This is a genomic window from Arachnia propionica (assembly GCF_003859805.1).
GTDB lineage: Bacteria > Actinomycetota > Actinomycetes > Propionibacteriales > Propionibacteriaceae > Arachnia > Arachnia propionica_C.
Window position 1 is genome coordinate 57,672 of record NZ_RQZG01000004.1, and the last position, 57,671, is coordinate 115,342.

The following is a 57,671-nucleotide window of genomic DNA, read 5'->3' on the forward strand; positions in this document are numbered from 1 at the left end:
CCGCATGGGGGCTCTTGTTCAGGCCCGGGATCCGTCCCGGGCCGGAACATTTCGACGGGGTAGCTCAGTCGGTAGAGCAAGCGGCTCATAATCGCTGTGTCGCGGGTTCAAGTCCCGCCCTCGTCACCACTGATCGCCCACCTGCGCATCCGCGCCCCGAACAGCAAGGAAGAAGATCATGGCCAAGAAGGGTCAGGACGTCCGTCCGAAGATCACGCTCGCCTGCACCGAGTGCAAGGAGCGCAACTACATCACCAAGAAGAACCGTCGCAATGATCCCGACCGGATCGAGCTGAACAAGTTCTGCCCGCGCTGCCGCACCCACCGCGCGCACCGCGAGACCCGCTGAGCCGCAACGTGAAGGCCGCCCCTGAGGGGCGGCCTTCACGTTTCCCATAGAATTCGGCCATGCCGATTTCTGCCGAGCACGTCGGGCGCAGCTACCCGCCCGCACCCGCCTACCGTGTCAGTCGTGCGAAGATCGCCGAGTTCGCGACGGCGTTGAAGGACCACAACCCGGCCTACCTGGGGGAGGACCCGATCGCCCCACCCACCTTCGCCGCGGTGATCGCCGCCCAGGCCTGGGGGGCGCTGTTCGACGACGAGGAGCTGGGGCTCGCGCTCAACCGCATCGTCCACGCCGACCAGGCCTTCGACTTCCACCGCCCGCTCCGGGAGGGTGACGACGTGGTGGCCGAACTCACCATCGAGAAGGTCCGTGGTCGGGGAACCCTGGACATGATCACGGTGCTGGTGAGACTCACCGTCGACGGTGAACCCGTGTGCGATGCCCGCTCCACCCTGATGCACAACCGCGAGGAGGCCACCCATGCCTGAGATCCAGCCCGGCACCAGTCTCGGCGAGCTGCGGGTGCCCATCACCCGCTCCGATGTGGTGCGCTACTCGGGGGCCTCCACCGACTTCAACGAGATCCACTTCTCCGACCGGCACGCCCGGGCCATCGGGCTGCCCGGGGTGCTGGCCCACGGCATGTGGACCATGGGCGCGGGGCTGAGGCTCGTCACCGACTGGATCGAGGACCCGGCGCGGGTGGTGCGCCACCAGGTCCGCTTCACCCGCCCCGTCGTGGTGCCCGACACCGATGAGGGCACCGAGGTGGTCTACACCGGTGAGGTCACGGCCGTCTCGGAGGGGATCGCGACGGTGAGTCTCACCGCCACCTGTGGGGACGACGCGGTGCTCGGGGCCGCCCGTGTGGAGGTGCGTGTTGACTGACTCGACCATGCTGAGGGATCACACCACCTTCCGGATCGGAGGGCCGGCCCGTCGTCTCGTCACCGCGACGAGCGAGCAGGAGATCGTGGCGACCGTGCAGGACTGCGACGCCCGTGGCGAACCCCTGCTGCTGCTCGGCGACGGCTCGAACGTGCTCGTGGCCGACGAGGGATTCGACGGCACCGTGCTGAAGCTGGCCAATCGGGGCATGGAGCACAACTCGGAGGCCTGCTACGGCGTCGAGGTCCGGGTCGGGGCCGGGGAGACCTGGGACGACTTCGTCGCCCACTGCGTCGCCAACGAGTGGTCCGGTCCGGAGGCGTTGTCCGGCATCCCCGGAAGCGTCGGGGCCAGCCCCATCCAGAACATCGGGGCCTACGGTGCCGAGGTCGGGGCCTTCGTCCAGCAGGTGCGGACCTGGGACCGCCGCACCGGGGGCATCCGGACGATCTTCGCCGCCGACTGCAGGTTCGGCTACCGCACCTCGATCTTCAAGCAGGACCCCGGGCGGTTCGTCGTCATCGCCGTGACCTACCAGATGAGGCTGGGACAGATGAGCCAGCCGGTGCGTTACCCCGAACTCGCAGCGGCCCTCGGTGTCGAGCCGGGGGAGCGGGCCGGGGCGACGCGGGTGCGGGAGACCGTGCTGCGCATCCGAGCAGGCAAGGGCATGGTGCTGGACGAGGAGGACCGTGACTCCTGGTCGGCGGGGTCGTTCTTCACCAACCCGCTGCTCACGCCCGAGCAGGCCGACGCCCTTCCGGAGGATGCGCCCCGGTTCCCGGCCGGGGACCTGGTCAAGACCAGCGCGGCCTGGCTGATCTCCCGGGCCGGTTTCCCCAAGGGGCACCCGGGCCGGGGGAGGGCCCGGTTGTCCTCGAAGCACGTCCTGGCGCTGACCAATCACGACGGCGCGAGTGCCGCGGACCTCATCGCCCTGGCCAGGGAGGTGCGCGATGGGGTCGAGGCCCGGTTCGGCATCCGCCTGACCCCCGAGGTCAACCTCATCGGGCTCAGCCTCGACGACTGATTTTCAGACCATGGCGAGGATGCGTTACCATTGAGGTCTGGCGAGGTCGCATGCGCCCTGACAAGGGTGCTGCGTCACGCCGAAGGGTAGTAGCTCAACTGGCAGAGCAGCGGTCTCCAAAACCGCAGGTTGGGGGTTCGAGTCCCTCCTGCCCTGCGAAGCACACGCTTCACGGCCTGCCACCCAGTGGGTGGGCAGGCATTTCGTTTGTTGGACCGAAGGGATTGCGCGTGAGCGACGACAAGACTCAGCAGGGCGGGGACGAGGATCTCCCCGAGGCTGACCCCGTCGCCGACGACGAGGTGATCTCGGACCTCGAGGAGCAGTTCGACGAGGAGACCGAGGACGGGGACGAGAAGGCCGAGGACAAGCCCAGGGCCGTCACCCGCAGGACGTCCAAGGCCCCGGTCAAGAAGAACGTTCCCACGAAGAAGCGCTCCGAGAGCACCCACGAGGAGCACGACCCCTACCAGGCCAGGAACCCCGCCCAGTTCGTCCGACAGTCCGCCGGTGAGCTGAAGAAGGTCGTGTGGCCCACCTGGAACGAGCTGACGACGCTGTTCGCCGTCGTGCTGGTGTTCGTTCTGTTCATGGTCCTCTACGTCGGTGTGCTGGACGCCGCCTTCGGATGGACCCTGCTGAAGCTGTTTGGAGGAACCGCGTGACCGAGCACGACGACATCGAGATCGACCTGGGCGAGCTGCCCACCGAGGAGGCCGACGTCGAGATCGACCTCAGCCTGACCGACGACGACCAGCCGGTCGAGGAGATCGTCTCGCTCACCGATGAACCCGAGGAGCCGGAGACCTCCGACGAGGAGGAGGACGACGCCACCGCCCAGGCCATCGCCGCACTGCGGGAGGACCTGGAGAGCAAGTACGGTGAGTGGTACGTCATCCACACCTACTCCGGCATGGAGAACCGGGTCAAGCAGAACCTGGACTCCCGCGCCACCTCCCTCAACATGGAGGACTACATCTTCGAGACGATCGTGCCCACCGAGGACGTCGTCGAGGTGCGCAACAACACCCGCAAGACCGTCACCCGCTGCGTGCTGCCCGGCTACGTCCTGGTGCGCATGGAACTGACGGACGACTCGTGGGCCACGGTGCGCCACACCCCGTCCGTGACCGGGTTCGTCGGCCACGGCCAGACCCCCGTCCCGCTCAACCTGGACGAGGTGGTCAGCATGCTGACTCCTTCCGTCGTCGCGAAGGTCGCCGCCGAGGCGGCCACCCCTGCGGCGAAAGCGAAGAAGAAGGTCGAGGTCGTCGACTTCGCCATCGGCGACTCCGTCCAGGTGATCGACGGGCCCTTCGCCGGGGTCCACGCGACGATCACCGAGATCAGCGCCAATCACCAGCGCCTGCGTGCCCTCGTCGAGATCATGGGGCGCGAGACCCCGCTCGACCTGGAGTTCAAGCAGGTCGAGAAGGTCGGTTAGGAATACCGCCCCTGACCACCTAGAATTGCGCGTTGCGCCGTCGCTCCGGGGCCTCCCGGGGCCGCGGCCACGTCTGAACCAACATCAGAAGGACCCGAAATGCCTCCCAAGAAGAAGGTCGCAGCCCTCGTCAAGATTGCTCTGCAGGCGGGCGCTGCCACTCCCGCGCCGCCGGTCGGTACCGCCCTCGGTCCGCACGGTGTCAACATGATGGAGTTCGTCAAGGCGTACAACGCCGCGACGGAGTCGCAGCGCGGCAACATCATCCCCGTCGAGATCACGATCTACGAGGACCGCACGTTCTCCTTCGTGACCAAGACCCCGCCGGCCGCGGAGCTCATCAAGAAGGCCGCAGGGCTCAGCAAGGGTTCCGAGAACCCGCTGAAGAACAAGGTCGGCAAGCTCACCAAGGACCAGGTTCGCGAGATCGCCGCCACCAAGCTGCCGGATCTCAACGCCAACGACATCGAGGCGGCCGCCAAGATCGTCGAGGGCACCGCACGTTCCATGGGCGTCACCGTCGAGTGACGCTCCCCCCTGGTAGGGAGACTCCCCGCACCAGAACTGGTGGATCAGCCTGCGAGGCTGACTGATAGATCATGAGGAACCAGAGATGAAGTACAGCAAGGCATACAGGGCCGCCGCCGAGAAGCGCGACGGCGCCCAGCTCCACACGCCCGAGGAGGCGCTGAAGCTGGTCAAGGACATGGCCTCGGCCAAGTTCGACGAGACGGTCGAGGTGGCGGTTCGCCTCGGCGTCGACCCCCGCAAGGCGGACCAGATGGTCCGCGGTACGGTCAACCTTCCGCACGGCACAGGCAAGACGGCTCGGGTCCTCGTCTTCGCCTCCGGCGAGAAGGCCGAGGCCGCCCGCGAGGCCGGGGCCGACGAGGTGGGCGTGGACGAGCTGGTCGAGAAGGTCGCCGGTGGCTACCTGGACTTCGACGCCGTCGTCGCCACCCCCGACATGATGGGCAAGGTGGGCAGGCTCGGCCGGGTGCTCGGCCCCCGTGGTCTGATGCCGAACCCGAAGACCGGCACCGTCACCATGGACGTCGCGAAGGCCGTCTCCGACATCAAGGGCGGCAAGATCGAGTTCCGGGTGGACCGTCACGCCAACCTCCAGTTCATCATCGGCAAGGCGTCGTTCACCGCGCAGCAGCTCATCGAGAACTACTACGCGGTGCTGGAGGAGATCCTGCGACTGAAGCCCGCGTCGTCGAAGGGCCGCTACATCAAGAAGGTGGCCGCCTCCGCCACGATGTCGCCGAGCGTCATCATCGACGGCAGCATCACCAAGCCGGCTGACAACGCCTGAGGCACGACGTCCACGACGGGGCAGGTCCTGTGACCTGCCCCGTCGTCGTGTCCTGACGGCGGCTCGCTCAACCGGGTCGACGGTTCGTTCCCGCTGTCGGTGGGGTGCAGTAGCATGTCGTGCGCACATCCACCGTTGGGAGTAGTCATGTCATCGCAGAGTGGCACCCAGGCCGGCGCCATCGAACTCACCGGTATCGAGGTGGTCGGTGAGGCCGAACGCACCGCCAGACCACGGCAGCTGTTCCTGCCCTGGTTCGCCTCCAACATCTCGGTGTTCGGGATGAGCTACGGGGCGTGGGTGCTGGGTTTCGGGATCTCGTTCTGGCAGGCCACCCTCGTCGTGCTGATCGGCGTGGTCCTGTCGTTCGCGATCTGTGGGGTCATCGCCCTGGGTGGCAAGCGCGGCTCGGTGCCGACGATGGTGATGTCCCGCGCCGCGTTCGGCGTCCAGGGAGCCAAGGCCCCCGGGATCATCTCCTGGCTCACCTCCATCGGCTGGGAGACGATCCTGGCGATCACCGCGGTGCTGGCCACCGCCACCGTCTTCGAGCGGCTCGGCTGGGTGGGGGAGAACAAGGTCCTGCTCAACGTCATCGCCGCCGGCGTCGTCGCGGCCCTCATCGTGCTGGGTGCGATGGCCGGGTACCACATCATCATGCGGATGCAGTCGGTGCTGACCTGGATCACCGGCATCACCACCATCATCTACGTCCTGCTGGTGGTGCCCCACATCAGGTGGGACGCCATCATGGCGATCCCTGCCGGACCTCCCGCAGCGATGATCGGTGCCATGACCATGGTGATGACCGGCATGGGCCTCGGCTGGGTCAACATCGCGGCTGACTGGGCGCGCTACCAGTCCCGGGAGGCCAAGGGTGCGGCCATCGTCGGCTGGAACACCTTCGGCGGGTCGCTGGGACCGGTGGTGCTCATCACCTTCGGGCTCATGCTGGCCGGGTCGTCAGCCGAGATCTCGGAGGGGATCAGCAATGACCCGGTCGGGGCACTGGCCCAGGTGCTGCCCACCTGGTTCCTCATCCCGTTCCTGCTGACCGCGATCCTGTCGCTGCTGTCCGGGGCCATCAACGGCATCTACTCCTCGGGGCTGACCCTGCTGACCCTGGGGATCACCATCCCCCGCCACCGGGCCTCCCTCATCGACGGTCTGATCCTCAGCGCCGGCACCGTCTACGTGGTGTTCTTCGCCGAGAACTTCATCGGGCCCTTCCAGTCCTTCCTCATCACGCTGGGAGTACCGCTGGCCGCCTGGGCGGGGATCATGATGGCCGACATCGCACTGCGACGGAAGGACTACGACGAGAAGGCACTGTTCGACGGTGCGGGACGCTACGGGGCGTTCAACTGGACCGCACTCGGGATCATGGCGGTCTGCTGCATCGTCGGGTGGGGGTTCGTCGTCAACGGTTTCGCGGAGGATGCGGCCTGGAACAACTGGCAGGGTTACCTGCTTCCCCTGATCGGTGGTCGTGACGGAGTCTGGGCCGGGGGCAACATCGGCGTCATCTTCGCGCTGATCCTGGGGTTCGGCGGCTACTGGCTGAGCTGCCGGGGCCGGGTCGCCGCCCAGGAGGAGCAACCGACGGCGTGACCCCCGATGCGCTGGCCGCCCGGGCAACACGGTTCCTGCGGGAGCACCTCACGGAGCCGATCACGGTGGCCGACCTGGCGGACGAACTGGCGTGGAGCCCGTCGCACCTGACCCGTGCCTTCACCCGAACGGTGGGGACCTCACCGATCCGCTATCTGGCCGCGCTGCGCTTCCACGAGGCGAAGCGGCTGCTCGCGGTCGAGCGGCTGGGTGTGCTGGAGACCTGCCACGAGGTGGGGTTCACCTCCGTGGGTACCTTCACCCGACGTTTCGTCGCCGATGTCGGGATGCCACCCGGTGAGTTCCGTCGCGCCGCGGACCGGGTGAGTGAGGTGGAACTCGCCGCGGTGAGTCTGTGGGCCCCGGGCATCGAGACCAGGGTGCGGGTCCGGCTGGAGGTGCCGCCGGAGGTCGAAGCCGGGCTGGGAGCCTTCCCCTACCAGTGGATCGGCACCTTCACCACACCGGTGCCGTGCGGACCGCCCGTGACCGGGACGCTGCGGCGAGGCATCGCCGAGGTGGAGCTCCCCGTCCATCCGGCCGGACCGTGGCTGCTCGCCTCGATCACACCGTCGTCGGCGGACATCGCGGATCATCTGTGGCCCGGGTGCCCGTTCGTCGCCCGGCATCCGGTTCCGTTGACAGGACTGGAGCGCGAGGTCGTGCTGCAGCTGAGGAGGGCTGAGTCCTGGGACCATCCGGTGCTCGTGGCCCTTCCTGCCCTGCATCCACGGATCTGAGCAGGATCGGAGTCGTCCGGCCGGTCCTTCGCGCTCTACTCTGAAGCGCAGTCGAGCAATGAGGAGCGAAGATGACCGAGACCACGACCGCCCGTTCGGGTCAGCCCTGCTGGATCGAGTTGTATGCGAGCGTGCCGGAGCAGTCCGCGGAGTTCTACCGCGAGCTGTTCGGCTGGAACATCGAGGAGATGGACTCCGACTGCCCGCTGTCGCATGTCATCACCCAGGGAGAGCAGATGGTGGGGACCATCGAGCCCCTGGCCGATGGCCCGGTCCCTGCGGATGGCTGGCTGGTGTGCCTGTGGACGCCGGACCTGACGGCACTCGTCGCCCGGGTGGTGCCCGCCGGTGGCGAGGTCGTCGTCGAACCGATCCAGGTGGACGAGTCGACCCGCTACGCCGTGGTCCGCGATCCCGACGGCGGGCTCGTCGGTGTGCTGGAGGACCCCAACTTCGTGCCCGCCGTGCCCGGCGCGGGGACGCCCGTGTGGTTCGACGCCCTCACCCGGGACCTGGAGCGGGGAGCGAGGTTCTACCGTGAGGTCTTCGAGTGGGACACCCACCCCATGTCGGACGCCCCGTACGTCACCCACGGTGTGGGGGAGGACAGCGTCTGCGGCATCGGGGACCTGGGGTACTTCGGGGCGCCGGGGGCCGAGCCCGGCTGGCAGGTGTACTTCGGCGTCGCGGACTTCGAGGAGGCCGCGCAGCACGTCGCCCGACTCGGCGGTGAGGTCGTGGTGGAGCCGCGGGACACGCCGTGGGGTCGGATGGCGACGGTGAAGGACCCGCAGGGAGCCGTCTTCCTCCTGATCCAGGTCGGTTCAGCTCCACAGGGCTGAGACCGGCAGCGCCCAGAGGCTGGGACCCATGGGAAGTGGGTCGGGGTGGAGGCTCAGCACCACCCCGCCCCGGAACCGGGGTCCCAGCCGATCCCGCAGCTTCGCGAGCGTGGCGAAATGGTCGAAGCGGACGGTCTGTGAGGCCTTGACCTCGATTCCCCAGACCCTGCCGTCGGCAAGCTCGATGATGATGTCCACCTCGTTGCCGCGTGAATCGCGGAAGTGGTGAAGGTTGTACTGCTGCTCGGACCAGGTCCGTTGTTTGAGAAGCTCTGTGGCGACAAAGCTCTCCAGCAGGCCTCCGAGCTGAGGGCTCCCGGGGGTGGCGAGCTGCTCCTGGGAGGCGCCCACCAGATGGGCTGCGAGCCCGACGTCACGGATCCCGCTCTTGGGTTTGCCTGTCACACGTTGGAGGGGATTGTTGGTCCACGGTGGCAATGTGTAGGTGAGGAACAGGCGGCTCAACAGATCAAGGTACGGCGTGATCGACGTGGCCGGGAGATCGGCCCGGGAGGCCGCGTGGGCCTTCACCAGTTCCCCGGACTGGTTGGCGGCGAGGACGCGCAGCAACTGGTACAGACGTCCGGGCTGGTAGGGAACGCCGAGATCCCCGGCATCCCGCTGAACCGACTGGGTGAGGTATGAGTCGAACCAGAGGCGACGGGTTCGGGGGGGCAGCTGCTGGACCTCCGGGAATCCTCCCCGGATCATTCGATGGGAGTAGTCGGTGAGCCCGAGAGGTGAGGATGCAGCGTCGCCGGGATTGCGTTCCAGGAGGGCAACGAAGTCCTCAACATGGTCGTGGAGTTCTCCCTGGGAGAATCCCTCGACCTGGAGCAACGCCGCACGGCCGGCGAGAGAGTCGGGGGTTCGTTGTAGACGCAGTAGGTCAGCGGACCCGGTCAGGATGAATCGTCCGGGGCGTCGGTCCCGGTCGATCGTCGCCTTGATGTCCAGCATCAGTTCGGGGCGTCGTTGAAGCTCGTCGATGACCAGTGTTCCCGTCCCTGCCATCGTCAGGTAACCGACAGGATCATGTTCGGCGAGGGACAAAGTGCTGGCGTCGTCCAGAGTGGTGTAGTGGGCTCCCTGAGCAGTGAGCAGACGCGCCAAGGTCGACTTGCCCACCTGGCGGGCACCCAGCAGCATCACGGCCGGGAAAATGGCCAACGCTTCTGCGGCGATGGACTGGAGATTACGAGGTCGAACGGCCACGGCCCCAGCCTAGCTTTCGTAGTTCTGCCACCCAAATCTCGTAGTTCTGCCACTAATCTCTCGTAGTTCTGCCAGCACTTTCTCGCAGTTCTGCCTGGCGATCACGCGACGGGGTGGACTGGGGGTCAAGGCCGGTCAGGCGGAGGAGAGGAGCGCCGCCAGGCCGGACAGGATCGTCGAGCGGGCCCTGGCGGCCACATCGAGGACCGCCGACGGGTCGGTCGGGGCGGTGGCGAAGGACAGGTCGGAGACCACCGACATCCCGCACACCCGGACACCGAGCGCGTGGAGCATGAGGGCCTCCATCACCGTCGACATGCCGACGCAGTCCACCCCGGCGGCGGCCAGCAGGCGGGTCTCGGCGCGGGTCTGGTACTCGGGGCCGCGGAGGACGGCGTAGGTTCCGGCACGCTGGCACACGCCGACCAGGATGGCGGTCAGCTCCTCGTCCCAGCAGGTGGTGGTGTCGAGGAAGATGGTGCCGTCGAACGGGGAGGTGCCCGTGAAGTTGACGTGATCGGTGATGGCCATCACATCGCCCAGCTCCCAGTCGCGCAGGCAGCCGTTGGCGTTGGTGAGGACGGCCTTGCCCGCGCCCGCACAGTGTGCGGCCCGGGCCAGCGCGGTCACGGGGCGTGGGCCGTGTCCCTCGAAGAGATGGGTGCGGCCGAGCGCCACCGCCACCCGCTGCCCACCGAAGCGGTAGGTGCGCAGCTCGTCGACGTGGCCGTCGCCCACCGGGGCCAGGACCCCCGGCAGATCGGACTGGCGCATCCGGGTGAGCGGTTCGGGCCAGTCCGGGGCCGCATCCAGGGCGTCGGCGAGACCGGAACCCAGCACGACGAGCACGTCGAGGCTCCCGCCGGCGGCCTGGATGAGGAGATCACCTCCCGCGCGATCGGCGTCGTCGATGAGGTGGCTGGGGAATTCGGAAGGTTGCATGGCACGTCCTCGGGGCATGGGTGATCTGCATCTACGATGCCCGCACCGGGTAAAGAGGTCAATGAGGACCGGGACATCGTGGCTGTCTCGGTGGGGAAGTCAGCACGACGGCTCGTGGTGGGCAGTGGTTGTCTGAAGCCAGGTGGCGATGTCGGTCAGGCTGGCGGCTCGGGAGGGGCGACCGCGTCGGTTCGTGGTCGCGGCTCGGTTCAGCCAGATGCCATGCAAACCAGCGCTTTCTGAGCCAACTGCGTCGGTCTCGAGATCGTCCCCGATGAACCAGGCCTGTTCCGGGGCGACGCCGAGATCATCGCAGACCTGCAGGAAGAGGTGAGGATCGGGTTTGCGGACGCCCAGCGTCGAGGAGGCATACATCGGCATCGACCCCAGCCCGATGGCAGTGAGCTTCGCCTGCTGTTGCATCTGGTGTCCGTTGGTCACGACCGCGACCAAGGGAGGGACTGGAAGAGCTGCGACGGCATCCAGGAAGGGGAGGACGTCGTCGAAGGGGCGCCACGAGGATTCGTAGCGTGCGAGGTGGCCTTCGAACCAGGACAGCGAATCCGCGCGGGAAAGAGCGACTGCCCCGTGGGCCGCCAGGAAGGCAGTGATACGGGCCACACGTTGCTCCTCGAAGGTCAACTCGCCGTCGAGATAGCGCTGGAAGTGCTCTGCCTCCAAGGCGCGCCACAGGGCCACCGAGTCCTCGGTGGGTGACAGATCACGGTCGGCCAGCACGGCGAGGATCGCATGGGCGCTCGCGCCCGCATGATCCATCAGCGTTCCGTCCAGATCCATCAGAAGGGCGCGTGGCCGGGTCGTCATGATCCCTCCCACAGGGTCGACAGTGGCAGGGCCCAGATGTCGTCGCCGAAGCTGAGGGGCCGGTCGATGGGGGCGAGTACCACAGCTCTGGTCAGTCGAGGCCCCAGTTGCTCTCGGAGGAAGCGCAGCCCAGAGACGTGGGAGCCCGTGACGGTGCGGCTCGCCTTGACCTCGATGGCGAGGAGCTGTGAATCGTCGGCCTCCAGGATGAAATCCACTTCCTTGCCGTTCCGGTCGCGGTAGTGGAACATGCGATACCGGGTCTGACTCCACCCGGACTGGGCGTGCAACTCGCCAGCGACGAATCCCTCCGTCAGGGCGCCGAGGAGCTGCATGCCGTGAGGGATTCTGGTGAGGGACGCAGCCGATGCGCTGCACAGCCAGCTCGTCAACCCGGAGTCCACGATGGAAACCTTGGCCCTTCCGGTTTCCCGCTTGGTCAGATTGGGGGTCCAGGGTGCCACGTGAAGAGTCAGGAACAAGCGGTTCAGCATGTCCAGGTAGGAGCCTGTCGATGAGGCGGCGAGGCCTGCTTCCTGGGCCAGTTTCGCCTTCACCAGCTCGCTTGACTGCTGGGCAGCGATCAGGCGGAGCAGTGCCAGCATTCTGTCAGGGTTGAGACGGGCGCCATCCGCCAAGGCGTCGACCCGAACCAATCGTTCGATGTACCCGTGGTACCACTCGTCCCGAACTCGTGGGGCGACATTGTGCACTGCTGGGAACCCTCCCGCCGTGATCATGGCTGCCAGGTCGCCGTGGCTCATGGGGGTGCTCGTGGTGAAGTCATGGGGGTGGTTGGCCGCCCCCAGCCGGTCCACGAAGGTGCCTTGTGCCGCAGTGCCTCGGATCTCGGACTGGGTCAGCGGGCAGACGGTCACCGACAGAGCCCGCCCGGCCAGCGAATCCTTGTCGCCGCGTACTCGTGCGAAGTCCGACGATCCGGTGAGGATGAAGCGCCCCGGATGACGATCAGCGTCGATGCTCGCCTTGATGGCCAGGGACAACGCGGGAAGCCGTTGGAACTCATCGATGATGAGGGTGCCCTCCCCGGCCTGGGACACGAACCCGACGGGGTCATTGCGGGCGTACTCCAAGGTGCGGATGTCGTCGAGGTTGACCGCAACGGCTTGCGGGCGGAGCATCCGGGCCAAGGTCGACTTGCCGGTTTGTCTGGCTCCTTCGATGACGAGGACCGGTGTGAATCCGAGCAGTTCCTCAGCCCAAGGTTGGATGGCGCGCGCAATCAGCCGTGGCATCGCACCAGTCTACCCATCTCGTCGTTTCGCTGGCACTCATCTTGTCGTTTCGCTGGCACCTATCTTGTCGTTTCGCTGTCACTCATCCCGTCGTTTCGCTGAGTGTTCTGCTGCGTTCCCCGGGCCGACAGGGCCCGGGGTGCTCATGTCATCGAGGATGACCTGCCCGCCCGTCGAGCCCCTCGACAACGCTGATCCCGGTCCTCGGCAGCCCCGGCTTCGGGTGCGGCGGCTGCGGCTTCGACGGGCTGGGCGCGGGCGTCGTCGGAGCCGGGCTCGGCGCCGGGGGAGTGGGCATGTCCCACACGTCCCCCTCGAACACGGGCTTGCCGTCGATCACCAGCCGCCAGTTGCGGACGAAGAAGTCCGACTGATCGATGACACCGCGTGCCGTGGCCCAATCGATGAGCTCCTGCCGAATCTCCAGCAGATCGTCGTAGACCACCGGGGCCGTGGCCACGTGCGGGAAGATCCCGCCGCCGCTGGCCCGGTAGTTGTTGACCGCCACGACGAACTGCTCGTCATCGGTGACGGGGGTGCCGTCCGGGTGCTGCAACGTCACGATCCGCTGCCCCAGCGGCCTGGCCAGGTCGATCTCGTAGCGCAGGCCCGAGATGATGTCGTAGTTGTAGTCACGCACCGTCTCGCCGTTGCGCTCGACGCCTGTCATCGTCTCGGGATCGAAGGTGCCGCCCGGTGGGACCTCGGCGAAGTACTTCGCCGAGTACTCCAGGTAGTCACGGACCTGGGCGCCGGTCAGGAGCCTCGCCTGCAGGGTGTTGTCGTAGATGTAGAGGCCCGCCATGTCGCGGATCGTCACATCGCCCTTCGGGAAGACGGCGGTGCGGCTGAACGGGGCAGCCAGGCTCAGCACCGGCAGGTTCGCGTACTGGCCACCGGCGAGCGCCTTCTTCACCGTCGCGGTCTGCACCATCTGGATGTAGTCGATGATCGGGGTGTCCCGGTAGCGCGACTCGGTGGCGGGCAGTTCCTCCTTCGACGATGCGACCTTTGTGTTCACGTAGGCGACGGTGACATCGTGCGGCCCCTGAACGGCTGCGGTCACGGCCGGATCCGGGGCGAAGTCCTTCATGTGGTGGGCGGTCGCACCGTTCGTGGTGACCTCCCAGGCGTCGCCGTTGCGGGTCAGGTCGAAGGTGAGGTCGGCGACACTGGACGCCCAGAACCTGGGCTGCGACAGCAGCACCTTCTCACCGGTGGCAGCGTTCGTCTCCCACTGCTCGGGGACGTCCTTGTGGGTGTGACCGACGACGATGGCGTCGATGCCCGGCACCTGGCGGGCGATCTCGTCGGCCGGGTTCTCCGGCGGCAGGTCTCCCGAGTAGCTGGAGACCCCGACGCCCGCGTGGCTCAGCACGACAACGATGTCGGCGCCGGCTTCACGCACCCGCGGCACCCAGGTCCTCGCTGAGGTGACCATGTCGTCGATCCTCAGCACACCGTCGAGATGGGCCTTGTCCCACACCATCGAGCCCGGCGTGGTGAGCCCCAGGATGCCGATGGTGACCTCCTGCCCCTTGATGGTGCGCTTCTCGAGGTGGTACGGGGTGAAGGCGTTCGAACCGTCGGAGACCTTGACCACGTTCGCGGCCAGCAACGGTGCCTCGAGCTGTCTCTCGTAGGCGCCGAGCAGGTCGAGCCCGTAGTTGAACTCATGGTTGCCGACATTCGTGGCGTCGTAGTCGACGGCGTTGAAGGCGGCCGCCATCGGGTGGGTGGCACCGGTGGTGGTGATGGGGGCCTGCTTGGCGTAGTAGGTGGTCAACGGGGTGCCCTGGATGGCATCACCGTTGTCGACCACCACGACGCTGTCGGCGCCGCGCTCGGCCCGGATCTGGTTGATCGCGGTCGCGGCCTGGGCCATGCCGACCTGGTGGCCGCCGCGGTCCTGGAACGGGGCGTTGCGGAAATAGTCCCAGTTGAGGACGTGACCGTGGACATCGGTCGTGGCGAGCACGGTGACACGTATCGGTTCCTCCGCGTGGGCCACCGGGGTGGTGAATCCGAGGAACAGGGCAAGAATCACGACGATGCTTCGACGCATGGCTCTCCTGAGGTTGTGGGTGGCATCAGCATAACCACGCCGGGCCTGTTCTCAGGGATGCAACGGGTTGATCCACTGGATCTCGGTGAAACGGGCGAAGTCCCCATCGAAGGACACCACGGGAACGCTGTGTTCCAGCGCAAGTGCAGCCAGCTGGGCATCGGGAACCAGGTTCCCGGTGACATGGTGTCGGGATGCCAGACTCGCGTAGATGGCAACAGTCCGCTTCGAGACCGAAGGGATCCATGCAGCGGGTTGGGCCAGCCAGGCGGAGATGAAGGCGTGGGCCTCGTCATGGGTCATGGGCGAGGGCGAGAGTCGTGGGTGTGTCGTGATGCGGTGGAAGGCGCCGATGCTCTGCCAGGGAAAACCGAGACGTCTCCCGGAGGCGTATGCGGCGCGCAACCAGGCATGCGACCTCTGGTGGAACGGTGAGAGAACATCTGCAGCGTGGATGAGTACGTTGGCGTCGAGGATCACGTGGGATCGCCCTCAGAATCCAGCACCTCCAGTGCCTCCGCGACGTTCACGACATCAAGTCTGATGCCGATGGGCCTTGGCTCGGGCAAGGGGACAGAGGGGACCTGCTGGTGCAGCATCATGCCGCGTCGGATGAGGATGGCGACCGCTTCACTGACCCCGATGCCATCCTCGCGTCTCAGCCTCTTGATCTCGGCGTGGATGTCCGCGGGCAACGTGATGGTCGTCCTCATGCGCCAAGGGTGGCATCGTGATGCGCCACGAAAAGGAGGCGGATGCATCCATCCGGATGACGACGGAGCTGCCGCGTTCCCGAGGGGTCGCGGCAGCTCCGTCGAGGTCACTGCTGGTAGTGGGTCGTGCGCTGGGTGCCGTGCCTGGCCCGGTACACCAGGTAGCAGATGCCGAGCAGGATGAACCAGATGGGGGTGATGAAGACCGCCTGCCGCGTGTCCTCATAGAAGCAGAGGATCACCACGCTGACCGCGAAGAACACGAGCACCGCCCAGGACATGAAGACACCGAAGGGCATCTTGTAGGTGGACTTCGCGTGCAGCTCAGGATGTTTGCGGCGGTACACCAGGTAGCACACCACGATCAGGGCCCAGATGAACAGGAACAGGATCGAGGTGATCGAGGTGACCAGTTTGAACGCCGCGATGATGCTCTCCGAGGTGTAGAGGAAGACCACACCGCACAGCAGCAGCAGGCAGGAGCAGATCAACGCGTTCTGCGGCACACTGCGCCTGGACAGCCGGGCGAATGCCTTTGGCGCCTGCCCGTCGACCGCCAGGCCGTACATCATCCGGGAGGTGGAGTACAGCCCGGAGTTGTCCGACGACGCGGCCGCGGTCAGCAGCACGAAGTTCATCACCGAGGCCGCAGCACCGAACCCGGCCAGGCCGAACATCGCGACGAAGGGGCTCTCCCCGGGCACCACCTGCCGCCACGGGATGACCGCGGCGATGGCGGCCAGGGCCAGCACGTAGAACAGCGCCAACCGAACCGGAATGGCGTTGATGGCCTTCGGCAGGGTCTTCGTCGGATCCTTGGTCTCCGCCGCAGCGGTGCCGACCACCTCGAGGCCGACGAAGGCGAAGAACGCGATCTGGAACCCGCCCAGGAAGCCCATCACTCCGTTGGGGAAGAAGCCGCCGTCGTTCCACAGGTTGTCGATCCGTGCCGCATGCCCATCCGGGGAGACGAAGGCGGTTGCCAGCAGCCAGATCGCGACGATCAGCAGGGCCCCGACCGCGACCAGCTTGATCAGTGCGAACCAGAACTCCGCCTCGCCGAAGAACCGCACCGCGACGACGTTGAGCACGAAGAGCACCACCGCCAGGGCAACCGCGGGTAGCCACAACGGCACCTTCTTCCACCAGAACTGCGCGTATCCGGTGATGGCGGCCAGGTCGGCCATCGCGGCCACGATCCAGGCGAACCAGTAGGTCCAGCCCGCCATGAAGCCGCCCGCAGGACCGAGGATGTCCTCGGCGATGTCACGGAACGACTTGTACTTCAGGTTGGACAGGAGCATCTCTCCCATCGCCCGCATCATGAAGTAGAGGAAGAAGCCGATCACCGCGTACACCAGCATGGCCGACGGGCCCGCCTGATTGATCGTGTCGCTTGACCCCATGAACATGCCGGTGCCGATGGCCCCGCCCAGCGCCATGAGCTGGAGGTGTCGGTTGCTCAGCCCACGCTGCAGCTGCTGCTCCTCCGGCACCGGCGCGGCACCGACGACGTCGTCGGGGTGGTTGTCCTGCGAAATACTCATCTGAACTCCTTTGTTCCTTGTCCGGACCCTGCCGGTCGTGGTCACTCCAGGACCTGGTCGATGGGGGTGTGGTCGAGCTGCCATGTCGATGCCACGGGCTCGTTGGTGAGCCGACCGTGAGCGGTCGACAGTCCCCGGGCCAGCGTCGGGTCGTCCCGCAACGCGGCCTGCCAGCCGGCATCGGCGATCTGGGTGACATAGGGCAGCGTCACGTTCGTCAGCGCGTAGGTCGAGGTCACCGGGACCGCCCCCGGCATGTTCGCCACCGCGTAGAACACGGAGTCGTGCACCGCGTAGGTCGGGTCCTGATGGGTGGTGGGACGGGTGTCGGCGAAGCAGCCGCCCTGATCGACGGCGATGTCGACGAATGCGGACCCGGGCTTGGCCCGGGAGACCAACTCGTTCGAGACCAGCTCGGGGGCACGCGCTCCCGGCACCAGCACCGCACCGATGACGAGGTCCGCCTCCCGGACCGCCTGTTCGATGGCGTAGGGCGTGGACATCACGGTCTTGATCTGGCCCTTGAACTCGGCATCGATGGCATCCAGGGTCAGGGCGTTGATGTCGAGGATGGTGACATCAGCGCGCAGCCCGTGCGCGACCAGTGCCGCATTGCGGCCTGCGGTGCCACCACCCAGGACCACGACCTTGGCCGGGTTCACCCCGGGCACCCCCGGGACCAGCAGCCCCATCCCACCGTTGTGCTTGTGCAGCGCCTGGGTGCCGGCCAGGGCCGACAGACGACCCGCAACCTGGCTCATCGGTCGCAGCAGCGGCAGGGCACCGCTGTCGGTCTGCACCGTCTCGTAGGCGATGGACACGGTGCCCGAGTCCAGCAGGGCCTTCGTCTGCGGTTCATCGGCGGCCAGGTGCAGGTAGGTGAACAGCACCAGGTCGTCACGGAGATGGGGGTACTCCGCGGCGATCGGTTCCTTCACCTTGACCAGCAGTTCGGCCTGCCCCCAGACCTCCGCGGCATCGGGGACGATGGTGGCGCCGGCGTCACGGTACTGCTCGTCGGTGATTCCCGAACCGAGCCCGGCACCCTGTTCGATGAGCACCTGGTGGCCTCGACCGGTCAGCTGGTGCACCCCGGCCGGGGTCATCGCCACGCGGTGCTCCTGGGGCTTGATCTCCTTGGGAACCGAAATTCTCACTGTCTTCTCCTTCGTTGGATGTTGAGTGGTCAGGTGTTGTCATGAACGATCAGTGATCTGACATGGGGCGAGGTGCTGAGCGCCAGCAGCCCGCCGTAGTCGGGTCGGAAGCGGACCTCGTCGCCCACCTGGACCCGGGACCCGGCGTCCGTGACGTCGAGGATCAGGTGGTCGCTGCTGGCCCCGAGCACCCGGATGCCCTGGTCCACCGGGGTCAGGGCAGCGGGATCGGCGTCCTGGCGGCCGATGTCGCAGATCGCGCGCAGCCGCCAGCCGTGGTCGACGAACTCAGGTGTGTTGCCGAAGGCGTCCTGGCCGATCCGCCCGACGGGGACCGACGGTTTGCGTTCCACCTCGATCACACCCGCCACGAGTTCGACGGTGTCGTGCCGGGTTCCCGGCCAGAGGGAACGGTCCAGCACGTTGCGCCCCAGGATGATGGCCTCCCCGATGCGCAACTGGGTGATCTGTGCGGGCAGCTCACCGCTGGCCACGAGCGGCAGGTTCGCGCTGTTGCCGCCCGAGACCACGTCGAGCGGCAACCCGGTCGCCTCACGGCACTGGTCGCGGATCCCGATCAGCTGCTCCATCTTCTCCCTGGTGGGGATGACGCCGCCGTAGCAGGCCAGGTTCGCGCCCAATCCTGCGACCTCCAGGTGGGGCAGGCGACTGATCTCGGTGACGACCGCCACCGCGCGCTCGGGCCAGACCCCCTCCCGCAGATCACCCAGGTCGACCATCACCACCACCTGGTGCCGCAGCCCCGAGGCCTCGGCGGCCCGGGACAGCGCCGCCGCCGCCGGAAGCGAGGAGACCAGGGAGCAGTCCGCCCAGCGCACCGCCTCCGGGGCCAGGTGGGGTGTCGGGGTGCGCAGCAGCATGGTCGGCAGCCCGAGACCTGCCGCGGTGACCCGCTTCAGGTTCTCGATCCGTGAATCGGCGATCATGGCCGCGCCGGAGTCGGCGAACGCGGTCAGCAACGCCGGGTGGGCCTGCATCACCTTCGTCACCGCTGCGACCTGGACCCCCTGCGCCGCGCACTGACCCACCACGTGGCGGGCGTTGTGGGCCAGGCGGTCGATGAAGACCTCCAGCCTCGGGGTCCCGGGGATCACGGTGCCTCCTCCCCGGGAACCCCGCCGGTCTCGGCGGCGACCCAGGCCTCGAACGTGGCCCCGACCTCGTCGCGGTAGGCCTGGGCCAGGGTGCCCAGGGCCGAGAACCGGTAGTCGCGGTCGATCAGCACCTCGGCCTCGGGGGGAGGCATGAGCCGGGCACCGGCCCCCAGCCGGATCCCGCCCAGGATCTCCGCCCCACCGGGGATCCTGGTCAGGGCACCGCCGGTTCCCACGATCCAGCGCACCGCGGTCAGGTCCTTGCCGCGCACGATCTGCTTCTTCCCGGTGGGTGTGAACAGGTCGCTGACGGTGCCGACGTGCCGACGGATGCCGATGTCGACGGCGTGCTCGGCGAGCCATCGGGTCACGGCCTCCTCCTGCTCACCGGTGGGGATCGCTCGCAGGAACCTCAGGCTCTCCTCGTCATCGGAGTGTCCGATCATCGCCGCAACCTGCCGGGCGTTCACGTAGACCCCCAGGTCACCCTCGACGGTGCGCTTGGCGCGCGGTTCCGGGTCGATGCTGCGGCTGGTCCACTCCAGTGAGCCGTCGGTGACGCTGTGGATGTCGGTGGTGGCACCCCCGACGTCGATGACCAGGGCGTCACCCAGCCGCTCGGCGAAGATCTCGGTGGCGAGCAGCACGGCCCCGGGGGTGGGCAGGACGTCGAACGACGACATCTCGGTCAGCCCGGACATGCCGGGCGCGGCGATGATGTGCTTGTTGAAGACCTCGTGGATCAGACGGCGCACCGGCTCGATCTGCAGCACGTCGACATCGGGGAAGACGTTGTCGGCACACATCAGCTCGACACCCTGCTCGGCGAAGATGTCCGCCACCCGGCGTCTGACGGCGATGTTCCCGGCGTAGATGACCGGGACCTGCAGCCGTGCGGCGGCCAGCCGACGTGCGTTGCCGATCACGATCTCCTTCTCGCCGTAGTCCACCCCACCGGCCAGCAGCACGATGTTCGGTCGCGCCTCCAGCAGGTCCTCCACGTCGTAGTCGTCGATCATCCCGACGGTCGTGTGGCAGACGATCGCGCCTGCACCGAGCGCGGCCTCCCTGGCGGCGCGGGCCGTCATCCCCTGGGTCAGGCCATGGACGCTCATCCGCAGCCCACCCGCGGCGGAACTGTTGACGAAGACCTGCGTCCGGTCCACCGCGATGCCGGAGGTCTCCCGCATCGCGGCGATCGCGGCGTCCATCCCGATCCGCACGTCGCCCTCGGCCACCGAGGTGGGGGCGAAGGCCTGACCGATGTGACGGAACAGACCACCCTCCAGCTCGAAGGCGTTGGCCTTGGTGATCGTGGAACCGACCTCGAGGGTGGTGACGACCTGCATCCTCATCTCACCCGGCCTCATGTCGTCGCATGGTGCGCACGATGGCGTCCAGCACGTCGATGCCCTTGGTGCCACGCCCGAAGGTGGCGTCCAGGCCGGTCTCGGCCGCCATGTCACGGCTGACCTGCGTGCCCCCGGCGATCAGCACCATCCGGTCCCGGATGCCCCGTTCCCGGGCCAGCTCGGCCAGTTTCCGCATCATGGTGCGGTGGACCTCGTTGTGGCTGATCACCGTCGAGATCAAGATGGCATCCGAGCCGGTCTCGATCGCGGCGTCGACCATCTTCTCGATCGGGACCGAGGTGCCCAGGTAGTGGTACTTGACCCCGTACTTCTCCAGCCCACCGTGCTTGATGTCGAGGATCTCGCGCATCCCGACGCTGTGCTCGTCCTCGCCGACGGTGCCGGCCACCACGGTCAGGTCGTTCTCCGTCACGAAGGTGCGCAGCTCCTCCTCGGGAAGCAGCTCGATCTTCTCCGGGATCGTCAGCTCGGTCCGGTCGATGTCGAACCCGACGTGTCCCTTCACCTCGACGAAGCACCCCTCGGCCGGTTGCAGCACCTGGAGGTTGATCACCTCGGGTTCGGTCAGTCCCATCCGCCTGGCCATCTCCAGGGCCGCCTCCACGGCGATCTCGGCCCGGTCAGGGATCATGAACTCGACCAGGGCCACGCCGTCGCCGGCCCACTCGGCCTCCGGGCGCAACAGGTTGCCGCTGCGGTACGGGCGGGTCCGCTCCAGGCGCTGGTGCACGGTGTCCTCGGGGTCCAGTTCGTCGATGTAGACGATCTTCTCCGGGACGCACAGGGTGCAGCCGTCGATCAGGTCACACGGCTTGGTGATGCCCTCGGGCAGGGTGTTGTTGCCGAAGTGATCGCAGACCGGGGCCAGGTAGTCGGGGTCACGGGCGACGACGGTGTCGGCGGCGATTCCGCCCTCGCCGTCGCGGGCGATGCCGTCGTGGTTGCGTTCCGGGAACTCGGCCGAGTCGACGAAGAATCCCTGTTCGACGGCGACGAAGTACCCGCCGACGTGGAGCATCTCGGTCAGGAAACCGATCGCACGTTCCTTCAGGTCCCTCACCATCGTGCCCAGCGGGCCGTCCCGGTTGATGCTGAGCAGCTCCTTGATCCCGTCCAGCGCCGCCCAGGTCTGCTTGACGGTCTGCACACCACGCACCGAGTTGTGGTGCCACGGGAGGTTGCGGCCCTCGTCGGGGGTGATGGTGCTCTGGATGTCAGCGCTGGTCAGCATCGAGATGATCGTGTCCACCACGTGGGTGCGGATGGCCTCGTTCAGGTCGGACTCGATGTAGCGGGTGTTCTGCTGAGCCCGCATCTTGTACTCGGAGAAGAAGTCACGCAGCGCCACCGCATAGGGCAGGTCGAACCAGAGCTTCGGACCGGGAGGCGCGCTCGGCGGGACCGTCGACAACCCGATCAGGTCCTTCGGCATCCCCACCATCACGGAGAAGATGGAGTTCAGCCCGTGCTGGACCATCAGTTCCGGCATCACCTTCCAGCCGTGCCGTGCGGTCGCGTTGGCGTTGTGGGCACCGTCGATCTGGAAGATCCGGGCTCCCGCCATGACCTTCTTCGCCTCGCCGGCGTCGACATAGCTGCGGTAGGCGTTGATGTTGCGGTACAGCACGTTGTACTGGGGATCCTGGTGTGCGCCGTTGACCCCCTCCTCGGCGAACAGCACCGCGACCTCCGGGCCAGCCACGCCGGAGACGTAGCTGTGGAAGTTGATCGGACGCCCGACCTCCTCCTCGATCAGGTCGCAGGCCTTCCGGCTGGCGCGGATCTGCTTGCGGGTGATCGGCACCCCACCGATCCCTTCCGGAGTACCCTCCATCAACCCGTCGATGTGGCTCTGCCCGGTGGTGCGGATCACCATGATGTGATCGGCCCCGTTCCAGGCGGCCATCCGCATACGACGGATGTCGTCCTCGAAGTGCCCCGAGGCGATCTCCGAGGTGATCACCGGCTGCGGCTGGGGGTCGATGTTGTCGAAGTACTTGGCGGTCAGCATCGGGGTGCTGTTCCTCAGCGGCTCCGACATGTTCCGGTAGTGGAAGGCGCCCATGTCGACGCCCTCCTCGGGCACGGTGCGCCAGGTCCAGCCCTTGCGCGGCGGATGGTAGTTCTCCAGATCCTCGAGGATCTTCTCGACGTCGATCTTGGTGTTCGGGTCCAGCTTGTCGGTCACTGCTTCTTCTCCTCGAACAGTCCGGCCAGCACGGCCGGATCCTCAGCGATGGCGTCCCCGGCGTCGCGGATCGAGATCCCGTCGCGCTGCGCCAGCCGGAGCACCACGTGTCCGGCGCCCTTGCCCAGCAGCCCGGCGTTCAGCACGTTCTCCACCACCGCATGCGTGGTGACCGAGTTGATCCCCATCCGCAGCAGCACGGAACGCTCGATGGAGGGGGAGGTGTGGGTGCGGGAGAGCTCCACCACGGGCTCCATCACCTGGTGGCACAGCTCCCAGAACCGGGCCTTGAGGGCCTCGTCGTCCATCGTGGACAGCTCGGCACGCAGGGTCTCGAACCGCTGCAGCCGCTCGTGCTCGTCGGTGTTCATGTTCTTCCTTCCTTGCTCACCGGATCGCCTGCGCCAGGGAGCGCACCTGATCGGGGGTGCCGTTGATGTCGGCCGCGAGGAACTCGACGTCCCCGTCGCTCCACTCACCCACCGGGTGGACCTCGGCCGCCTTCTTCACGTAGCTGGCCCGGAGCCGGTCCAGGTCCAGGGGGCGGGTCGAGACCTGGTCGAGCCGCTCCGGGATCACGATGGTCTTCCCGGGCACGTTGTCGGCCGGATCGCCGCGCCGCACCTCGATGTCGCGGTTCCTCGCGAAGGACAGCTGACTGTTGTGGTGCTTCCCGGCGCCGGTGTACTCGGTCTCCTGCACGACGACGATCTGGTCGCGGTCCATCCGCATCGCCAGGGCGACGGCGGCGGTCAGGCTCGTGTTGCCGGCCGGACCACGTTCCAGACCCTCGAGCTTGGTCAGCAGCTCGGTCATGTAGAACACCTCGCCCTGGGTGACCAGGTGGTACCCATCCATGTAGCGCAGGGCCCGGGCCGCGTTGCGTGGGACGTCCACCCGATCCGGCCAGGTGGCGAAGGGGACCCCGAACCCGGTGTGCCCCGTGGTGAACGACTTGTTGTTGAAATCGGTGTCCGAGGCCATGTGGAGGCCGGTGAGGTCGACGGAGACCGCGACGACCTGGGTGCTGTCACAGCCCACCTTGCGCAGTCCACGGGCGGTGCCGGTGAGATTCCCGCCACCGGCGTGGGTGACCGCGACCACGTCGGGTTGGCGACCGAAGCGCTCCTGGACCTCGCGCCCGATCTCGGCACCCAGGGTCTCCACCCCCGCGATCCCGTACGGGGTGTACAGGCTCGCGTTGAAGTACCCGGTCTCCTCCAGGGTGCGCAGCAGCACGTAGAACAGCTCGGGTCCGACGCTGAGCTTGATCACCTCGGCGCCGTAGGCCTCGCAGGCCCGGGACTTCTCGACGATCTCCGGCTGCCCGACGTGGTGGGAGTCGTAGACCTCCTGTACGACGATGCACGCCAGCCCACGCTGTGCGGCCTGGGAGGCCACGGCCGCCCCGTAGTTGCCGCTGGTGGCGGTGACCATGCCACGGAACCCCTTCTGCTGGGCCTCGTAGGCGCTGAGGGAGGCACGGCGGGCCTTGAAGCTGCCCGAGGCGTTGGCCGCCTCGTCCTTGACGAGGATCCTGGCCCCCTTGCCCGGAGGGGCGATGGCGCGGACCGCCTCGGTGAGGCGGTGCAGCTCGTGCAGGGGCGTCTGCCCGACCTTGGTGTCGCGCTGGATCCGGGCGATGTCGTCGAGTGAGTACCCGGTGGAGCTCATCATCGCCTCGTAGTCGAAGGAGATGGGACTGTGGGTGAACTCGTCGTAGTCGAGGCCCAGGGAGGAACGCATGATCTGGTTCCGGCGGGCCATCACGCCCTGGTAGGAGTTGTCGGTCATCATTCCTCCTTCGTCCCGATCGTCAGGATCTCGGGCACGGTCTCCCCGAAGCTGTGGTCGTAGCCCGGGTTGATGCGGCTGAGGGTGCCGGTGTGGGTGCGTCCGATGACGGTGCGGATCGTCGCCTCCTCGCCGAGCGCGGCGGGATGGGTGAGGAAACCGTCGACCCACTGCACCAGTGCAGTGGTGGCGGTGTCCGCGGGCACCCCGGTGGCTCTCTGCTCGGGGGTGAGGACGGTGAGCTGGATCTCGGCCCAGGCACCCTCGGGTGCGGATGGTGTCGGGTTCATGGTTGTCATGCCTCCCTGGGAGTTCAACGACGTTCGTAGGCCTCTGGTCCCATCAGGGCGCAGGGTGTGGGCAGGTCGATGATCCGTTTCAGACCGGGGGTCGCGGCGAGGATCCGGGGGATGGTGTTGACCGCGATGCCTGCCGTGGCCTTTCCTCCTGCGATCTCCGGCGAGATGGTCATCCTCACCTCAGGTACGCCGGAGATGGTGATGTAGTCGCCCGTGGCGATGCCCTCGGCCCCCGGGTCCACCTGCTGGGGGTGGATCAGGCGGATGACCTCGTCGTCGCCGCGGTGGCCGACGGCGATGTGGTTGCACCCGGCGACCAGCCCCGGCTCGATCACCCGGTCACGGGCCTGCCGTGGTTGCGTGGCGATGATGGGTTCGAGGTTCTGCTCCACCCGGTCGACACCGAGACCGAGCGCATCGCTGATCAGCCGCACCGATTCCGGGAAACCGACGTGGCCGACGATGGAGCCGTCGGCCACTCCGGCCTCGAACTCCTCCAAGGTGGTGCCCACGCCCTGGGTGGTCAGCACGGTCTCGCCGTAGGGGCTCAGGTCGTTGATCCGGCTGGCCTCGATGTGGGTGACGTCCTGGCTGCCGGTGGTCAGCACGACGACGAGGTGGTCGAGCACGAAGCCCGGGTTGACACCGACCCCGACGATCGAGACCCCGTTGTCCCTGGCGAGGGCGTCCAGCTCGGCGGCTGCCTCCGGGCTCTGGGCCTCGGGGGCCGCCATCTCCTCGGCGATGCTCACGACGTTGATCCCGGCGGCGAGGATCTGCTTCAGGTTCGGCAGCTGGCGCTCCACCCAGGAGGTGGTGGCGATGGTGACGACATCGACCTTGTCGGGGTCCAGGACGCTGGCCGGATCGTCGCTGATCAGGATTCCCGTCGGCTCGCCACCGAGCACCTCGCTGACGTCCTTCCCGGCGAGCTCAGGGTTGATGTCGAGTGCTCCGACCAGTTCCAGACCCTCCTTGGTCCGGATGAGGCGTGCCACACCCTGCCCCATTGCGCCGAGGCCCCACTGGACCACTCGGATCGGTCGATGATTCTCGTTCATTTCACTCCTCAAAATGGGTCACGAAGACAAGAGGACAATGTCATCCAAACGGTCGAGAAAGGACCTGCTCCACGTTGACTCCAGCCCTTTGTGCAGGCGTCCTGTGACGCCTGATGTCCGCAGGGAGAAGCGTTTTTGATGGCCGTCGAGGCGGCTATCATGTTCCGCATGTCTGCTGATCCTCAACCGGTTGGTATCCGGCGGTCATCGCGCCGGATGCTTGCCTCGAAGTCGTCATCGCCGACGGCTTCGCCCTCAATGTATCCCCGCCTTTCGAGGCTTCCCGGGACATCGACGGAAACCCGCATCACAAGGGGGGATCGTTGGAGAATCACCCACTCACCGCCCCCGGAACCGGTGATGTTCCCAGCCGAGAAGCCGCAGGGGTGGTGAGGGATGCAGGAGGAGACCGACCTCAGGCTGGTGAACCTGCTCCAGATCGATCCCCGGATGTCGTGGGCCCGGGCGGCGGAGATCCTCCAGGTGTCCCCGACCACCGTGGCCAGCCACTGGCAACGACTGCACTCCCACGGCCTGGCCTGGATCAGCACCCACCCGAACCCCGAGAACCGGTTCACCGCGATCGTCGACGTGGACTGTCGCACCGAGCACCTGCCGTCGGTCATCGAGCAGCTGTGCGCACATCCCCTCATCACCTCGGTGGACGAGACCACCGGCCGCAGGGACATCCTGCTGACGGTGATGGCCCCGAGCATGCACTCCCTGACCACCCTCATCATCGACTGGATCGGAGGTCTCGAGGGGGTCTACGGCACGCGCAGCTCGCTGGTCACCAACGTCATCGCCGGGGCCGAGTCGTGGCGGCTCAACGTGCTGGCCAAGCGCCAGAGCCTGCAGGCCAGGCCGCAGCTGTTGCCCGACCAGGGGCCACGGGAGCTCACCGAGGTGGACCTGGCCCTGGCGGATGCCCTGGTCCAGGACGGCCGCGCCAGCGTCGCCTCACTGGCCGAGCAGCTCGACATGCCGACGAGCACCGTCCAGCGCAGGTTGAAGCGGATGCTCTCCGACGGCAGCGTCGTCATGCGTTGTGACGTCGCCCCCGAGCTGGCCGGGTGGCTGTTGGAGTGCACCTGGTTGGCCACGGTGCCGATCCGCAAGACCCGGGTCATCGAGTTGTTGAAGGAACAACCGGGGCTGCGGTCGTGCATGTGGGTCACGGGGAGGAACAACCTGAGGATCAATTTCCGGGTGAACTACCAGGGCGCTCTCGGTGCCCTGGAGTCCCGCATGGCTGCCGCAATTCCCGAGCTGAACCCGGACGAGACGATCGTGCACCTGCGCAGCCACAAGTCCGCGGGGAGAATTCTCGACCCTGAGGGTCGTGCCACGAAAAGGTTGGTTGCGCCGCTCTTCGGGGATGCCGTCCCGGTTCCATGACCCCGACCTGTCCGGTCAGGTCGTTCTGCGGCCCGTGGGCTGAACCGCCCCGTGCCACAATGGCCACGTGATCCTGTCCCGCATCGATGCCGCCACCCGCCAGTTCTGGCGGGTCGTGGGGCGGCCCGCCGATCTCGACGGTGAGCACGCCTGGTTGGATGCGACGATCAGCCCGCGAGGTGGCCGTGGCAATGCGTGGCTCGACGGGCTCGCAGCAGTCGGCCGGGTCCGAGCCCCGGAGGTGGGGGACGGTCTGCTGGACCTGCGGGAGCTGGACGGGCCCGGCTTCGACGCAGGGGAGCTGCATCCGGAGATCATTGACTTCTACGCCCACACCTCGGCCTGGCGGATGGATGTGTGGTCCGGGTGGCGTCCTTGGTTCGCGCCGTTCGGGGCAGCGGTGACGAACTGGTTCGGGCATCGGGTGGAGCAGTTGGCTCTGCCCGTCAGGCCGCTGGTCACCTCGCGAGGGCTGACCAGCAGCATCCGGATCGTCACCCGCCCCGACGGACGTCGGCTGGGAGCGGCATGGATCCGCACCCTGGTGATGGACGGCAGCCAGGTCTTCAGTGGGTTGTACCGGTCCGGGTGGTTGCCCACCACCGCCGCCCCTGTCGTGCACGTGACCTTTCCGCTGGAGCTGGGCAACGTCCAGGTCTTCCTGCGGCCCGAGGTCCGCGACGGCAGCCTGTGGCTGCGCTCGACCGGGCACGGTTTCGGCCACCCCGGCGCCTACGTGCTGGCTCAGGTGGGGGAGCGGTCCCACGTGGCGAAGATCCCGATCGACGAGCAGTTCCACGTCTTCCTCGACGACCACGGCACCCTGCGCTGCGATCACTGGCTGGGACTCGGTCGGGCCCCAGCGCTGCAACTTCATTACCGGCTGAGCCCAGGGCGTTGACTCACGGTCCGAGCAGGGCCAGCGGGACGACGGCGACCCCTTTCGCGCCGTCCAGGGCGATGGCTGGAGCCTGGGTGAGGAAGGTGTCCAGCAGGGTGTCCACGGTGCGGTGAAGGTACACGTCTCCTCCAGGGTGGTCGGCAGGAAGTCTGGTCGACATCCAGCAGGTGGTTTGGTCGACATCCAGCAGAAACATCCGAGTGCTGCCCGAGCTGCTTCACCCTCGTGCCCCGACGTAGGATGTCGTCGTCCTCGAGGTCACAGGAAAGGGAACCCATGCTGCTCGACCACGTCATCGTGTCCCGCACGTCGTATCGGAGTGGTCGCACCTACGACATCATCATGTCGAACGTCTCCGTGGTGAACCACCTGCTCGATGAGGGAGCTGAGGGTGACGAACTGTCCCCGGAGGCGCTCGGCTCCTACCACGTCGACTTCTACGAGGCGCAGGTCGAGAACGGTGGCATCGACCAGTTTGTCCACAACAGTGGCTGGGACCCGTTCATCATCGGACACGTGAGCAAGGGGCTGGAGTTGATGGGCGCCACCCGGCACGCGGAGCTGTTCGCCCGGGTCCAGCAGGTCATGGACTCGCTGTCCGACGAGGAGCGGGCCGCGATCTGGGACGACGGCGTGTTCGGCGACGACCGGGTGACGGCCTTCGACGTGCTCACCGACGAGTTCGTCGAGCTGAACGAGGAGGAGAGGTTGGAGACCCTCAACGCGGCCTTCCTCAGGGGACTGCCGAACCTCGAGGTGGTGCGGCGACGCGACCTGGAGGAGCGACTGGCGGGCGTCATCGCCACCATCCCGGACCTGGAGCAGCGGCTGGCCGAGCGTGCCGCGCAGGCCGAGGCCACCAAGCCGCGCTTCGCCCGCGTCATCGAGGCGATCTGTGCGGACCGGGGCTGGGAGCTGGAGACCATCACGGCAGGGGATCCGACGGCCACCCATGACGGCCAGCAGGTCATCGGTTGGCACTTCCTCACCGATCACGGACATCACTGGATGATCGACCTCGGCGACCGGGCCGTCGTGTATGACACCGACGACAACGAGATCGGCGTCGTCGACGTCTCAGCGGTCCCCGGGGAGTGAGCGACGGAACTCGTCGTACGCCGCGATGAGCTGCTTCGCGTCGGCGCGGCGCACGTGCATCGCGACGGTGAGGCCGGGGAGGACGAGGCGGTGGTCGTCCTCACGCTCCTCGATCCGCAGATCTGCCAGGTCGGCGGTGGTGACCGCGGTGCTGCTGACCCCGCGCAGGCCTACTCGGAACACCGTGATGCGGCCTCGTCCCGGGGTGATCTCCCATCTGAGGTCCTCCTGTCGTCGGAGGGCCAGCCACGCACCCCCAGCCGTGGTCGCGGGACAACACGCCGCGAAGGACCAACTGCTGCGGATGTGTTCCTTGTGGGTGACCTCCCCGAGCCGGGCGGGGTCGGCGATCATCCGGTTGGGTCGGGTGACGTCCATGGTGCAGTCGTCCCAGCGATACGCCTCCGCCAGCTCTGGTCCCGTCGAGATGTGGCACCTCGCACCGGGGTCGTCAGGGTGCCTCGAGCGGGTTCTGCTCGCGCTCCTGACATCATCGACGAGCCTGTGTCGTGTCCGCTGAGGCCCGTCGTGGTGAGTGTGCAGGCGACGGGTCCGTGCACGGCAGGGCGTGCACACGCCAGGCTCAGTGCTGGCTCCACCCAGAGGACCCACAGCGCCAGGATGAGGGTGAACAGCCCTCCGATGAGGAAGAGCGTGATGTTCCCGGAGGCCGAGTGCAGGATCGAGGTCCGGGTCAGCTCGCCGTCGGGGAGGCGGCGATGATGAACCTGTCGCCCTCGACCCGGTGCTGGGTGACAGGTGGTTTCACGGCATCATTGTGACGGCAAGGAGGTGGCGACATGCGTATCGGGGAGCACATCTGGCTCGGGTCGGAGACGGTGACGAGGGAGCGTGAGTCGGGCGATGACTGGGCACTGACCCACGCGAACACCCTTGCGGTGCGTGAGTTCCTGAGCTGTCGCGATGGTGGTGTCATCGATGCGGCCTTGCTCCACCCGGACGCGGTGGGGGCCTGCGAGCTGGACGCCTTCATCGGTTTGTCCATGAGGGGAGGGCTTCTTGGACACATCTGGAACTCCGGCTGGGACCCCGACACGGTGGCGGAGGTGGAGCGGACCCTGGGCCGGGTCGGAGCGACGAGGCACCAGGAGGCCTTCCGAGCAGTCGTGGCCCGGATCGACGCGGTTCCGGAGGAGAAGGAGCTGCTGCTGGAGTGGGAGGTGCTCCCCGATGCCCTGGGGCGGGACCTGGCGGTGCTGTGGTCGTCCGAGATCGAGGGTGACCTGTTCGACGTCCTCGACCTGAACGAGGCCTTCCTGGCGGGGCATCCGGACCTCGCCGTCGTGCCCGAGGCGGAGCTGAAGGTACTGCTGGCCGAGGCTGAAACGCTCCCGATGCGTCCCCGGCGCCCGGTGAGACGGTACGTTGCCGTGGTGCGGGCGGCCTGCGCAGCCGCAGGGTTGAAACTCGCGAGTATCCAGGAACGCGACCCTTACTTCTGCTTCGAGGGGGAGCCGCGACGCTCCGTGGCATTTCTGGCCAGCGATGGTCGACGGTACAGGGCGGTCATACTGGGGGATCAGGTAACGCTCGTGGACGACGCGGGCGAGGAGCTTCGGTGAAGCGGCGATGATGAACCTGTCGCCCTCGACCCGGTGCTGGGTGACGTGTGGCTTCACAGCTGACGGCTGGGAGGTCGTGCAGAGACGTGGAGAGGGGCAGTCACAGTTCATGCGTGCAAGTTGCACAACGAATTCAGACATGCTATACTGACGAAAAGCTCATGGGAGGAGGCGCTTCGATGAAGAAGTCTGTCAAGTTCTGGGTTGGGAGCCTCGTCGTGGCTCTGGCGTTGTCGCTCGGGGGTGTGACCAACGCATCGGCGGCAGACCCGACCTGTCAAGTGCGTGCCTGGAAGTCCGCCAACAGTAAAGTCAGCACCACGAGGGTCTGGGCAGGTACCTGCCCGGGCAACGTGCAGGCGCGAGCAGTGCGCTACTACGGAGGCCAGCCGCACAAGGCTGATGGGCAGCGAGCCCGTTACTCGGTGGCTGTCAAAGGGAACGGTACGGCCGCAGGCCACTACTTCCGAATCCAGACCAGCAGCGGCAGCTGGGGCTCTTGGCAACATTTCTGAAAGGTGGGCACAGTGGCACCGTACGTGCTGCGCAGTCTGCTGTGTGGCGCTCTGAGCCTCACGGTCGGGCTCAGCGCGGGCTGCTCAGGGGTCTCCTCCACGAGCACCCCCTACGCTGATGATTTTCGGCAGGCCCGGGAGCTCGCTTCCTCCGACTTCGAGCGCGCCGTCCTGGAGGATGACAGGATCACCCGCGAGGAGTACGAGGAAGCAGTGCAGCGCTTCGTCGAGTGCGTCAGGGGCAAGGGAGTGAGCATCACCCCGGTCGAGAGGCACGGCTCCTACATCTACGAGAGCTCGGGCAGCATGGAGCACTACGACGCAGCCGCCGAGGAATGCGAAATCGGCACCACACGCCTGATCGAGCCCCTGTTCAGTGAGGTACTCACAAACCCTGAGAAGCTCACCTGGGAAGAGGCGGTGGCTCGATGCTACGTGACTGCAGGCCTGGTGGAGGCCCCGTTCAGTGGGCAGGATCTCGTGCGCCTGCTGGAGGCTGCCGGCGGGATGCAGAAGATACCGGTGCACATGGATGACAACGGAGACGTGACCCACGTGGATGATCCGGTTGACCAATCTGATGTCCCCATCGACCCGGCCGCCAAGGCGATCGAGGACTCGGAGGCGGCATCGAACTGCAAGGAAAACCCTGCCGCCGGCGGCCAGAGCTGATGGCCTCCGAAGCGCGCCTGACCACCCTCGTGCTCTCCTGGCTGGCTGTGGCCGGGGTGAGTGCGGGGGTGGTGTGGGTGAGCGCATTCCGGCCGATCACGGAGCCCACCGAGGCCGATGCGGTGGAGTCGTCGTATGAGCTGTCGCTCAGCGAATTCGCCGACGAGCGTACGGTGGAGGTCACCATCACACCTGAGGCCGGGCAGCCCCTCGTCTCACGCGCCGGTGGCACCATCACCGGCCTCGACTGCGCCCCCGGCGGTCAGTGGGTGCAAGGCTCCTCCCCCGCAGCCGTGAATGGGCAGAGGATACTGCTCCTGAACTCCGCAGCCCCGTGGTACCGCGATCTCACCCAGGACGACAAGGGCGAGGACGTGGCGAACCTCCAACGGGCCATCAATGCGCTCGGTGCCGAGGTGGGTGTCACAGGCACGTTCGACAGCGCCACCCGCGCCGCCTGGAAGAAGGTGCTCACCGCTGCCGACCTCCCCGCGGGAGAAGGTGACTTCCTGCTCAGTCAGGTGGTGTGGCTGCCGGAGGCGGAGGTGACCATCACCGAGTGTCCGCTCGTCGTCGGGCAGGACGTGGCCGCCGGTGAGGCACTGGCGAAGGCCGGATCGGGCCGCTCGACGATGACCTTCACCCCGCCAGCAGACCTCTTCGACGGCCCCCGCACCCTCACCATCGGGGAAACCAGCATCGCACTCACCGACGACCTCCTGGTGGCCGACCCGACCGCCGTCGACGCCCTCCTGGCCACCCCAGAAGTGGCCTCCGCCATCCAACGGGCGAAAGGGGAGGCCGTGCAGCTCAGCGGCAGGCTGCGCCTGGCTGAACCCATCCCCGTCCACGCGGTGCCGCCGTCGTCGGTGGTCAAGGACGCCTCCGGGAGGGTGTGCGTGCTGAGCGGTGGGACACCGCACGCCGCAGAGGTGGTCAGTTCCGCATTGGGACTGAGCTACGTGCGCATCGACGGCGACCCGCCGTCGGCCGTCGACGCCCATCCCGCGAAGGAAGCCACGTGCGGCTCGTAGCCGACAGGGTCGGCCACCGGTTCCCTGGCCAGCATCCGCTGTTCACCGACGTCTCCTTCGAGCTCACACCAACCTCCCTCTACGGGATCGTGGGTCCATCCGGCTCCGGCAAGAGCACCCTGCTGTCCATCCTCTCCGGCGGACTCACCCCCACGGCAGGCAGCATCACGGCCGACGGCGTGGAGCGCATCGGGTGGATCATGCAGAACCCCGTCGGCCCCCCGCGCCGCACCGCCCTCGATCAGATCGTCCTCCCGCTGCTCGCCCGCGGATACACCCGTGCCGAGGCCGAACCTGAGGCCGAAGAACTGCTTCAGCGCTTCGGCCTGGGCGAGGTGGCGGGCCGAGAGTTCCGGAGGCTCTCCGGCGGCGAGGCGCAGCGGCTCTGCCTCGCCCGGGCCGTCGCCAGCAACCACGACGCGATCCTCATCGACGAGCCCACGGCGCAGCTGGACCGCGACACCGCCCACTCCATCAGCGACGTCATCCGCGAAATGGTCTCAAAGGAGCGCATCGTCGTGCTCGCCACCCACGATGAGCTGCTCAAGAAGCGCTGCGACGAGCTGCTGAACATCGCCGAGGAGAAACCATGAGGTGGGGCTCGATCTGGTCAGAGGCGATGCGCAACGTCGCCTCGGGCACCACTCGTGCGATCCTCGGCGCGCTGGCGCTGATCATGATCCTCGCGGGCACCGTGGTGCAGGATGCGCTGGCCGTCCAGCACATCTTCGCCTCCCAGCGAGCCGTGCGCTCCGGCGGCGGCGCCACCCACGTCATCTCCGCCCCGGACGGCATCGACGGCGAGCGCTGCGTCGGACTCACCGGCCTGAACGGCGTGGCAGGCTCCATGGCGCTGCGCGAGGTGCCGGACAGGTTCGCCGTCCTCGCCTACCCGCACTCCAAGCCGTCCCTGTACGAGGTGGCCGGTGACGTCGTCGGCACCCTCGACGCGCACCCCTCGCAGCCCACAGGTGTGTGGCTCTCGGAGGCGATGGTCGGCCGATTCGGCATCCGCCCGCTCCCCATGGCCGATGGTGGCACGGCACACGTGGCCGGCACCTTCCCCTACCCCGACGACGGTCGCAACAGCCAGCTCGCCTCCGCCGCCCTCGCCCCCGTGCCGCCCATGGGTGTCTTCGACTCCTGCTGGGTCACCATCTGGCCCCATGATCCCGAGAGTCTCGCCCTCCTCGAGACCGTGCTGCTCCCCGGGGTCAACGACGCCACCCGCCAACAGCTCAATCCCTCCTTCGGCTCCGCCACCAGTACCCTCGCGCTTCTGGAGCAGCGCCCCACCCGCTGGCTCCTCTCGATCGGTGCTGCCGCCGCCGCAGCCCTCGGCCTCGTGCTCATCCGCACCCGACGCGTCGAGCTGAGCCTCGCCCAACACCTGGGGGTGCACGCCACCCAGCAGCGCCTCCAGCTCGTGCTGGAAACCGCCTGCTGGGCGCTCCCGGCCGGCATCCTGGCCGCCGCAGTCAGCGTCGTCGTCACCACGGCAGGCACCACCGCGCCGGAGGCGAGCTGGCTCGTCGGGCACATCGGCACAGGCATCGGCGCCTGCCTCGCCGCCGCCATCGTCGGCAGCCACGCCGCGGCCCTGCTCATCGTCGAGAAGAAGCTCTACGCCTGGACGAAGGACCGGTAGCCCACAACACCCCCATGGCCCCAGTGCAGATGTATAGTCTGTAACAGTGCAGATGTATAGTCTGTGGTAGTGCAGATGTATAGTCTGTGGTAGTGCAGATGTATGGTTAAGGCGGTTTCAGTGCCTGTTCAAGCGGTTTTGGAGCAAGGGTATCGATGGCGGATCATCGACGATGAACTGGACGTCCTGCTCTCCGGTGTTGCTGCCGTCGCGCTGGATGGGCCCAAGGGAATCGGCAAGACGACGACCGCGCTGCAGCGTGCCGCGTCCATTCTCCGGTTGGATCGGGTGGAGGACCGAACAGAGCTGAAGGCCGACCCGGATGCGCTGCTGACCCGGCCGTGCCCGCTCCTCATTGATGAATGGCAACGGCTTGCCTGGGTCTGGGACTCAGTGCGTCGAGCTGTTGACGATGGGGCTGAGCCAGGGGCGTTCCTCCTCACCGGAAGCGCCACCCCAACAGGGGAGGTCACGCATTCGGGGGCTGGGCGGATCGTGTCGCTCAGGATGCGACCGTTGGCGTTGCCCGAGCGGGGCATCGCCCACCCCACGGTGTCGCTGAGCGCACTGCTCGATGGCGAGGGGGCTGCCCTGGCGGGGGAGTGCCAGTTGAGGCTGCCGGACTACGTGGAGGAGATCGCCGCATCCGGGTTCCCGGGTATCCGGGGGCTGCCGCCTCGAGTGCGTCGAATCCAACTGGACTCATACCTGACCCGTGCATTCACCCGTGACCTCCGCGATGAACAGGGGGTCAGGGTGAGGCATCCAGCGACACTTCGTGCCTGGGCACGAGCCTATGCCGCGGCCTCCTCCACCACGACCTCCTGGGAACACATCCGACATGAGGCCACGCCGGGTGACGGGGACCCACCCAGTCGAGCCACCGCAGTCACCTATCGTGACTGGCTCACCGCCTTGTGGTTGTTGGACCCGGTGGCCGCATGGCTGCCCGTGGGTGCAGGGCTGGGCAAACTCCAACAGGCGCAGAAGCACCAGCTTGCGGACCCGGCCCTGGTGATGCGACTGATGTCGCTCGACCCGGCGATGCTCATGCGGGAGGGGAGGGCGGCCCGCCACAGTGGGGGCCTGCTCGGCGCCCTGTTCGAGAGCCTGGCCACCCAGACGGTCCGTGTGCTCGCGCAGGCAGCGGAAGCGCAGACCTACCACATGCGCACCGCCAACGGGGCGCGTGAGGTGGACCTCGTGGTGGAGCGCTTCGACGGTCGTTGTCTCGGTATTGAGGTCAAACTCACGGCAGCGCCGGATGACGACGATGTACGTCATCTTCGCTGGCTCCGTGACAAGGCGCCTGACCGGGTTGCGGACGTGGTCATCCTCACCACGGGGTCTCGCGCCTATCGGCGTCGCGACGGTGTGGGCGTCATCCCGCTCGGTCTGCTGGGGCCGTGACGAGACGGCCCCGGTCGAAGGTCAGGACCTGATCGGCGGTACCCAGGTGGTCCAGCCGGTGCGTCACCTCGATGATCGTGAGCCCCGGATGGTGTCGCTCCAGGTTCTCCCGGATGCGGGTCTCCAGCGCGGCGTCGAGATTGGCGGTGAACTCGTCCAGGACCAGCACCCTCGGGTTCACCAGGAGCGCCCGGGCCAGGCCCAGCCGCTGAAGCTGACCCCCTGACAGCTCGGTGCCGTCACGCCCGGTGCGGGTGGCGAGCCCCTGGGGCATCGCCATCACCTCGGTTGACAGCTCCGCTGTCTCCAGCGCGGCCCACAGCTGTTCATCCGTGGCCTCGGGGGCGCCGAGACGCAGGTTGTCCGCGATGGTGGAGTCGATCACCTGCGCACGCTGGGTCACCAGCACCACCGTGCGGCGCAGGGAGTCCAGGGTGTACTCACCGACAGGAACCCCGTCGATGAGGATCTCGCCCGTGGTCGGGTCGTCGTAGCGCAGCAGCAGCTGCACCGCCGTCGACTTGCCCGAGCCGGAACGCCCCACCAGCACCGTGCGCCTCCCCGGCGCGGCGTGGAAGGACACCCCGGACAGGGCCGGGTTCTCAGGGTTGCTCCCCGGGTAGGAGTAGCTGACGTCACGCCACTCGATGCCGGGGGAGTGGGTGACCTCGAGGAGACGTTCACCGTCGTGCACCGTCTCCGGGGCATGGCAGAGCAGCCACAGCCTCCGGGCGGCACTCAGTGAGTGGTCGAGGTAGCCGACGGCGTCCTCCACGCCACGCGGTCCCTCGAAGAGCCGCAACGACGCCGTCGCCAACCCCGCGACCAGCAACGGGTCGTGCCCGGTGTTCAGCCCGACCACGATCACGGCGGTCACCGTCGCCAGGGTCAGCACCACGTTCGCGGCCCGACGCAGCCCCCGGAAGGCCAACGGCGGCATCGATGCCCTGCCGATCGCTGCACCGAGGTCGTCCATCTCGCGCAGTCGCTGCGGCGCCAGGCGGTAGGAGACCACCTCGTCGCTGCCGAACACCGAATCGGTGACGTGCGCGGCCAGGTCACCCCGCAGCCTCAGGTTCTCAGCGGTGGAGCCCAGGGAGCGGCCCAGACCGAGGAAGGGCACCACGAGCAGGGCCAGGGCGAGGCACAGCGCCGGGATGGCCACGATGTCCCAGCCGACGGTGGCGCCGGTGACCAGCAGGGCGGTGGTCGGTACGACGACCGCCGAGACGACGGGGGCGAAGGTGTGGGCGTAGACCACCTCGATGCGGTCCACGTCACGGGTCAGGGTGGGCAGCAGGTCGCCGGACCGGTTGCGCAGCACGACGGCGGGGGCCTTCGGCCACAGCGTGGCGAAGGCGTGGCCGCGCAGCAGCTCCAGGGCCTTGAAGGCGACGTAGTGGCCGGTGAACTGTTCGGCGTAGTAGGCGGCCGCCTTGGCCAGGGCCACCACCACGATCCAGCCGACGACACCGGTGACCGAGGTGCCGGAGGCGAAGGCCGCGACCCCCCACCCGGCCAGCCCGAAGAGCACCAGTTCGAGCCCGAGGTTGAGGAAACGGAAGAGGGTGGAGACCGCCAGCGGGGCGTGCACGGGCCGGGTGATGCCGGTCAACCAACGCAGCAGCTCGGGGAAGCGGGGCGGGTTCATCGGGCGACCTCCAGGGGGCGAAGCGTGCCGTCGACCAACTCGTGGGCCTCGTCGACGATCCTGAGCAGTGAGCGACGATGGGTGACCACCAGCACGGTCCACTCGGGCCCGAGGTCGGCCAGCGCGTCGATGATCGCGGCCTCGGAGGCGATGTCCACCTGGCTGGTCGGTTCGTCCAGCAGCAGGATCTTCCTGCCGGACAGGAAGGCCCGGGCCAGGGAGATGCGTTGCGCCTGGCCGCCGGAGATGAGCTGGCCGCGCTCACCGACGGGGGAGTCGAGCCCGCTCGGCATCCGGGCGACCTCGTCGGCGACATGGGCCATCCGAAGCGCCTGCCACAGCTCCTCGTCGCTGGCCTCGGGTCGTGCCAGCCGCAGGTTGTCGGCGACGGTGCCGGTGAACAGCCACGTGCTCTGGGCGACGGTGGCGCTGAGCGCGGCGGTCTCCTCCGGGGACAGGGTGCCGAGGTCATGGCCGTCGAGCACGATGGCGCCGCTCTGCAGTGGCAGGGTGCCACGAAGCAGCGACAGCAGTGTCGACTTGCCGACACCGGAGGGGCCCATGATCGCCACCTTGGATCCCCGGGCCACCTCCAGGCCGAGTGCGTCCAGCACCGTTCCCCGTCCGTGGTCGTGGCTGACCGACTGCACACTGATCGCGGCTGCGGTCGGGCGTGCCGGGACGCCCGTGGGCCGATGGTCGACGGTGGTGAGGGACAGCTGTCGGGAGATGGCCCGCTCGGAGGCCATGCCCCCCATCCCGATGTAGAAGAAGCCGGCCACCTGGGTCAGTGGCTCCAGCAGCAACGTGAGCAGGAGGGCGATGGCCAGGGCCGCTCCGGGGCTCAGCTCGCCACTGTGGAGTCGGCCACCGATGAGGAACACCGACCAGCAGATCAGGGCGAGGGAGAACACACCGTCGAGCACGATGATGACGATCTGGTTCCCGGCGAGCAGCCGCATGATGGCGCGACGGTTGGCCTCGCCCTGGGTGCGCAGCCGGTCCTCGATGCGCGGCCCTGCACCGAACAGACGGATCGGGACGAGGTTGCGCAGGGCGTCGAGGTAGTGCACCGACAGGCGCCCCCGCTCCTTGCGGGAGGTGGCGGAGACCTTGCGGAACAGTCGGAGGAAACCGAGGATCGCGCACGGCACCACGGGGACGGCCATGAGGATGCCGAGCCCGACGACGACGTCGAGTGCGACGGTGACGAAGACCAGGGTCAGGAAGGGGATCGCGAGCGCCGCCAGGGTCGAGCCGAGATAGACCTGTCGGTACTCGGTCATGCGTTCGGTGTTGTCGGTCATGAGACCCACCAGCTGGGACGGGGTGGCCGGGGTGGCGATGACGGGCCCCCTGTGTCCGCGGCCACGCCAGGGGCGAAGCAGGGGATTGGTGGCCGGGGGCCTCGGGCTCGCGGGTGCTGCGGCCAGTGGTCGGACCCGGTTGTGCAGGTGGGCGCTGAGCAGTTCGGCGCGGAGTCGTCGTTCCTCCCGACGGGCAGCGCGGCCCCCGAGCAGGATCTCGCCGAAGGCCGCGAGACCGGCTCCGAGGATGCCGAGGATGAGCCACGGCCAGGGCAGGGAGGTATCGCCGCTGCCCCAGTGGGTGCCGAGCAGCACCAGCACCATGCCGGTCAGCGCTGCGCTGAGGATGCGCAGGGTGCCGACCAGGTGGGTGGAGCGTCGTGAGGAATTCGAAACAGCGATCTTGCTCATATCCTTGTTTCTTAGGTATCAGTTAGCAGCTGAAACAGGGTGTCTCAAACTTAGCGCATGGGATCCGGAAGGTGAAGCGGGGGTCCCGGCGACTGATCTGTCAGGATGTCGGGGTGAATGCCGCCAGAGCCCCGCTTCCCCAGTTGTAGCACCGGCTGCGGCCGATGGTGGAGCGCGACGACGAGGAGCCGAACCGGGTGGCCACCACCCTGGAACTGCTCTACGACCTCACCCTGGTCGTCGCCTTCGGGGTGGCAGGGGCTGAGTTCGCCCACGCCATCGCGGCAGGCCACGTCCTGCCCGGTCTCGTCGCCTTCTGCATCGTCCAGTTCGCGACGGTGTGGGCCTGGATGAACTACAGCTGGTTCGCCTCCGCCTTCGACACCGACGACTGGGGGGTCAGGCTCTGCGTCGGATTCCAGATGGTGGGGGCGACCTCCCGCGACATCTGTGCTCCCGCACTGCGCTCCCCAGTGGTCGCGAACTGTCGGAAAACCGACCTCTCGCGACCACTGGGCCGGAGCGGGGGTGCGGATCGTCCTGCAGGATTTGGAGGCGACGCCGGTTCTCGCCTAGGCTTGCTCCGCCGAAGACCGCAGGTGACGATCGTCTCAATTCCCGTGATGGAGCCCGCGCAGGTGACCGCAAAGCCAGCAGGAGAACACCTGCCCGCCCCGCGCCACCGGCACGGGGCGTTGTTCGTTTCTGGGGTCGACGGTGGACACAGAAATGGAAGGAGACCCAATGGCGAGGCCGGAGAAGGCTGCCAAGGTCGCAGAGCTGAGTGAGGCATTCACCAACTCCGCTGCCGTGGTGCTGACCGAGTACCGCGGTCTCTCCGTCAAGGACCTGCAGGAACTGCGCCGGTCCTTCGGTGGGGAGGCCACCTACGCCGTTGCGAAGAACACCTTGGCCGCACTCGCGGCCAAGGACGCCGGCATCGAGGGCGTCGAGGAGACGCTCACGGGGCCGACCGCCTTCACCTTCATCTCCGGCGACATCGCCAAGGTGACGAAGGGGCTGCGCGACTTCGCGAAGGCACATCCGTTCCTGGTCATCAAGGGTGGTGTTCTCGAGGGCAAGTTCCTCGACGCCAAGGCGGTCCTCAAGCTTGCCGACCTCGAGTCCCGCGAGGTCCTGCTGTCCAAGATGGCTGGTGCCATGAAGGGCAGCCTCGCCAAGGCCGCCGGCACCCTGGCAGCCCCGCTGTCGAAGGGTGCCCGTCTCTTCGGCGCCCTGCAGAGCAAGGCGGCCGAGGATCCGAACATCATCGGCGGCGCAGGGTCCGCCCCTGCTGCCGAGACCACGAACGAGGACGCCGCCACTGGCGACGTCACCCCGGCCGATGAGGCCAACTGAGCAGCACCTGCTGCGGAACACCCAATCCGTCGCAGCGTGACCGCTTGCGATGCTTAACCGAAAGGAACGCCCATCATGGCGAAGCTCACCAAGGAAGAGCTCCTTGACGCCTTCAAGGAGATGTCCCTCATCGAACTGTCCGAGTTCGTGAAGCTGTTCGAGGAGACCTTCGACGTCACCGCCGCCGCTCCGGTTGCCGTCGCCCAGGCCGTTGCCCCCGCCGCCGGTGGTGGCGACGACGCCGGTGCCGACGACGCCGACTCCGGCAAGGTCGATGTCATCCTGACCTCCGGTGGCGACAAGAAGATCGCCGTCATCAAGGAGGTCCGCGCCCTGACCAACCTCGGCCTGAAGGAGGCCAAGGATCTCGTCGAGAGCGCCCCGAAGCCGGTGCTCGAGCAGGTCGAGAAGGACGTCGCCGAGAAGGCCAAGGCCGCCCTCGAGGCCGCCGGCGGTTCCGTCGAGGTCAAGTGACCCCGGCCGGGCAACCGGCACAGATCCCCAGAAGGTCCGCCCCTGTCGCAGGGGCGGACCTTCTGCCGTTCATCGAGGTGGTCCCCACCGTGTCACCGCACTCACCCTTCACCTGCGATTCGTGCTCGAGGGGAGACGACGGGCTGGGGCGTGCAGGCGGGTGGCGGGAGCCGAGGGGTGACCCCGTCTGCCCCGGTGGGCAGTTACCATGGTGACTGCCGCGATCTCGGTCCCCGCTTGCGTGTCGGCTTGATTCCGTCTATAGTGCATGTTTGCTCTGCTCTGCAATCGCCCGTGATTTGACGCGGGTCCTTTGTTGTGCGACGAACCAGCTCATCGGCGTTCCCGGAAGGACCGAATCTTGGCCGCCTCGCGCTCTGCGTTGAAGAACACCAATGTCGTCTTGCCCAGCGGCCGGATCTCCTTTGCGAAGATCCCTGAACCGCTCGAGGTCCCCAACCTGCTCGATCTCCAGATCGACTCCTACAACTGGCTCATCGGCAACGAGGCCTGGCGTGGTGAGGTCGAGGCGCGCCTGGCCGCAGGCCGCACCGACGTCAACACCCGCTCCGGCCTCGAGGAGATCTTCGCGGAGATCTCACCCATCGAGGACTTCAACGAGACGATGTCGCTGTCCTTCCGCGACCACCGGTTCGAGGAGCCCAAGCACTCCATCGAGGAGTGCAAGGACCGCGACGTCACCTACGCGGCCCCCCTCTTCGTCACCGCCGAGTTCGTCAACAACGACACCGGCGAGATCAAGTCCCAGACCGTGTTCATCGGCGACTTCCCGCTGATGACCGACAAGGGCACCTTCATCATCAACGGCACCGAGCGGGTCGTGGTCTCCCAGCTCGTGCGTTCCCCGGGTGTGTACTTCGAGATCACCCCTGACAAGGGTTCCGACAAGGACATCTACTCCTGCAAGGTGATCCCCTCGCGCGGGGCGTGGCTGGAGTTCGAGATCGACAAGCGCGACATGGTCTTCGTGCGGCTCGACCGCAAGCGCAAGCAGAACGTCACCGTCCTGCTCAAGGCACTCGGCTGGAGCGAGGACCGGATCCTGGAGGAGTTCGGCGAGTTCGAGTCCATGCGGATGACGCTGGAGAAGGACTCGGTCACCACCCAGGACGAGGCGCTGCTCGACATCTACCGCAAGCTGCGTCCGGGCGAGCCCCCGTCCCGCGACGCCGCGCAGGCACTGCTGGAGAACTACTACTTCAACCCGAAGCGGTACGACCTGGCGAAGGTGGGTCGCTACAAGATCAACAAGAAGCTCGGGCTCGACATCCTGTTCGACCAGACCGTGCTGACCATGCACGACATCGTCGCCGCCATCAAGTACGTCGTCGCGCTGCACGAACACCGTGAGGAGCTGAACGGCGTCCCCGTCGAGCCCGACGACATCGATCACTTCGGCAACCGGCGGCTGCGCACCGTCGGGGAGCTGATCCAGAACCAGCTCCGCACCGGGTTGGGACGCATGGAGCGTGTCGTGCGCGACCGCATGACCACGCAGGACATCGAGGCCATCACGCCACAGACCCTCATCAACATCCGCCCCGTGACGGCGGCGTTGAAGGAGTTCTTCGGCACCTCACAGCTGTCGCAGTTCATGGACCAGAACAACCCGCTGGCCGGGCTGACCCACAAGCGTCGCCTCTCCGCGCTCGGCCCCGGCGGTCTGTCCCGCGACCGTGCGGGCATGGAGGTCCGCGACGTCCACACCTCGCACTACGGCCGCATGTGCCCCATCGAGACCCCGGAAGGTCCGAACATCGGGCTCATCGGCTCGCTGGCCTCGTTCGCCCGGGTCAACGCCTTCGGGTTCATCGAGACCCCGTACCGCAAGGTCGTCGACGGTCAGGTCACCGACCAGATCGACTACCTGACCGCCGATGAGGAGGACAGGTACTCCATCGCCCAGGCCAACGCCCACATGGATGACGAGGGTCGGCTGACCGAGGACCGCGTCCTGGTGCGTCTCAAGCACGGTGACGTCGACTCCGTGCCGGCCGCGGACGTCGAGTACATGGACGTCTCGCCGCGCCAGATGGTCTCGGTCGCCACCGCCCTCATCCCGTTCCTCGAGCACGACGACGCCTCCCGTGCCCTCATGGGGGCCAACATGCAGCGCCAGGCGGTCCCACTGGTGCGCAACGAGGCCCCGTTCGTCGGTACCGGCATGGAGTACCGTGCCGCCATCGACGTGGGTGATGTCACCCTGGCGAAGAAGGGCGGTGTCGTCTCGTCGGTGACGGCCGACCTCATCGAGATCGCCAACGACGACGCCACCTACTCCTCCTACCGGCTGGAGAAGTTCGTCCGCTCCAATGCAGGGACCTGCATCAACCAGCGGCCGCTCGTCGCCGCCGGGGATCGCGTCGAGGAGGGCACCCCGCTGGCCGACGGCCCCTGCACCGACCGCGGTGAGCTGGCGCTGGGCAAGAACCTGCTCGTGGCGTTCATGCCCTGGGAGGGCCTCAACTACGAGGACGCCATCATCCTCTCGCAGCGTCTCGTGCAGGACGACGTGCTGACCTCGATCCACATCGAGGAGCACGAGATCGACGCCCGAGACACCAAGCTCGGTGCCGAGGAGATCACCCGGGACATCCCGAACGTCTCGGACGACATGCTCTCCGACCTCGACGAGCGCGGCATCGTCCGCATCGGTGCCGAGGTCGCCGCGGGTGACATCCTCGTCGGCAAGGTCACCCCGAAGGGCGAGACCGAGCTGACCCCGGAGGAGCGGCTGCTGCGCGCGATCTTCGGCGAGAAGGCCCGCGAGGTCCGCGACACCTCCCTCAAGGTCCCCCACGGCGAGGCCGGCACCGTGATCGGGGTGCGCGTCTTCGACGCCGCCGAGGGTGACGAACTGCCGCCGGGGGTCAACCAGCTGGTCCGCGTCCACGTGGCGCAGAAGCGCAAGATCAGCGACGGCGACAAGCTCGCCGGACGTCACGGCAACAAGGGTGTGATCTCGAAGATCCTGCCGGTGGAGGACATGCCGTTCCTCGCCGACGGCACCCCCGTCGACATCGTGCTCAACCCGCTCGGCGTGCCGTCGCGGATGAACATCGGTCAGGTGTTGGAGAACCACCTCGGGTGGATCGCCAAGACCGGCTGGGACATCCAGGAGGTCAAGGAGACCTGGGCGGAGCGCCTGCGTGAGGTGGGGCTCGGCCGGGTCGAGGGTGATGCCCGCGTGGCGACCCCCGTCTTCGACGGCGCGAACGAGGCCGAGATCACGGGTCTGCTGGAGAACTCCCTGACCACCCGCGACGGTGAGCGTCTCATCGACGGTGGCGGCAAGGCCCAGCTGTTCGACGGCCGCTCCGGTGAGCCCTACCCGGAGAAGACCGGGGTCGGCTACATGTACATGCTGAAGCTGCACCACCTCGTCGACGACAAGATCCACGCCCGTTCCACCGGCCCGTACTCCATGATCACCCAGCAGCCGCTGGGCGGCAAGGCGCAGTTCGGCGGTCAGCGTTTCGGCGAGATGGAGGTGTGGGCCCTGGAGGCCTACGGTGCGGCCTGGGCCCTGCAGGAACTGCTCACCATCAAGTCCGACGACGTGCCCGGCCGCGTGAAGGTCTACGAGGCCATCGTCAAGGGCGAGAACATCCCCGAGCCCGGCATCCCCGAGTCCTTCAAGGTGCTGGTCAAGGAGATGCAGTCGCTCTGCCTGAACGTCGAGGTGCTCTCCGGTGACGGTCGTGTCATCGACCTGAGGGACTCCGAGGACGATCTGCGCAACGCCGAGGACTTCGGCATCGATCTTGGACGGCGTCCCGGAGGTGACCACTTCATGGACGTCGGCGAAGTCTGAGTCTGACTCAGTCACGAAGCGCCGGGAGACCCGGCACCCAGTTCACATCTCAGATTTCGTTCAACCAGGCACCCGCACCAGCGGGGGATAGGGAACCAATGCTGGACGTCAACGTCTACGACAAGCTCTGCATCGGGCTGGCGAGCGCCGATCAGATCCGTGAGTGGAGCCACGGTGAGGTCAAGAAGCCCGAGACCATCAACTACCGCACGCTCAAGCCGGAGCGCGACGGTCTGTTCTGCGAGAAGATCTTCGGTCCCACGAGGGACTGGGAGTGCTACTGCGGCAAGTACAAGCGGGTGCGCTTCAAGGGCATCGTGTGCGAGCGCTGCGGCGTCGAGGTCACCCGGTCCAACGTGCGTCGTGAGCGGATGGGCCACATCGAGCTGGCGGCACCGGTCACCCACATCTGGTACTTCAAGGGTGTGCCGTCGCGGCTCGGCTACCTGCTGGACGTCGCGCCGAAGGACCTGGAGAAGGTGATCTACTTCGCCGCGCACATGGTCACCCACGTCGACGAGGAGGCCCGTCACCGCGATCTCCCGAGCCTGCAGGCCAAGCACGAGGCCATGATCAAGCAGCTGGAGAAGCGTCGCGACTCCGACATCGAGGCCCGGATGGCCAAGCTGGAGGAGGACCTCGCGCAGTTGGAGGCTGAAGGGGCCAAGGCTGACATCAAGCGCAAGGTCTCCGATGGTGCGCAGAAGGAGGCGGCTCAGATCCGCACCCTCGCCCAGCGACGCATCGACCGGGCGCAGGCGGTGTGGGACCGGTTCAAGGGCCTCAAGGTCCAGGACCTGGAGGGCGATGAGATCCTCTACCGGGAGATGAAGCAGCGCTTCGGCAAGTACTTCCAGGGCTACATGGGCGCCGAGGCCATCCAGAAGCGCCTGGAGAGCTTCGACCTGGCCGCAGAGGCCGAGAAGCTGCGCGAGATCATCGCGAACGGCAAGGGGCAGCGCAAGACCCGGGCCCTGAAGCGTCTCAAGGTGGTCGCGGCCTTCCTGCAGGGTGACAACAACCCGACGGGCATGGTGCTCGACGCGGTGCCGGTGATCCCGCCGGACCTGCGTCCGATGGTCCAGCTCGACGGTGGCCGCTTCGCCACCTCGGACCTCAACGACCTGTACCGCCGCGTCATCAACCGCAACAACCGGTTGAAGCGTCTGCTGGACCTGGGGGCCCCCGAGATCATCGTCAACAACGAGAAGCGGATGCTGCAGGAGGCCGTCGACTCGCTGTTCGACAACGGCCGTCGTGGCCGCCCCGTCACCGGGCCGGGCAACCGTCCGCTGAAGTCGATCTCCGACATGCTCAAGGGCAAGCAGGGCCGGTTCCGGCAGAACCTGCTCGGCAAGCGTGTGGACTACTCGGGTCGTTCCGTGATCGTGGTCGGTCCGCAGTTGAAGCTGCACCAGTGCGGTCTGCCGAAGGCGATGGCGTTGGAGCTGTTCAAGCCCTTCGTGATGAAGCGGCTGAACGACCTCAACCACGCCCAGAACATCAAGGCCGCCAAGCGGATGGTGGAGCGGCAGCGTCCCGTGGTGTGGGATGTCCTCGAGGAGGTCATCGCGGAGCACCCGGTGCTGCTGAACCGCGCACCGACCCTGCACCGACTGGGCATCCAGGCCTTCGAGCCGCAGCTCATCGAGGGCAAGGCGATCCAGCTCCACCCGCTGGTGTGTGCCGCCTTCAACGCCGACTTCGACGGCGACCAGATGGCGGTTCACCTGCCGCTGTCGGCGGAGGCCCAGGCCGAGGCCCGGGTGCTGATGTTGGCGACGAACAACATCCTCAAGCCCGCTGACGGTCGCCCGGTGACCGTGCCCAGCCACGAGATGATCATCGGCATGTACTGGCTGACGATGCAGCAGGACGGCCAGAAGGGTGAGGGCCGTGCGTTCTCCTCGCTGGCGGAGGCGATCATGGCCTTCGACCGTGACGAGCTGCACATCGGTGCTCCCATCAAGCTGCGGTTGACGGGGATCGTGCCGCCTCTCGGGATGGCCGACAAGGTGCGTGCGGACGGCTCCATCCTGTTGGAGACGACCCTGGGTCGTGCCCTGTTCAACGAGGCGCTGCCCGCCGACTTCCCGTACGTCAACGAGCGGGTCGGCAAGAAGCAGATCGGGCAGATCGTCAACGACCTCGCGGAGCGCTACCCGCTCATCGACGCGGTGCGCACCCTCGACGGGCTGAAGGACCTCGGGTTCCAGTGGGGGTCGCGCTCCGGGGTGACCGTCTCCATCGCGGATGTCCAGACCCCGCCGACCAAGCCGGAGATCCTTGCGTCCTACGAGAAGCGGGCCACCAAGATCGACAACCTCTACGAGCGTGGGTCGGTGACCGAGGACGAGCGGCGTCAGGAGCTGATCCAGATCTGGACGGATGCCACGGCTGAGCTCACCCAGGCGATGAAGGAGAACTTCTCCGAGACCAACCCGATCTACGTGATGGTCAACTCGGGGGCGCGGGGCAACATGACGCAGATGCGTCAGATCGCGGCCATGCGAGGCCTGGTGGCCAACCCGAAGGGTGACATCATCGCCCGCCCCATCAAGTCGAACTTCCGCGAGGGTCTGTCGGTGCTGGAGTACTTCATCTCCACCCACGGTGGCCGCAAGGGTCAGGCCGACACCGCGCTGCGGACCGCCGACTCGGGTTACCTGACCCGTCGTCTGGTGGACGTCTCCCAGGACGTCATCATCCGCGAGGAGGACTGCGGCACCGAGCGTGGCCTGACCAAGACCATCGCGAAGTGGACCATTCCGGGCAAGGACGAGGAGGGCCGTCTCGTCGACGTCGTGACCGAGCCGTTCGCGAAGGGGGCGACGGTGACCGTCGTGCCGGACGTGGAGACCGCGGTCTACGCCCGTGCGGCGGCGACCGACATCACCGACGCCGAGGGCGGTGTCATCGTCACGGCGGGGACGGATCTGGGCGATGCCGAGATCGAGCGTCTCGTCGCGGCCGGTGTCACGGAGGTCAAGGTCCGTTCCGTGCTGACCTGTGAGGCCGCCACCGGGACCTGCGCGATGTGCTACGGCCGCTCCCTGGCCTCCGGCAAGACCGTCGATGTCGGCGAGGCCGTCGGTATCGTCGCGGCCCAGTCCATCGGTGAGCCCGGCACTCAGCTGACCATGCGCACCTTCCACACCGGTGGTGTGGCCGGTGACGACATCACCCAGGGTCTGCCGCGTGTCGTCGAGCTGTTCGAGGCCCGTCAGCCCAAGGGCAAGGCCCCCATCGCGGAGGCCGACGGTGTGGTGCGCATCGAGGAGGGTGAGCGTTCCCGCAAGATCGTCATCGTGCGTGACGACGGCGGTGAGGACCTGGAGTACCCGGTCGGCAAGCGGGTCCGCCTGGAGTTCGAGGACCACAACGGCACCCGGGTCGCGATCCGGGACGGGGTGCACGTGACCATCGGTCAGCAGCTGACCGCGGGTCAGGTGGATCCGCAGGACGTGCTCCGCATCCGGGGGCTCCGCAAGGTGCAGGAGCACCTGGTGGAGGAGGTCCAGCGGGTGTACCGCACGCAGGGTGCACCGATCCACGACAAGCACATCGAGATCATCATCCGGCAGATGCTGCGCCGGGTCACGGTCATCGACTCCGGTGACACCGACATGATGCCGGGTGAACTGGTGGATCGGCAGGCCTACGAGGCCGCCAACCGCAAGGCGCTCACCGAGGGTGGCCGTCCGGCGGAGGGTCGCCCGGTGCTCATGGGCATCACGAAGGCCTCGCTCGCGACGGACTCGTGGCTGTCGGCCGCATCCTTCCAGGAGACCACGAAGGTGCTCACCGACGCCGCCATCCAGGGCAAGTCGGACACCTTGGTCGGGCTGAAGGAGAACGTGATCCTCGGCAAGCTGATCCCGGCGGGCACCGGTTTGGACCGCTACCGCAACATCCGGGTGGAACCGACCCAGGAGGCGCGTTCCAACGCCTACACGATCACCTCCTACGATCCGTACGACTACTCGTTCGGTGGGGACGGTGACGTGCCGGACGTGCCGTTGGAGGAGCTGGACTTCGGCGACATGCGCTGAGTGTGAACCAGAACGGGGTGGGTGCCGGATGGCACCCACCCCGTCGCTGTTGGTTCAGTTGGCGGGGATGATCGTCGGTGGGGGGAGGTCCCCGACGCTGTAGATGTGGGCCGCGCAGTCCCGGAAGGCGGCGACCAGGGCCCCGTGGACCGCGGCCTGTTCCCCCAGCCGGGAGGCGATCACCGGCAGGGTGACGGTGGGGCCGATGTGCTCGGCCAGGCGCCGCCGCAGGGGATCGAGGAGTTCCTCCTTCGCCAGGGACATGCCGCCGCCGACCACGACGATCGCGGGGTCGATGGCCATGGCGACTCCGGCCAGACCATGGGCCAGCTCCTCGATGAACCGCTCCAGCTCGGCCAGGGCACTGCGGTCGCCCTGCCGGGCCAGTGCGAAGACCTCCTTCGCGCTGGCGGCACTGTGCCACCGGATCTGTCCGGTCCGTTGGTCGAGGCCGCGGAAGGCGGTGCGTCCGATGTCCCCGGCGACGTCGTGCGCGCCGCGTCGGGGTTCCCCGCCGATGATGAGCCCGGCGGCCACCCGGGTGCCGACCGAGAGGTAGAGCATGTCGTCGAATCCGCGTCCGGCCCCCAGGTGGTGCTCGGCCACGGTGGCGAGCCTGACCCCGTTGTCGATGACGACGGGGCAACCGAAGTCGTGGCCCAGTTTCTCGGCCAGGTCGAAACCGACCCAGGCCGGGAAGATCACCGAGGCCAGCAGTCGTCCCGTCGGATCGACGATGCCGGGCAGGGAGACCCCGAGGGCACGCAGCTGGGTGGGGGCGAGACGGTCCAGTGTCTCGTGGAGACACGCGGTGACCGCATCCAGCTGACTGGAGGGATCCTCGGCGGTGTCGACCCCGGTGGCGCCGTGGATGGCGACGGTTCGGCCCGCCAGGTCGGCCACGACCACGCGGATGCTGTGGACCCCGATGTCCACTCCGGCGACCAGTCCGATGTCGGAGCGGAAGCGGTACTGCCGGGCGGGGCGGCCACTGCCACGGGGCGCCCCGAGCTCACCGACCACGAGGTCGTGGGTGCTGAGCTGGGCGAGGGCGTTCTCGATGGAGGTGCGGGAGAGTCCGAGGTCGTGGGCCAGGGTGGTGATTCCCGCGGGCTCGGCGTCGCGCAGCCTGAGGGCGACGCGGACTGGGATGGCTCGTTGCATGACAGGTCCATCCTACAGCCCAGCTATTTATCACATCTGAGTAACAAAACTGTGCGTTTCGGCCAGCGTGGCTTGCGCTGATCTTCTTGGAGTCGGGTAACATAATGCTGTAGCCCCAGGTCAAGCAAAGGAGCAAGGACCCATGACGAAGTTGGTGAGAGCCGCGGCCGCTCTGGCCCTGAGTGCCGCACTGGCCGCCACCGGCTGCGCCCCGAGGAGCGACGGGGACGGCGGATCCGGTGGGGACCAGAAGGTCACGATGTGGATGTACCCCGTCGTACCCGATGAGGCCAGGCACAAGGAGCTGTGGGACCAGATGGTCTCCAGGTTCGAGCAGGCCAACCCCGGGATCGAGGTCGAGATCGAGTTCTTCCCGTGGAAGCAGCGTGACGAGGCGATCCAGACCGCGCTGACATCCAGGACGGCACCGGATCTGATCTACCTCATCCCCGACCAGCTGGCGGCCTACCAGAAGTCCATCGAACCGATCGACGAGCACCTCGGGCAGCAGCGGGTCGCCGAGCTGCTGCCCAACGCGAAGGAGGCCGTCACCCTCGACGGCGCCATGATGGGTGCCCCCATGTTGACCAGTGCGAACCCCCTGTTGTGCAACAAGGCCGCCTTCGAGAAGGCCGGGGTCACCGACTACCCGAGCACCTGGCAGGACGTCATCGACATCGCCCCCAGGTTCTCGGAGAACGGTATGCACGCCATCAGCTACTCCGCGGTGCCGACCCAGACCCTCAACCTCACCTTCTACCCGGTGCTGTGGCAGGCCGGAGGCACGGTGTTCGACGACAAGAGGGCGGCCTTCGACTCGCCGGAGGGCCGCGAGGCGCTGGAGTACCTGACGACGTTGCAGCAGGCCGGTGCCCTCGACCCCGACGCGCTGACCACGGCCCTGGAACTGGAACAGACGGCTTTCGCTGGCGGCAGGTCCGGATGTGCCTGGGACTTCGCACCGAAGGACCTCGCCAGCCAGATCGGTGAGGAGAACGTCGTGGTGCTCCCACCGCTGAAGGGCAAGGAATCCGTCGGGTACGGCACGGTCGGCACCATCGCCATGTTCAAGGACGCGAAGAACAAGGAGGCTGCCGGGAAGTTCGCCGCCTTCGCCACGGATCCGGCGAACAGCGTCGACTTCCTGACGGCTGCCGGGTACTTCTCGCCCGTCGCCGGGAAGGGACCCGACTACTCCCAGGATCCCATCCTGAGTGAGATCGAGAAGACCCTGCCCGACATGAGGTTCGGTGAGCTGCACCCCCAGGCGCGTGCCGTGATGGGGGCCCTCGCCCCGGAGATCCAGGCCGCACTGCTGGGCCAGAAGAGCCCGGAGCAGGCACTGGGCGACGCCGCCGCTGCGGCTGAGTCCATCATCGGACAGCCATGACCCACACGGGGTGGGGTGAGGAATCACCTCACCCCGTCGCCTCGGAGGAGACATGACCACTGCTGCCCCAGCACCCACGAGACCGCCACGTTGGCGCAGGGCCGAACACCGGATCGCCTGGCTGTTCGTGCTGCCCGCCCTCGTGTTGTTCCTGTTGTTCCGGTTCGGGCCGAGCCTCGCCGGGATCTCCCTCAGCTTCCTGGACCACGAGATCGGGGGTGAGATCAGCTGGGAGGGGTTGAACAACTTCCAACGGCTGTTCTCCAGCCCGGTCTTCTGGCGGGCCCTGTCGGTCACCTTCGTCTACGTGGTCTTCTCCGTGCCCCTGGGACTGGTGCTGTCCACCCTGATGGCCCTCGGCGTGCGACGCGCCTTCACGGGGTCCCGTTTCTTCCGATCCATCTTCTTCCTGCCGGTCATCACCTCGCTGGTGCTGGCGGGGGCGGTGTTCAAGTGGATCTTCGCCACCGACGGTCCCTGGGCGAAGCTCATGGCCCCACTGGGACTGGGGGAGTCGTGGCTCGGCAATCCGGCACTGGTGATGCCGGCGATCATCGTGGTGGGCATCTGGTCCCGCTTCGGCTACGGCATGATGATCCTCATCGCCGCGCTTCAGGATGTGCCGCGGGAACTGGAGGAGGCCGCACTCATGGACGGGGCCGGGGCCTGGAACCGGTTCCGCCACGTGGTGCTCCCCACCATCAGACCCGCGCTGTTCTTCCTGGCCGTCATCGAGACCACCGCCGCGTTCCAGGTCTTCGACGCGATCTACGTGATGACCGGGGGCGGCCCCGCGTCGGCCAGCTACTCACTGGTGTTCATGCTCTACGACCAGACCATCAGGTACTCGAACTTCGGCATGGGGGCCGCCGTCGGGGTGGTGCTGCTGGTGCTGTCGCTGGTGGTGGCGGTGGTTCAGCATCTGGTCATCGGGAGGAAGTCATGAGTCGGTCCTATCGCGCCCTGGAGCCCAACCGGTTCGGGCTCGTCCTGAGATGGGTGGGGCTCAGCATCGCCGCTGTGATCTGTTTCTTCCCCTTCTACGCCATGGTGGTGCTGAGCCTCAGGCCGGGCACGGCCATCACGCTGCCGGAGTCACTGCTGCCCTTCGGGAACCTCTCAGGACAGTCCTACACCCAGGTGCTGGCCGGGGAGAACCTGTTGCGCTGGTTGGTCAACACCCTGGTCTACGCACTGGTCTCCGTCGTGGCGGTGCTGCTGTTCTCCGCGATGGCCGGGTACGCGTTCGCCAAGAAACGTTTCCCCGGTCGGGATGCGATCTTCTGGTCCTTCATCGCGATGGTGATGGTGCCGTTCCACGTGATCCTCACCCCCACGTTCATCCTCATCGCGTCGCTGGGTGGGGTGGGCACCTACTGGGGCCTGATCGTGCCCTCACTGGCCAACGCGCAGGCGGTGTTCCTGATGCGGCAGTTCATCCTGGGCCTGCCGGACGAGTTGTTCGAGGCCGCCCGGATCGACGGTTCGGGTGAGTTCCGGATCTTCTGGAGCATCGTCCTGCCGTTGTGCAAGCCGGTCCTGGCCACGCTCGGGATCTTCGTCTTCCTCTGGCACTGGAACGACTTCCTGTGGCCCCTGATCGTGGGTGGACGCAACGACATGTGGACCCTCACCGTCGGCATCGCGTCGCTGCAGGCGGAGAACGTGCCGCTCAGCACGAAGCTGGCGGGGTCAACGGTGGCCCTGGTGCCGATCATCCTGGCCTATCTCGTGGCACAACGTCACGTCTACGAAGGGGTCGCGATGAGCGGGATCAAGGGATGACGGCCCCGGTCGTCGTGGTCTCGGTCCCTCGGCAACTGTGCCTGGAGTTCTTCGACGAGGCGGCCCGGGGGAGGCTCGACGACGCAGCGGCACGGCTGGGCGGGAGGCTGGAGCGTGTCGATTCGCTCCGGGGGCTCCCGAAGGATGAGCTCCGGGTCCTCGTCACCGGCTGGGGGAGCGCCACCCTCGACGGGAGGCTGCTCGATGCGATGCCCCGGTTGGGACTGGTGGCCCACACCGGGGCCAGCGTTCGAGGGTACGTGACGCAGGAGGTCTTCGCCCGCGGCATCCGGGTCACCCAGGCGGGGCAGGCGATGGCACGCCCCGTCGCCGAGGTCTGCCTCACCTTCACCCTGATGCTGTTGCACCGCACCCACCGGATGGATCGTGCCCTCCACGCCGGGGGACCCTGGTACGACCCCGTACGGTTCGGTGAGCAGCACGAGCTGGCCGCTTCCAGGATCACCGTCGTCGGGGCCTCCCGTACCGGAAGGTCCTACCTGGCGATGCTCAGGGGGCTCGGAGCCGAACCCCTGCTGGTGGACCCGACCATCACCCCGGAGCAGGCGCAGGAGCTGGGGGCGGAGCTGGTGGGGCTGGAGGAGGGACTGCGTCGCGCCCGGGTCCTGGCCCTGCACGCACCCTCGCTGCCCGAGACCCGGCATCTCATCGGGGCCCGGGAGTTGGCCCTGCTGCCCGACGGGGCCGGGGTGGTCAACACGGCCCGCTCGTGGCTCGTCGATGAGGCGGCCCTGCTGGCCGAGGTCTCCTCCGGCAGGATCGATGCCGCCATCGACGTCTTCGACGAGGAACCGCTGCCGCTGGACAGCCCGTGGCGGGGCCTGCCGGGTGCCATTCTCACCCCGCACCGGGCCGCCGCGACGGTGGAGGGCAGGCTGAACCAGGGGCGGATCGTCGCCTCGGAGGTGAGTGCCTGGGCTGCGGCTGAGCCCCTGCAGCACGAGATCACGCTGGCCGCCTGGCGCGTCATGGCCTGAGTGCCGCGCCCCATCAACCACCCCACCGAACCAGGCCCCCTTTCTCGCACGAATCGCCGTTTCACTTTTTTGGCAGCGTTGACATCTCGAGAAAGCAACCCGCCAGTTCGTGCTTGCCCCGGTGGGCCGGGAAGAGGCCCGGTCCGGAAATGTCGTGGTCGCTGACCGTCGGAATCGACGGCCAGCGACCACGTCACCTGTCGGTCAGCGCGGCGCACCGGTCTTCGGCAGACCCGGACGGGGCACCGGGGCAACCGGAGTGCTCGGCCTGGCCGGAGCGCTCACCGAGGATGACGGCGAGGACGACGGCGAGGGAGCGGCCGAGGCCTGGCCCTGCGGCGCGGGACCGGACTTCGCCAGCAGGTAGCTGTGCCGGTAGATCTCGGGGCCCCGCGTGTAGTAGAGGAATTTGTCCTTGCCGATGACGGGGGAGCCGACCGGAAGTCGGACCGCCTCGTCGCTGCGGGTGGGGTCCTTGAGCTCGATCGGGACCGCGATCGGGAGGGGCTCGCCCTTCAGGTCCGACGAGAACGCGTACAGTGAGCCGCCGAAGACGCCGAACAGTTCGCCCTCGTGGTGCAGCAGCCAGGTGCGGTTGACCAGCTCGCCGCTGCCCTTCATCACGCGGGAGTTCGTCACGGTGAAGGAGGTGGGGTCGACGGTGAAGGCATGGCTCCCGGTCGCGCCGTGGAGCATACCGTTCTCGCCCCAGGTCAGGGCCGCGACCGCGCGCTGCCCCTTGCCGGGGAACGGGTTCATGATCCGGGTCACCACCCGCTTGGCCAGGTCGAACTCCACCAGGTGGGCCTCCTGCAGGCTCCCGTCGGGGTTCTTGGCGCGGTCGCTGTGGCCGCCTCGGATCGTCGTGCCGATGTAGAGCTTGCCGTCACGATGCGCCAGCGAGACCGGGGCCTGGTCCGCCAGCTCCGCAACCACCTGGCCCTCGGCGTTCTTGAGCTCCTTGAAGGGGTAGATGGCCGGTTTCCTGGTGACGGGGTCGGTCTCGATGGCCTTGGCCTTGGCATCGACGAGGGCCAGGGCACCGCCGAGGTGCCCGCTCTCGGGGACACTGCCCAGGGCGAACTGGTCCCCCGTGGTGTGGATCACGGCGTAGGGACGGTCCTGCTTGCTCGGCGTGCTCCACATCGACGGGGGCTTCTTCTCGTAGGTCGCCATGTCGCTCAGCGAGCGGAAGCTGATCCTGGCACCACCGTAGAGCCCGCTGACCAGGTGGTCACCGTGCGTGGCGATGCCCTCGATCTGCCCCACGGGGGCGTCGTGCAGGGTGTAGGTGGTGTCCTCGGCCCTGGTGGCCGGGGTCACCTGGAGCAGCTTGCTCGCGGCCATGTACCAGCCGCCGTGGATGTCGCCGCTCTCGGTGACCGTCAGTGTCCCGATCTCGCGACGCATGGGGATGACGAGGCCGCTGTGCATGGTGGACCTCGCCTCCCCGGCGCGGTGGATGCTGATCCGGCCGCCGTTCATCTCGGTGGAGACGAACAGGTCGTGGGTGACCCAGCTGGTGGCGGCGATGCGGCGCAACAGGGAGTTGTCGACGAGCAGGTCGGTGTGCTGCCCGGTGTCGGGGTCGTACTCCACCAGACGTGCCGACTGGCCCTCGAGCTTCTTCCAGTACGTCACCCTCCTCGGCTCATCGGGGCGGGGGATGACGTTGCTGGCCACCTTGTCCCAGAACTCGTGCTCTCCCGTGGCCAGGTTGAGGGCCGTGGTCCCGGAACCGTCGCTGTGTCCGACGTAGGCGATCCCGGAGTGGACCTCCAGGTAGGGGAGGTGCTCACCCTTCTTCGCGACGGCCTCCGGAAGTGCGATGACCTCCTTGGAGCCCGGCCTCGACAGGTCGAAGACGAACAGCCTGGGATTGACCGGGCCGACGGTGACGTACAGCTTGCCGTCGTCGTGATCGATGCTCCGGGCGTAGGTCTCCTCGGGGTCCACCGGATCGGCTCCCTCGAGGAGACCCCAGCCGACCCCGTCCTTGTAGGTCAGCACCGTGCCCGGGGTCTCCTTGTTGGAGGTGGCGATGTAGGCCGTACCGCTGTCGTCCAGGGCGATGTCCCAGACGAAGCTCATCTTCTTCTGCAGCTCCTCGGTGAAGCCGTCCTTGCCCACCTCTGACAGCATGGTGATCCGGTTGGCGCGTGGCTTGCCAGGATCGTAACGGTAGAGGTTGTTCGAGGCTCCGATGAGGACGCTGTTGTCGCTCATCCGGGCGAAGCCCCAGGGCTGGGCGTCCACGCCCTCGGAGGCCAGGATCTGCGGGGTGTCCACGGGTTTGGCGGTGTTCAGGTCGATGAGGTTCACCAGCCCGCCGGAGCCGCCGCTGACCATGACGGCGACGGGGGTACCGTCCGGCAGGAAGGTGGTGCCGTAGTTCGGCACGCTGGGTGGGGGCGGTGGGGTCATCGGCAGTTTCTCCTCCACCCCGGGCGCGGGTGGGTCCGCGTGGGCGGGGGAGACGACCCCGGACAGTGCCATGAGCACCGCCAGGATCGATCCGGTGAGGATCTTGGGACGTGGCATCTGCATGTCTGCACTCCTTCGTGTAGCCACCTTTAGCATAATTGAATGTGAATATCTTGTGAAGATCCTTGTTTCAAGGATTGATGATTTTGCTATCAAGATTGCGTAAAGAGGCTGGCCCGGGTCGCCCTGGCTCGTCCGTGTCGGGTGTGACCAAGGGGCTTCGGTAGGATTCCGGGATGCGAAGGCGTGGTTGGGTCAAGATCCTGATCGGTGGGTTGGCGGTGGTGCTGGCTCTCGTCGTCGGGGTGGCCCTGGGGGGTCTGGTGTGGGTGAACTCCTCCCTGCAGCGACTCCCGGTCTCGCTTCCCGGGAGCAAGGCGGTGTGGTTGGTCGTCGGGGTGGATGACCGGGCGGCCGCGGATGAGGAGATCCTCGAGGACACCGGCACCGGGGAGCCGGGGGCCAGGGCCGATGTGCTGCTGCTGGCCAGGGCTGAAGGCGGGACCCTGCGATTGCTGTCGGTGGATCGACGGGTCGTCGCGCTCGACGCGTCAGGCACGCCAGCCCGCCTGGGGGCCTCGTGGCTCGAGGGTCCGCAGCGAACGGTGGATCTGTTCTGTCAGGGCCTCGGGGTGGGGGTGGGGCACGTGGTCCAGGTGGACTTCGCCGGTCTCGTCGAGGTCGTCGACGCCCTGGGCGGGATCGAGATCCGGCTCGACCACGCGTTGCG

At 67.3% G+C, this 57,671-nt stretch carries 51 protein-coding genes and 3 tRNA genes (2 of these 54 cut by a window edge); 33 read left to right on the plus strand and 21 right to left on the minus strand.

The features are described 5' to 3' along the window. The 14 genes from EII34_RS04595 to EII34_RS04660 form a co-directional block, all read left to right on the plus strand. Positions 1-13, plus strand: a tRNA-Thr gene (locus EII34_RS04595) (it extends 60 nt beyond the left edge of the window). 40 nt (positions 14-53) lie between these two features. Next, positions 54-129 (plus strand) — tRNA-Met (locus tag EII34_RS04600). Positions 130-178: 49 nt separating this feature from the next. Beyond that, the gene (rpmG, locus tag EII34_RS04605) at positions 179-349 is read left to right on the plus strand and encodes a 50S ribosomal protein L33 (protein ID WP_124843412.1); all 171 of its coding nucleotides are present in this window, start codon (positions 179-181) and stop codon (positions 347-349) included. A gap of 59 nt (positions 350-408) precedes the next feature. Then, complete coding sequence (locus tag EII34_RS04610) at positions 409-837, plus strand: FAS1-like dehydratase domain-containing protein (protein ID WP_124843414.1); 429 nt, start codon at positions 409-411, stop codon at positions 835-837. Continuing rightward, positions 830-1,237, plus strand: a complete 408-nt coding sequence (locus EII34_RS04615; protein WP_124843416.1) for a MaoC/PaaZ C-terminal domain-containing protein — start codon at positions 830-832, stop codon at positions 1,235-1,237. The genes EII34_RS04610 and EII34_RS04615 overlap by 8 nt, the downstream gene beginning before the upstream one ends. Next, entirely contained in the window at positions 1,227-2,267 is a 1,041-nt protein-coding gene (locus EII34_RS04620; RefSeq protein WP_395858071.1) for a UDP-N-acetylmuramate dehydrogenase, read from the plus strand. Before EII34_RS04615 ends, EII34_RS04620 begins: the two co-directional genes overlap by 11 nt. Positions 2,268-2,350: 83 nt before the next feature. Continuing rightward, positions 2,351-2,423: transfer RNA gene (locus tag EII34_RS04625), tRNA-Trp, on the plus strand. A gap of 74 nt (positions 2,424-2,497) precedes the next feature. After that, a complete protein-coding gene (gene secE, locus EII34_RS04630) occupies positions 2,498-2,932 on the plus strand; it encodes a preprotein translocase subunit SecE (protein WP_185711178.1) in 435 nt (144 codons plus the stop codon). After that, positions 2,896-3,711, plus strand: a complete 816-nt coding sequence (gene nusG / locus EII34_RS04635; RefSeq protein WP_124843420.1) for a transcription termination/antitermination protein NusG — start codon at positions 2,896-2,898, stop codon at positions 3,709-3,711. Before secE ends, nusG begins: the two co-directional genes overlap by 37 nt. Before the next feature lie 99 nt (positions 3,712-3,810). Then, positions 3,811-4,239 (plus strand): 50S ribosomal protein L11, encoded by a 429-nt coding sequence (gene rplK, locus EII34_RS04640; RefSeq protein WP_124843422.1) that lies wholly within the window; start codon positions 3,811-3,813, stop codon positions 4,237-4,239. 85 nt (positions 4,240-4,324) lie between these two features. After that, the gene (gene rplA, locus EII34_RS04645) at positions 4,325-5,029 is read left to right on the plus strand and encodes a 50S ribosomal protein L1 (protein ID WP_124843424.1); all 705 of its coding nucleotides are present in this window, start codon (positions 4,325-4,327) and stop codon (positions 5,027-5,029) included. A gap of 147 nt (positions 5,030-5,176) precedes the next feature. Next, a complete protein-coding gene (locus EII34_RS04650; protein ID WP_124843426.1) occupies positions 5,177-6,640 on the plus strand; it encodes a purine-cytosine permease family protein in 1,464 nt (487 codons plus the stop codon). Continuing rightward, a complete protein-coding gene (locus EII34_RS04655) occupies positions 6,637-7,380 on the plus strand; it encodes a helix-turn-helix transcriptional regulator (protein ID WP_221620198.1) in 744 nt (247 codons plus the stop codon). The genes EII34_RS04650 and EII34_RS04655 overlap by 4 nt, the downstream gene beginning before the upstream one ends. Positions 7,381-7,451: 71 nt before the next feature. Beyond that, positions 7,452-8,222: a VOC family protein gene (locus EII34_RS04660; protein WP_124843430.1), complete on the plus strand. Its 771-nt coding sequence runs from the start codon at positions 7,452-7,454 to the stop codon at positions 8,220-8,222. Here EII34_RS04660 and EII34_RS04665 read toward each other — a convergent pair. The 16 genes from EII34_RS04665 to ord form a co-directional block, all read right to left on the minus strand. Continuing rightward, positions 8,205-9,437: an ATP-binding protein gene (locus tag EII34_RS04665; RefSeq protein ID WP_124843432.1), complete on the minus strand. Its 1,233-nt coding sequence runs from the start codon at positions 9,435-9,437 to the stop codon at positions 8,205-8,207. The two genes, EII34_RS04660 and EII34_RS04665, sit on opposite strands and share 18 nt — an antisense overlap. A 135-nt stretch (positions 9,438-9,572) precedes the next feature. After that, the gene (locus EII34_RS04670; protein WP_221620199.1) at positions 9,573-10,379 is read right to left on the minus strand and encodes a purine-nucleoside phosphorylase; all 807 of its coding nucleotides are present in this window, start codon (positions 10,377-10,379) and stop codon (positions 9,573-9,575) included. 99 nt (positions 10,380-10,478) lie between these two features. Beyond that, positions 10,479-11,204, minus strand: a complete 726-nt coding sequence (locus EII34_RS04675) for an HAD family hydrolase (protein WP_124843436.1) — start codon at positions 11,202-11,204, stop codon at positions 10,479-10,481. After that, positions 11,201-12,460: an ATP-binding protein gene (locus tag EII34_RS04680; RefSeq protein ID WP_124843438.1), complete on the minus strand. Its 1,260-nt coding sequence runs from the start codon at positions 12,458-12,460 to the stop codon at positions 11,201-11,203. The genes EII34_RS04675 and EII34_RS04680 overlap by 4 nt, the downstream gene beginning before the upstream one ends. A gap of 148 nt (positions 12,461-12,608) precedes the next feature. Then, on the minus strand, positions 12,609-14,525 hold the full coding sequence (locus EII34_RS04685; protein WP_124843440.1) for a bifunctional metallophosphatase/5'-nucleotidase: 1,917 nt from the start codon (positions 14,523-14,525) through the stop codon (positions 12,609-12,611). Between the two features lie 51 nt (positions 14,526-14,576). Continuing rightward, entirely contained in the window at positions 14,577-15,005 is a 429-nt protein-coding gene (locus EII34_RS04690; protein ID WP_124843442.1) for a TA system VapC family ribonuclease toxin, read from the minus strand. Next, entirely contained in the window at positions 15,002-15,238 is a 237-nt protein-coding gene (locus EII34_RS04695; protein WP_124843444.1) for a CopG family transcriptional regulator, read from the minus strand. The genes EII34_RS04690 and EII34_RS04695 overlap by 4 nt, the downstream gene beginning before the upstream one ends. A 107-nt stretch (positions 15,239-15,345) precedes the next feature. After that, complete coding sequence (locus EII34_RS04700) at positions 15,346-16,785, minus strand: amino acid permease (RefSeq protein WP_124843446.1); 1,440 nt, start codon at positions 16,783-16,785, stop codon at positions 15,346-15,348. Between the two features lie 41 nt (positions 16,786-16,826). Continuing rightward, positions 16,827-17,942: an alanine dehydrogenase gene (gene ald, locus EII34_RS04705; protein ID WP_124843448.1), complete on the minus strand. Its 1,116-nt coding sequence runs from the start codon at positions 17,940-17,942 to the stop codon at positions 16,827-16,829. Between the two features lie 29 nt (positions 17,943-17,971). Beyond that, a complete protein-coding gene (locus EII34_RS04710) occupies positions 17,972-19,057 on the minus strand; it encodes an alanine/ornithine racemase family PLP-dependent enzyme (RefSeq protein ID WP_124843450.1) in 1,086 nt (361 codons plus the stop codon). Beyond that, the gene (locus EII34_RS04715) at positions 19,054-20,406 is read right to left on the minus strand and encodes a glutamate mutase L (RefSeq protein ID WP_124843710.1); all 1,353 of its coding nucleotides are present in this window, start codon (positions 20,404-20,406) and stop codon (positions 19,054-19,056) included. The genes EII34_RS04710 and EII34_RS04715 overlap by 4 nt, the downstream gene beginning before the upstream one ends. 7 nt (positions 20,407-20,413) lie before the next feature. Continuing rightward, a complete protein-coding gene (oraE, locus tag EII34_RS04720) occupies positions 20,414-22,618 on the minus strand; it encodes a D-ornithine 4,5-aminomutase subunit OraE (RefSeq protein WP_124843452.1) in 2,205 nt (734 codons plus the stop codon). Further along, positions 22,615-22,989 carry an ornithine aminomutase subunit alpha gene (locus EII34_RS04725; protein WP_124843454.1) on the minus strand — a complete coding sequence of 125 codons (375 nt, stop codon included), beginning with the start codon at positions 22,987-22,989 and terminating at the stop codon, positions 22,615-22,617. The genes oraE and EII34_RS04725 overlap by 4 nt, the downstream gene beginning before the upstream one ends. A gap of 16 nt (positions 22,990-23,005) precedes the next feature. Next, positions 23,006-24,412, minus strand: coding sequence for a 2-amino-4-oxopentanoate thiolase subunit OrtB (ortB, locus tag EII34_RS04730; RefSeq protein ID WP_124843456.1), 1,407 nt, complete (start codon positions 24,410-24,412; stop codon positions 23,006-23,008). Further along, positions 24,412-24,711: a 2-amino-4-oxopentanoate thiolase subunit OrtA gene (ortA, locus tag EII34_RS04735; RefSeq protein ID WP_124843458.1), complete on the minus strand. Its 300-nt coding sequence runs from the start codon at positions 24,709-24,711 to the stop codon at positions 24,412-24,414. The genes ortB and ortA overlap by 1 nt, the downstream gene beginning before the upstream one ends. 14 nt (positions 24,712-24,725) lie before the next feature. Further along, entirely contained in the window at positions 24,726-25,772 is a 1,047-nt protein-coding gene (gene ord / locus EII34_RS04740) for a 2,4-diaminopentanoate dehydrogenase (RefSeq protein WP_124843460.1), read from the minus strand. Positions 25,773-26,168: 396 nt separating this feature from the next. Between ord and EII34_RS04745 the strand changes: the two genes are divergently transcribed. The 3 genes from EII34_RS04745 to EII34_RS04755 all read left to right on the plus strand — a co-directional run bounded on the left by EII34_RS04745 (position 26,169) and on the right by EII34_RS04755 (position 29,169). Further along, positions 26,169-27,170, plus strand: a complete 1,002-nt coding sequence (locus EII34_RS04745) for an Lrp/AsnC family transcriptional regulator (protein ID WP_124843462.1) — start codon at positions 26,169-26,171, stop codon at positions 27,168-27,170. Between the two features lie 67 nt (positions 27,171-27,237). Beyond that, positions 27,238-28,071: a hypothetical protein gene (locus EII34_RS04750; protein ID WP_124843464.1), complete on the plus strand. Its 834-nt coding sequence runs from the start codon at positions 27,238-27,240 to the stop codon at positions 28,069-28,071. A gap of 276 nt (positions 28,072-28,347) precedes the next feature. Beyond that, positions 28,348-29,169, plus strand: a complete 822-nt coding sequence (locus EII34_RS04755; protein WP_185711179.1) for a DMP19 family protein — start codon at positions 28,348-28,350, stop codon at positions 29,167-29,169. Here EII34_RS04755 and EII34_RS04760 read toward each other — a convergent pair. After that, the gene (locus EII34_RS04760) at positions 29,149-29,547 is read right to left on the minus strand and encodes a hypothetical protein (RefSeq protein WP_124843468.1); all 399 of its coding nucleotides are present in this window, start codon (positions 29,545-29,547) and stop codon (positions 29,149-29,151) included. The genes EII34_RS04755 and EII34_RS04760 overlap by 21 nt on opposite strands. A gap of 422 nt (positions 29,548-29,969) precedes the next feature. On the opposite strand from EII34_RS04760, the gene EII34_RS04765 reads away from it, so the two are divergent. The 6 genes from EII34_RS04765 to EII34_RS04790 all read left to right on the plus strand — a co-directional run bounded on the left by EII34_RS04765 (position 29,970) and on the right by EII34_RS04790 (position 36,031). Continuing rightward, a complete protein-coding gene (locus EII34_RS04765) occupies positions 29,970-30,752 on the plus strand; it encodes a DMP19 family protein (protein ID WP_124843470.1) in 783 nt (260 codons plus the stop codon). Positions 30,753-31,279: 527 nt separating this feature from the next. Then, positions 31,280-31,939, plus strand: a complete 660-nt coding sequence (locus EII34_RS04770; protein ID WP_124843472.1) for a glycosyltransferase family protein — start codon at positions 31,280-31,282, stop codon at positions 31,937-31,939. Continuing rightward, positions 31,939-32,973, plus strand: a complete 1,035-nt coding sequence (locus EII34_RS04775) for a peptidoglycan-binding domain-containing protein (protein WP_124843474.1) — start codon at positions 31,939-31,941, stop codon at positions 32,971-32,973. The genes EII34_RS04770 and EII34_RS04775 overlap by 1 nt, the downstream gene beginning before the upstream one ends. Then, entirely contained in the window at positions 32,961-33,566 is a 606-nt protein-coding gene (locus EII34_RS04780) for an ATP-binding cassette domain-containing protein (RefSeq protein WP_221620200.1), read from the plus strand. The genes EII34_RS04775 and EII34_RS04780 overlap by 13 nt, the downstream gene beginning before the upstream one ends. Then, positions 33,563-34,621 carry a hypothetical protein gene (locus EII34_RS04785; protein ID WP_124843476.1) on the plus strand — a complete coding sequence of 353 codons (1,059 nt, stop codon included), beginning with the start codon at positions 33,563-33,565 and terminating at the stop codon, positions 34,619-34,621. Before EII34_RS04780 ends, EII34_RS04785 begins: the two co-directional genes overlap by 4 nt. 120 nt (positions 34,622-34,741) lie before the next feature. Then, positions 34,742-36,031: an ATP-binding protein gene (locus EII34_RS04790; protein WP_260425056.1), complete on the plus strand. Its 1,290-nt coding sequence runs from the start codon at positions 34,742-34,744 to the stop codon at positions 36,029-36,031. Here the strand turns inward: EII34_RS04790 and EII34_RS04795 are convergent. Both EII34_RS04795 and EII34_RS04800 read right to left on the minus strand, forming a co-directional pair. Then, positions 36,003-37,655, minus strand: coding sequence for an amino acid ABC transporter ATP-binding/permease protein (locus EII34_RS04795; protein WP_221620204.1), 1,653 nt, complete (start codon positions 37,653-37,655; stop codon positions 36,003-36,005). The two genes, EII34_RS04790 and EII34_RS04795, sit on opposite strands and share 29 nt — an antisense overlap. A 23-nt stretch (positions 37,656-37,678) precedes the next feature. Then, positions 37,679-39,400, minus strand: a complete 1,722-nt coding sequence (locus EII34_RS04800) for an ATP-binding cassette domain-containing protein (RefSeq protein ID WP_124843482.1) — start codon at positions 39,398-39,400, stop codon at positions 37,679-37,681. Positions 39,401-39,564: 164 nt separating this feature from the next. Between EII34_RS04800 and EII34_RS04805 the strand changes: the two genes are divergently transcribed. From EII34_RS04805 to EII34_RS04825, 5 genes are all read left to right on the plus strand, one after another. After that, positions 39,565-40,188: a low temperature requirement protein A gene (locus EII34_RS04805; protein WP_124843484.1), complete on the plus strand. Its 624-nt coding sequence runs from the start codon at positions 39,565-39,567 to the stop codon at positions 40,186-40,188. After that, on the plus strand, positions 40,145-40,759 hold the full coding sequence (gene rplJ, locus EII34_RS04810; RefSeq protein ID WP_124843486.1) for a 50S ribosomal protein L10: 615 nt from the start codon (positions 40,145-40,147) through the stop codon (positions 40,757-40,759). The genes EII34_RS04805 and rplJ overlap by 44 nt, the downstream gene beginning before the upstream one ends. 75 nt (positions 40,760-40,834) lie before the next feature. Then, positions 40,835-41,233, plus strand: a complete 399-nt coding sequence (gene rplL, locus EII34_RS04815) for a 50S ribosomal protein L7/L12 (RefSeq protein WP_124843488.1) — start codon at positions 40,835-40,837, stop codon at positions 41,231-41,233. Between the two features lie 361 nt (positions 41,234-41,594). Further along, positions 41,595-45,068, plus strand: coding sequence for a DNA-directed RNA polymerase subunit beta (rpoB, locus tag EII34_RS04820; protein ID WP_185711180.1), 3,474 nt, complete (start codon positions 41,595-41,597; stop codon positions 45,066-45,068). Between the two features lie 98 nt (positions 45,069-45,166). Continuing rightward, a complete protein-coding gene (locus tag EII34_RS04825) occupies positions 45,167-49,120 on the plus strand; it encodes a DNA-directed RNA polymerase subunit beta' (protein ID WP_124843492.1) in 3,954 nt (1,317 codons plus the stop codon). 54 nt (positions 49,121-49,174) lie between these two features. Here the strand turns inward: EII34_RS04825 and EII34_RS04830 are convergent, their stop codons facing one another. Further along, positions 49,175-50,284 carry an ROK family transcriptional regulator gene (locus tag EII34_RS04830; protein WP_124843494.1) on the minus strand — a complete coding sequence of 370 codons (1,110 nt, stop codon included), beginning with the start codon at positions 50,282-50,284 and terminating at the stop codon, positions 49,175-49,177. 142 nt (positions 50,285-50,426) lie between these two features. On the opposite strand from EII34_RS04830, the gene EII34_RS04835 reads away from it, so the two are divergent. The 4 genes from EII34_RS04835 to EII34_RS04850 are packed head-to-tail and all read left to right on the plus strand — an operon-like array spanning position 50,427 to position 54,457. After that, a complete protein-coding gene (locus tag EII34_RS04835; protein WP_124843496.1) occupies positions 50,427-51,674 on the plus strand; it encodes an ABC transporter substrate-binding protein in 1,248 nt (415 codons plus the stop codon). Positions 51,675-51,726: 52 nt separating this feature from the next. Next, positions 51,727-52,620, plus strand: coding sequence for a carbohydrate ABC transporter permease (locus EII34_RS04840; RefSeq protein WP_124843498.1), 894 nt, complete (start codon positions 51,727-51,729; stop codon positions 52,618-52,620). Then, on the plus strand, positions 52,617-53,459 hold the full coding sequence (locus tag EII34_RS04845; RefSeq protein WP_124843500.1) for a carbohydrate ABC transporter permease: 843 nt from the start codon (positions 52,617-52,619) through the stop codon (positions 53,457-53,459). The genes EII34_RS04840 and EII34_RS04845 overlap by 4 nt, the downstream gene beginning before the upstream one ends. After that, positions 53,456-54,457, plus strand: a complete 1,002-nt coding sequence (locus EII34_RS04850) for a hydroxyacid dehydrogenase (RefSeq protein ID WP_124843502.1) — start codon at positions 53,456-53,458, stop codon at positions 54,455-54,457. Before EII34_RS04845 ends, EII34_RS04850 begins: the two co-directional genes overlap by 4 nt. A gap of 204 nt (positions 54,458-54,661) precedes the next feature. Here EII34_RS04850 and EII34_RS04855 read toward each other — a convergent pair whose 3' ends face one another. Further along, entirely contained in the window at positions 54,662-57,004 is a 2,343-nt protein-coding gene (locus EII34_RS04855) for a hypothetical protein (RefSeq protein ID WP_124843504.1), read from the minus strand. 173 nt (positions 57,005-57,177) lie between these two features. Between EII34_RS04855 and EII34_RS04860 the strand changes: the two genes are divergently transcribed. Beyond that, positions 57,178-57,671, plus strand: the 5' portion of a protein-coding gene (locus tag EII34_RS04860; RefSeq protein ID WP_124843506.1) for an LCP family protein. The gene runs 409 nt beyond the window's last position; the window shows 494 of its 903 coding nt (coding positions 1-494); it begins with the start codon at positions 57,178-57,180; its stop codon lies off the right edge, out of view.

What these genes read in the sequence shown, in the direction of transcription:
- rpmG (WP_124843412.1), top strand. Translation starts at nt 179, where the DNA reads ATGGCCAAGAAGGGTCAGGACGTCCGTCCGAAGATCACGCTCGCCTGC.
- EII34_RS04610 (WP_124843414.1), top strand. Translation starts at nt 409, where the DNA reads ATGCCGATTTCTGCCGAGCACGTCGGGCGCAGCTACCCGCCCGCACCC.
- EII34_RS04615 (WP_124843416.1), top strand. Translation starts at nt 830, where the DNA reads ATGCCTGAGATCCAGCCCGGCACCAGTCTCGGCGAGCTGCGGGTGCCC.
- nusG (WP_124843420.1), top strand. Translation starts at nt 2,896, where the DNA reads ATGGACCCTGCTGAAGCTGTTTGGAGGAACCGCGTGACCGAGCACGAC.
- rplK (WP_124843422.1), top strand. Translation starts at nt 3,811, where the DNA reads ATGCCTCCCAAGAAGAAGGTCGCAGCCCTCGTCAAGATTGCTCTGCAG.
- rplA (WP_124843424.1), top strand. Translation starts at nt 4,325, where the DNA reads ATGAAGTACAGCAAGGCATACAGGGCCGCCGCCGAGAAGCGCGACGGC.
- EII34_RS04650 (WP_124843426.1), top strand. Translation starts at nt 5,177, where the DNA reads ATGTCATCGCAGAGTGGCACCCAGGCCGGCGCCATCGAACTCACCGGT.
- EII34_RS04660 (WP_124843430.1), top strand. Translation starts at nt 7,452, where the DNA reads ATGACCGAGACCACGACCGCCCGTTCGGGTCAGCCCTGCTGGATCGAG.
- EII34_RS04670 (WP_221620199.1), bottom strand. Translation starts at nt 10,379, where the DNA reads ATGCAACCTTCCGAATTCCCCAGCCACCTCATCGACGACGCCGATCGC.
- EII34_RS04675 (WP_124843436.1), bottom strand. Translation starts at nt 11,204, where the DNA reads ATGACGACCCGGCCACGCGCCCTTCTGATGGATCTGGACGGAACGCTG.
- EII34_RS04680 (WP_124843438.1), bottom strand. Translation starts at nt 12,460, where the DNA reads ATGCCACGGCTGATTGCGCGCGCCATCCAACCTTGGGCTGAGGAACTG.
- EII34_RS04685 (WP_124843440.1), bottom strand. Translation starts at nt 14,525, where the DNA reads ATGCGTCGAAGCATCGTCGTGATTCTTGCCCTGTTCCTCGGATTCACC.
- EII34_RS04695 (WP_124843444.1), bottom strand. Translation starts at nt 15,238, where the DNA reads ATGAGGACGACCATCACGTTGCCCGCGGACATCCACGCCGAGATCAAG.
- EII34_RS04700 (WP_124843446.1), bottom strand. Translation starts at nt 16,785, where the DNA reads ATGAGTATTTCGCAGGACAACCACCCCGACGACGTCGTCGGTGCCGCG.
- EII34_RS04715 (WP_124843710.1), bottom strand. Translation starts at nt 20,406, where the DNA reads ATGCAGGTCGTCACCACCCTCGAGGTCGGTTCCACGATCACCAAGGCC.
- EII34_RS04725 (WP_124843454.1), bottom strand. Translation starts at nt 22,989, where the DNA reads ATGAACACCGACGAGCACGAGCGGCTGCAGCGGTTCGAGACCCTGCGT.
- ortB (WP_124843456.1), bottom strand. Translation starts at nt 24,412, where the DNA reads ATGACCGACAACTCCTACCAGGGCGTGATGGCCCGCCGGAACCAGATC.
- ortA (WP_124843458.1), bottom strand. Translation starts at nt 24,711, where the DNA reads ATGACAACCATGAACCCGACACCATCCGCACCCGAGGGTGCCTGGGCC.
- ord (WP_124843460.1), bottom strand. Translation starts at nt 25,772, where the DNA reads ATGAACGAGAATCATCGACCGATCCGAGTGGTCCAGTGGGGCCTCGGC.
- EII34_RS04745 (WP_124843462.1), top strand. Translation starts at nt 26,169, where the DNA reads ATGCAGGAGGAGACCGACCTCAGGCTGGTGAACCTGCTCCAGATCGAT.
- EII34_RS04755 (WP_185711179.1), top strand. Translation starts at nt 28,348, where the DNA reads ATGCTGCTCGACCACGTCATCGTGTCCCGCACGTCGTATCGGAGTGGT.
- EII34_RS04760 (WP_124843468.1), bottom strand. Translation starts at nt 29,547, where the DNA reads ATGGACGTCACCCGACCCAACCGGATGATCGCCGACCCCGCCCGGCTC.
- EII34_RS04765 (WP_124843470.1), top strand. Translation starts at nt 29,970, where the DNA reads ATGCGTATCGGGGAGCACATCTGGCTCGGGTCGGAGACGGTGACGAGG.
- EII34_RS04775 (WP_124843474.1), top strand. Translation starts at nt 31,939, where the DNA reads ATGGCCTCCGAAGCGCGCCTGACCACCCTCGTGCTCTCCTGGCTGGCT.
- EII34_RS04785 (WP_124843476.1), top strand. Translation starts at nt 33,563, where the DNA reads ATGAGGTGGGGCTCGATCTGGTCAGAGGCGATGCGCAACGTCGCCTCG.
- EII34_RS04800 (WP_124843482.1), bottom strand. Translation starts at nt 39,400, where the DNA reads ATGAGCAAGATCGCTGTTTCGAATTCCTCACGACGCTCCACCCACCTG.
- EII34_RS04805 (WP_124843484.1), top strand. Translation starts at nt 39,565, where the DNA reads ATGGTGGAGCGCGACGACGAGGAGCCGAACCGGGTGGCCACCACCCTG.
- rplJ (WP_124843486.1), top strand. Translation starts at nt 40,145, where the DNA reads ATGGCGAGGCCGGAGAAGGCTGCCAAGGTCGCAGAGCTGAGTGAGGCA.
- rplL (WP_124843488.1), top strand. Translation starts at nt 40,835, where the DNA reads ATGGCGAAGCTCACCAAGGAAGAGCTCCTTGACGCCTTCAAGGAGATG.
- EII34_RS04825 (WP_124843492.1), top strand. Translation starts at nt 45,167, where the DNA reads ATGCTGGACGTCAACGTCTACGACAAGCTCTGCATCGGGCTGGCGAGC.
- EII34_RS04830 (WP_124843494.1), bottom strand. Translation starts at nt 50,284, where the DNA reads ATGCAACGAGCCATCCCAGTCCGCGTCGCCCTCAGGCTGCGCGACGCC.
- EII34_RS04835 (WP_124843496.1), top strand. Translation starts at nt 50,427, where the DNA reads ATGACGAAGTTGGTGAGAGCCGCGGCCGCTCTGGCCCTGAGTGCCGCA.
- EII34_RS04840 (WP_124843498.1), top strand. Translation starts at nt 51,727, where the DNA reads ATGACCACTGCTGCCCCAGCACCCACGAGACCGCCACGTTGGCGCAGG.
- EII34_RS04845 (WP_124843500.1), top strand. Translation starts at nt 52,617, where the DNA reads ATGAGTCGGTCCTATCGCGCCCTGGAGCCCAACCGGTTCGGGCTCGTC.
- EII34_RS04850 (WP_124843502.1), top strand. Translation starts at nt 53,456, where the DNA reads ATGACGGCCCCGGTCGTCGTGGTCTCGGTCCCTCGGCAACTGTGCCTG.
- EII34_RS04855 (WP_124843504.1), bottom strand. Translation starts at nt 57,004, where the DNA reads ATGCAGATGCCACGTCCCAAGATCCTCACCGGATCGATCCTGGCGGTG.